Annotated in this window: 63 protein-coding genes and 1 other RNA gene (1 of these 64 running past the window's edge); 29 read left to right on the top strand and 35 right to left on the bottom strand. The window is 30.7% G+C overall.

All coding sequences use genetic code 11. The features are described from left to right. From LX78_RS13645 to LX78_RS13635, 3 genes are all read right to left on the bottom strand, one after another. Positions 1-228, bottom strand: partial view of a PrsW family intramembrane metalloprotease gene (locus LX78_RS13645; RefSeq protein WP_109683332.1) — the 5' portion only. The gene continues 447 nt to the left of window position 1, outside the view; 228 of the gene's 675 nt are visible here — the first part of the coding sequence; the start codon lies at positions 226-228; its stop codon lies beyond the left edge, outside the window. An 18-nt stretch (positions 229-246) separates the two neighbouring features. After that, complete coding sequence (locus LX78_RS13640; RefSeq protein ID WP_245881538.1) at positions 247-837, bottom strand: NUDIX hydrolase; 591 nt, start codon at positions 835-837, stop codon at positions 247-249. Positions 838-987: 150 nt separating this feature from the next. Next, entirely contained in the window at positions 988-2,076 is a 1,089-nt protein-coding gene (locus LX78_RS13635; protein ID WP_109683330.1) for a M42 family metallopeptidase, read from the bottom strand. 113 nt (positions 2,077-2,189) lie between these two features. Here LX78_RS13635 and LX78_RS13630 point away from each other — a divergent pair, with 113 nt between their 5' ends. Together LX78_RS13630 and trhA are read left to right on the top strand one after the other, a co-directional pair. After that, positions 2,190-2,852: a DUF4294 domain-containing protein gene (locus tag LX78_RS13630; protein ID WP_109683352.1), complete on the top strand. Its 663-nt coding sequence runs from the start codon at positions 2,190-2,192 to the stop codon at positions 2,850-2,852. Then, the gene (trhA, locus tag LX78_RS13625; RefSeq protein WP_170109856.1) at positions 2,840-3,484 is read left to right on the top strand and encodes a PAQR family membrane homeostasis protein TrhA; all 645 of its coding nucleotides are present in this window, start codon (positions 2,840-2,842) and stop codon (positions 3,482-3,484) included. Before LX78_RS13630 ends, trhA begins: the two co-directional genes overlap by 13 nt. A gap of 65 nt (positions 3,485-3,549) precedes the next feature. Here the strand turns inward: trhA and LX78_RS13620 are convergent, their stop codons facing one another. From LX78_RS13620 to LX78_RS13605, 4 genes are all read right to left on the bottom strand, one after another. Further along, positions 3,550-4,326: a T9SS type A sorting domain-containing protein gene (locus LX78_RS13620; RefSeq protein WP_109683329.1), complete on the bottom strand. Its 777-nt coding sequence runs from the start codon at positions 4,324-4,326 to the stop codon at positions 3,550-3,552. A 131-nt stretch (positions 4,327-4,457) separates the two neighbouring features. Further along, positions 4,458-4,886 (bottom strand): DUF4268 domain-containing protein, encoded by a 429-nt coding sequence (locus tag LX78_RS13615; RefSeq protein ID WP_109683328.1) that lies wholly within the window; start codon positions 4,884-4,886, stop codon positions 4,458-4,460. Positions 4,887-4,891: 5 nt separating this feature from the next. Continuing rightward, positions 4,892-5,566: a ZIP family metal transporter gene (locus tag LX78_RS13610; protein ID WP_109683327.1), complete on the bottom strand. Its 675-nt coding sequence runs from the start codon at positions 5,564-5,566 to the stop codon at positions 4,892-4,894. Between the two features lie 51 nt (positions 5,567-5,617). Next, positions 5,618-6,349, bottom strand: a complete 732-nt coding sequence (locus LX78_RS13605; protein WP_109683326.1) for a class I SAM-dependent methyltransferase — start codon at positions 6,347-6,349, stop codon at positions 5,618-5,620. 225 nt (positions 6,350-6,574) lie between these two features. Here LX78_RS13605 and LX78_RS13600 point away from each other — a divergent pair, with 225 nt between their 5' ends. Then, positions 6,575-7,732 (top strand): THUMP domain-containing class I SAM-dependent RNA methyltransferase, encoded by a 1,158-nt coding sequence (locus LX78_RS13600; RefSeq protein ID WP_109683350.1) that lies wholly within the window; start codon positions 6,575-6,577, stop codon positions 7,730-7,732. 97 nt (positions 7,733-7,829) lie between these two features. On the opposite strand, the gene LX78_RS13595 is transcribed toward LX78_RS13600, so the two are convergent. The 7 genes from LX78_RS13595 to rlmD form a co-directional block, all read right to left on the bottom strand. Continuing rightward, positions 7,830-8,441 carry a MarR family winged helix-turn-helix transcriptional regulator gene (locus tag LX78_RS13595; protein WP_109683325.1) on the bottom strand — a complete coding sequence of 204 codons (612 nt, stop codon included), beginning with the start codon at positions 8,439-8,441 and terminating at the stop codon, positions 7,830-7,832. Positions 8,442-8,508: 67 nt separating this feature from the next. After that, positions 8,509-8,772 (bottom strand): DUF2024 family protein, encoded by a 264-nt coding sequence (locus tag LX78_RS13590; protein ID WP_109683324.1) that lies wholly within the window; start codon positions 8,770-8,772, stop codon positions 8,509-8,511. After that, complete coding sequence (locus tag LX78_RS13585) at positions 8,769-9,485, bottom strand: hypothetical protein (protein ID WP_109683323.1); 717 nt, start codon at positions 9,483-9,485, stop codon at positions 8,769-8,771. Before LX78_RS13585 ends, LX78_RS13590 begins: the two co-directional genes overlap by 4 nt. Before the next feature lie 16 nt (positions 9,486-9,501). After that, positions 9,502-9,735, bottom strand: a complete 234-nt coding sequence (locus LX78_RS13580; protein ID WP_109683322.1) for a thioredoxin family protein — start codon at positions 9,733-9,735, stop codon at positions 9,502-9,504. Positions 9,736-9,865: 130 nt separating this feature from the next. Then, the gene (locus tag LX78_RS13575; RefSeq protein ID WP_109683321.1) at positions 9,866-10,597 is read right to left on the bottom strand and encodes a DUF6048 family protein; all 732 of its coding nucleotides are present in this window, start codon (positions 10,595-10,597) and stop codon (positions 9,866-9,868) included. Then, positions 10,563-11,093 (bottom strand): DUF6452 family protein, encoded by a 531-nt coding sequence (locus LX78_RS13570; RefSeq protein ID WP_109683320.1) that lies wholly within the window; start codon positions 11,091-11,093, stop codon positions 10,563-10,565. Before LX78_RS13570 ends, LX78_RS13575 begins: the two co-directional genes overlap by 35 nt. Positions 11,094-11,114: 21 nt before the next feature. Next, a complete protein-coding gene (gene rlmD / locus LX78_RS13565) occupies positions 11,115-12,524 on the bottom strand; it encodes a 23S rRNA (uracil(1939)-C(5))-methyltransferase RlmD (RefSeq protein WP_109683319.1) in 1,410 nt (469 codons plus the stop codon). 118 nt (positions 12,525-12,642) lie between these two features. Here rlmD and LX78_RS13560 point away from each other — a divergent pair, with 118 nt between their 5' ends. The 3 genes from LX78_RS13560 (at position 12,643) to rocD (ending at position 15,031) form a co-directional block, all read left to right on the top strand. Next, a complete protein-coding gene (locus LX78_RS13560) occupies positions 12,643-13,179 on the top strand; it encodes an RNA polymerase sigma factor (protein WP_109683318.1) in 537 nt (178 codons plus the stop codon). A gap of 5 nt (positions 13,180-13,184) precedes the next feature. Next, positions 13,185-13,571: a DUF6768 family protein gene (locus LX78_RS13555; RefSeq protein WP_109683317.1), complete on the top strand. Its 387-nt coding sequence runs from the start codon at positions 13,185-13,187 to the stop codon at positions 13,569-13,571. A gap of 215 nt (positions 13,572-13,786) precedes the next feature. Beyond that, positions 13,787-15,031: an ornithine--oxo-acid transaminase gene (gene rocD / locus LX78_RS13550; RefSeq protein ID WP_109683349.1), complete on the top strand. Its 1,245-nt coding sequence runs from the start codon at positions 13,787-13,789 to the stop codon at positions 15,029-15,031. A 68-nt stretch (positions 15,032-15,099) separates the two neighbouring features. On the opposite strand, the gene LX78_RS13545 is transcribed toward rocD, so the two are convergent. The 5 genes from LX78_RS13545 to LX78_RS13525 are packed head-to-tail and all read right to left on the bottom strand — an operon-like array spanning position 15,100 to position 18,828. After that, positions 15,100-15,426 carry a CCC motif membrane protein gene (locus LX78_RS13545; RefSeq protein ID WP_109683316.1) on the bottom strand — a complete coding sequence of 109 codons (327 nt, stop codon included), beginning with the start codon at positions 15,424-15,426 and terminating at the stop codon, positions 15,100-15,102. A 9-nt stretch (positions 15,427-15,435) separates the two neighbouring features. Continuing rightward, on the bottom strand, positions 15,436-15,720 hold the full coding sequence (locus tag LX78_RS13540) for a DUF2752 domain-containing protein (RefSeq protein WP_109683315.1): 285 nt from the start codon (positions 15,718-15,720) through the stop codon (positions 15,436-15,438). Between the two features lie 48 nt (positions 15,721-15,768). Continuing rightward, entirely contained in the window at positions 15,769-17,736 is a 1,968-nt protein-coding gene (locus tag LX78_RS13535; RefSeq protein WP_109683314.1) for a T9SS type A sorting domain-containing protein, read from the bottom strand. Beyond that, positions 17,723-18,082: a hypothetical protein gene (locus tag LX78_RS13530; protein WP_109683313.1), complete on the bottom strand. Its 360-nt coding sequence runs from the start codon at positions 18,080-18,082 to the stop codon at positions 17,723-17,725. The genes LX78_RS13535 and LX78_RS13530 overlap by 14 nt, the downstream gene beginning before the upstream one ends. A 5-nt stretch (positions 18,083-18,087) precedes the next feature. Continuing rightward, positions 18,088-18,828 (bottom strand): hypothetical protein, encoded by a 741-nt coding sequence (locus tag LX78_RS13525; RefSeq protein ID WP_109683312.1) that lies wholly within the window; start codon positions 18,826-18,828, stop codon positions 18,088-18,090. Positions 18,829-18,937: 109 nt separating this feature from the next. Between LX78_RS13525 and LX78_RS13520 the strand changes: the two genes are divergently transcribed. Both LX78_RS13520 and LX78_RS13515 read left to right on the top strand, forming a co-directional pair. Beyond that, on the top strand, positions 18,938-19,135 hold the full coding sequence (locus LX78_RS13520; RefSeq protein WP_109683311.1) for a hypothetical protein: 198 nt from the start codon (positions 18,938-18,940) through the stop codon (positions 19,133-19,135). 2 nt (positions 19,136-19,137) lie between these two features. Next, entirely contained in the window at positions 19,138-19,698 is a 561-nt protein-coding gene (locus LX78_RS13515; protein WP_109683348.1) for a Smr/MutS family protein, read from the top strand. Here the strand turns inward: LX78_RS13515 and LX78_RS13510 are convergent. Next, positions 19,695-20,636, bottom strand: coding sequence for a hypothetical protein (locus tag LX78_RS13510; RefSeq protein ID WP_109683310.1), 942 nt, complete (start codon positions 20,634-20,636; stop codon positions 19,695-19,697). The genes LX78_RS13515 and LX78_RS13510 overlap by 4 nt on opposite strands. A 128-nt stretch (positions 20,637-20,764) precedes the next feature. Between LX78_RS13510 and LX78_RS13505 the strand changes: the two genes are divergently transcribed. Then, the gene (locus LX78_RS13505) at positions 20,765-21,913 is read left to right on the top strand and encodes a cysteine desulfurase family protein (protein ID WP_109683309.1); all 1,149 of its coding nucleotides are present in this window, start codon (positions 20,765-20,767) and stop codon (positions 21,911-21,913) included. A 76-nt stretch (positions 21,914-21,989) separates the two neighbouring features. On the opposite strand, the gene LX78_RS13500 is transcribed toward LX78_RS13505, so the two are convergent. From LX78_RS13500 to LX78_RS13485, 4 genes are all read right to left on the bottom strand, one after another. Beyond that, positions 21,990-22,487, bottom strand: coding sequence for a hypothetical protein (locus LX78_RS13500; RefSeq protein ID WP_109683308.1), 498 nt, complete (start codon positions 22,485-22,487; stop codon positions 21,990-21,992). A 114-nt stretch (positions 22,488-22,601) separates the two neighbouring features. Further along, on the bottom strand, positions 22,602-22,964 hold the full coding sequence (locus tag LX78_RS13495; RefSeq protein ID WP_109683307.1) for a hypothetical protein: 363 nt from the start codon (positions 22,962-22,964) through the stop codon (positions 22,602-22,604). Between the two features lie 54 nt (positions 22,965-23,018). Further along, a complete protein-coding gene (locus LX78_RS13490) occupies positions 23,019-25,538 on the bottom strand; it encodes a TonB-dependent receptor (RefSeq protein ID WP_109683306.1) in 2,520 nt (839 codons plus the stop codon). Beyond that, positions 25,492-27,180 carry a M23 family metallopeptidase gene (locus LX78_RS13485; protein ID WP_109683305.1) on the bottom strand — a complete coding sequence of 563 codons (1,689 nt, stop codon included), beginning with the start codon at positions 27,178-27,180 and terminating at the stop codon, positions 25,492-25,494. The genes LX78_RS13490 and LX78_RS13485 overlap by 47 nt, the downstream gene beginning before the upstream one ends. Positions 27,181-27,354: 174 nt before the next feature. On the opposite strand from LX78_RS13485, the gene LX78_RS13480 reads away from it, so the two are divergent. From LX78_RS13480 to rny, 4 genes are all read left to right on the top strand, one after another. Continuing rightward, positions 27,355-27,645, top strand: a complete 291-nt coding sequence (locus LX78_RS13480) for a hypothetical protein (protein WP_109683304.1) — start codon at positions 27,355-27,357, stop codon at positions 27,643-27,645. Between the two features lie 15 nt (positions 27,646-27,660). Beyond that, positions 27,661-27,954 carry a cell division protein ZapA gene (locus LX78_RS13475; protein WP_109683303.1) on the top strand — a complete coding sequence of 98 codons (294 nt, stop codon included), beginning with the start codon at positions 27,661-27,663 and terminating at the stop codon, positions 27,952-27,954. 52 nt (positions 27,955-28,006) lie between these two features. After that, positions 28,007-28,134: non-coding RNA, 6S RNA (ssrS, locus tag LX78_RS13470), on the top strand. 53 nt (positions 28,135-28,187) lie between these two features. Next, entirely contained in the window at positions 28,188-29,762 is a 1,575-nt protein-coding gene (rny, locus tag LX78_RS13465) for a ribonuclease Y (protein WP_109683302.1), read from the top strand. A 46-nt stretch (positions 29,763-29,808) separates the two neighbouring features. On the opposite strand, the gene xerD is transcribed toward rny, so the two are convergent. Continuing rightward, a complete protein-coding gene (xerD, locus tag LX78_RS13460; protein WP_109683301.1) occupies positions 29,809-30,705 on the bottom strand; it encodes a site-specific tyrosine recombinase XerD in 897 nt (298 codons plus the stop codon). 222 nt (positions 30,706-30,927) lie between these two features. Between xerD and LX78_RS13455 the strand changes: the two genes are divergently transcribed. The 4 genes from LX78_RS13455 to aroQ all read left to right on the top strand — a co-directional run bounded on the left by LX78_RS13455 (position 30,928) and on the right by aroQ (position 33,418). Further along, complete coding sequence (locus tag LX78_RS13455) at positions 30,928-31,608, top strand: porin family protein (protein ID WP_109683300.1); 681 nt, start codon at positions 30,928-30,930, stop codon at positions 31,606-31,608. A 140-nt stretch (positions 31,609-31,748) separates the two neighbouring features. After that, a complete protein-coding gene (locus LX78_RS13450; protein WP_109683299.1) occupies positions 31,749-32,339 on the top strand; it encodes a hypothetical protein in 591 nt (196 codons plus the stop codon). 64 nt (positions 32,340-32,403) lie between these two features. Beyond that, positions 32,404-32,937, top strand: coding sequence for a hypothetical protein (locus tag LX78_RS13445; RefSeq protein WP_109683298.1), 534 nt, complete (start codon positions 32,404-32,406; stop codon positions 32,935-32,937). Positions 32,938-33,001: 64 nt separating this feature from the next. Then, on the top strand, positions 33,002-33,418 hold the full coding sequence (aroQ, locus tag LX78_RS13440) for a type II 3-dehydroquinate dehydratase (protein WP_109683297.1): 417 nt from the start codon (positions 33,002-33,004) through the stop codon (positions 33,416-33,418). 116 nt (positions 33,419-33,534) lie between these two features. On the opposite strand, the gene lpdA is transcribed toward aroQ, so the two are convergent. Then, positions 33,535-34,911 (bottom strand): dihydrolipoyl dehydrogenase, encoded by a 1,377-nt coding sequence (gene lpdA, locus LX78_RS13435; protein WP_109683296.1) that lies wholly within the window; start codon positions 34,909-34,911, stop codon positions 33,535-33,537. 247 nt (positions 34,912-35,158) lie between these two features. Then, on the bottom strand, positions 35,159-35,635 hold the full coding sequence (gene msrB, locus LX78_RS13430; protein WP_109683295.1) for a peptide-methionine (R)-S-oxide reductase MsrB: 477 nt from the start codon (positions 35,633-35,635) through the stop codon (positions 35,159-35,161). Positions 35,636-35,787: 152 nt separating this feature from the next. Here msrB and LX78_RS13425 point away from each other — a divergent pair, with 152 nt between their 5' ends. Continuing rightward, the gene (locus tag LX78_RS13425; RefSeq protein WP_185117716.1) at positions 35,788-36,618 is read left to right on the top strand and encodes a M48 family metallopeptidase; all 831 of its coding nucleotides are present in this window, start codon (positions 35,788-35,790) and stop codon (positions 36,616-36,618) included. Between the two features lie 78 nt (positions 36,619-36,696). Then, positions 36,697-37,992 carry an MFS transporter gene (locus LX78_RS13420; protein ID WP_109683294.1) on the top strand — a complete coding sequence of 432 codons (1,296 nt, stop codon included), beginning with the start codon at positions 36,697-36,699 and terminating at the stop codon, positions 37,990-37,992. Positions 37,993-38,037: 45 nt separating this feature from the next. Here the strand turns inward: LX78_RS13420 and LX78_RS13415 are convergent, their stop codons facing one another. The 4 genes from LX78_RS13415 to LX78_RS13400 are packed head-to-tail and all read right to left on the bottom strand — an operon-like array spanning position 38,038 to position 40,977. After that, complete coding sequence (locus tag LX78_RS13415; protein ID WP_109683293.1) at positions 38,038-38,751, bottom strand: head GIN domain-containing protein; 714 nt, start codon at positions 38,749-38,751, stop codon at positions 38,038-38,040. A 19-nt stretch (positions 38,752-38,770) separates the two neighbouring features. Further along, positions 38,771-39,862 (bottom strand): hypothetical protein, encoded by a 1,092-nt coding sequence (locus LX78_RS13410; RefSeq protein WP_109683292.1) that lies wholly within the window; start codon positions 39,860-39,862, stop codon positions 38,771-38,773. Beyond that, positions 39,840-40,403 carry a hypothetical protein gene (locus LX78_RS13405; RefSeq protein ID WP_109683291.1) on the bottom strand — a complete coding sequence of 188 codons (564 nt, stop codon included), beginning with the start codon at positions 40,401-40,403 and terminating at the stop codon, positions 39,840-39,842. Before LX78_RS13405 ends, LX78_RS13410 begins: the two co-directional genes overlap by 23 nt. Before the next feature lie 10 nt (positions 40,404-40,413). Then, positions 40,414-40,977 (bottom strand): RNA polymerase sigma factor, encoded by a 564-nt coding sequence (locus LX78_RS13400; protein ID WP_109683290.1) that lies wholly within the window; start codon positions 40,975-40,977, stop codon positions 40,414-40,416. A 239-nt stretch (positions 40,978-41,216) separates the two neighbouring features. Between LX78_RS13400 and lon the strand changes: the two genes are divergently transcribed. The 8 genes from lon to LX78_RS13360 all read left to right on the top strand — a co-directional run bounded on the left by lon (position 41,217) and on the right by LX78_RS13360 (position 50,561). Further along, entirely contained in the window at positions 41,217-43,667 is a 2,451-nt protein-coding gene (lon, locus tag LX78_RS13395; RefSeq protein ID WP_109683289.1) for an endopeptidase La, read from the top strand. A gap of 118 nt (positions 43,668-43,785) precedes the next feature. Further along, on the top strand, positions 43,786-44,805 hold the full coding sequence (porQ, locus tag LX78_RS13390) for a type IX secretion system protein PorQ (RefSeq protein ID WP_146192588.1): 1,020 nt from the start codon (positions 43,786-43,788) through the stop codon (positions 44,803-44,805). A gap of 31 nt (positions 44,806-44,836) precedes the next feature. Continuing rightward, complete coding sequence (gene cmk, locus LX78_RS13385; RefSeq protein ID WP_109683288.1) at positions 44,837-45,532, top strand: (d)CMP kinase; 696 nt, start codon at positions 44,837-44,839, stop codon at positions 45,530-45,532. Positions 45,533-45,754: 222 nt separating this feature from the next. Continuing rightward, positions 45,755-47,641, top strand: coding sequence for a 30S ribosomal protein S1 (rpsA, locus tag LX78_RS13380; protein ID WP_109683287.1), 1,887 nt, complete (start codon positions 45,755-45,757; stop codon positions 47,639-47,641). 123 nt (positions 47,642-47,764) lie between these two features. Beyond that, positions 47,765-48,304 carry a bifunctional pyr operon transcriptional regulator/uracil phosphoribosyltransferase PyrR gene (gene pyrR / locus LX78_RS13375; RefSeq protein ID WP_109683286.1) on the top strand — a complete coding sequence of 180 codons (540 nt, stop codon included), beginning with the start codon at positions 47,765-47,767 and terminating at the stop codon, positions 48,302-48,304. A gap of 3 nt (positions 48,305-48,307) precedes the next feature. Then, positions 48,308-49,237, top strand: coding sequence for an aspartate carbamoyltransferase catalytic subunit (locus LX78_RS13370; RefSeq protein ID WP_109683285.1), 930 nt, complete (start codon positions 48,308-48,310; stop codon positions 49,235-49,237). 4 nt (positions 49,238-49,241) lie between these two features. Then, positions 49,242-49,574, top strand: a complete 333-nt coding sequence (locus tag LX78_RS13365) for a ribonuclease Z (protein WP_109683284.1) — start codon at positions 49,242-49,244, stop codon at positions 49,572-49,574. Positions 49,575-49,655: 81 nt separating this feature from the next. Continuing rightward, the gene (locus tag LX78_RS13360) at positions 49,656-50,561 is read left to right on the top strand and encodes a ribonuclease Z (protein WP_109683283.1); all 906 of its coding nucleotides are present in this window, start codon (positions 49,656-49,658) and stop codon (positions 50,559-50,561) included. Here the strand turns inward: LX78_RS13360 and LX78_RS13355 are convergent. After that, positions 50,558-50,971, bottom strand: coding sequence for a hypothetical protein (locus tag LX78_RS13355; protein ID WP_109683282.1), 414 nt, complete (start codon positions 50,969-50,971; stop codon positions 50,558-50,560). The two genes, LX78_RS13360 and LX78_RS13355, sit on opposite strands and share 4 nt — an antisense overlap. 82 nt (positions 50,972-51,053) lie before the next feature. Between LX78_RS13355 and pdxH the strand changes: the two genes are divergently transcribed. Both pdxH and LX78_RS13345 read left to right on the top strand, forming a co-directional pair. Continuing rightward, positions 51,054-51,701, top strand: coding sequence for a pyridoxamine 5'-phosphate oxidase (gene pdxH, locus LX78_RS13350; RefSeq protein ID WP_109683281.1), 648 nt, complete (start codon positions 51,054-51,056; stop codon positions 51,699-51,701). Positions 51,702-51,866: 165 nt separating this feature from the next. Further along, the gene (locus LX78_RS13345) at positions 51,867-52,361 is read left to right on the top strand and encodes a CAP domain-containing protein (RefSeq protein WP_170109855.1); all 495 of its coding nucleotides are present in this window, start codon (positions 51,867-51,869) and stop codon (positions 52,359-52,361) included. Positions 52,362-52,786: 425 nt separating this feature from the next. On the opposite strand, the gene LX78_RS13340 is transcribed toward LX78_RS13345, so the two are convergent. The 3 genes from LX78_RS13340 to LX78_RS13330 form a co-directional block, all read right to left on the bottom strand. Beyond that, entirely contained in the window at positions 52,787-54,697 is a 1,911-nt protein-coding gene (locus tag LX78_RS13340; protein WP_109683280.1) for an OmpA family protein, read from the bottom strand. An 11-nt stretch (positions 54,698-54,708) separates the two neighbouring features. Further along, a complete protein-coding gene (locus tag LX78_RS13335) occupies positions 54,709-55,635 on the bottom strand; it encodes a PorP/SprF family type IX secretion system membrane protein (RefSeq protein ID WP_109683279.1) in 927 nt (308 codons plus the stop codon). Positions 55,636-55,646: 11 nt separating this feature from the next. Then, positions 55,647-56,675 (bottom strand): gliding motility-associated C-terminal domain-containing protein (locus tag LX78_RS13330; RefSeq protein ID WP_146192587.1); only part of this gene is annotated, 1,029 nt, incomplete at its 5' end.

The raw sequence follows: 56,675 nt of genomic DNA, 5'->3' as shown, positions 1-56,675 counted from the left end.
TACTAGAAAAGCTTTAAAAAATTGTTGTGTAATGCTAAATTCGTCTTTTAAAGGAAAAAGAATATCTGCACCTAAATATAAGATTGTAGTTATTAAAACACTAACTATCGCGCCTAATAAGAAATTATATAATAATAATCTTCTAGGTTCTTTTTCGTATTCGTCTTTTAAATATATGTAAAGAATAATTACAAAAACAGGTGCTATTGCAAGGAGTAATAAATTCATAAATTGAAAATAGGAAATTTATAATTGTTGTAAGATATTTTCTAAAACAATTTGATAATATGTTTTATTTGAAGCTACAAAATGATTGTTATTTTCAGTGAACTGTAATAATTTTTCAAAATCTGAAACAGTAATTAATTTTAATGCTTCAACTTCACCTAGTTGTGGCTTTAAGTGTTTTAATGAGACTTTTAATTCAACTATAAATGTATGATGAAATTCATTATCAATAAGCCCATTTTCATAGGTTTGAAAACACGGAAAAACACCAATTTTATGTAAATCTGTTTCAAAAATAGTTAAACCTATTTCCTCTTGAGTTTCTCTAATAGCAGCTTGTTCTATAGTCTCGCCAGCATCTACATGACCAGCAACAGACACATCCCAAAGTAATGGGCGAATTGTTTTTGAAGCTGCACGTTGTGCTAATAAAATGCCACCTTCTGTTGTGTAAAACCAAATATGAGCTGTGTTATGATAATATCCTTTAGAATGAATTACAGACTTTAAGGCAGTATTGCCAGTAGGTTTTTGATTTTTAGTTATAATGTCTATGAATTCATCGGTCATAATAAATGAGGTTATCTGAAAAGCTAAAACTATCGTCATTCTGAATTATTTCAGAATCTCATCCTAATTGTTTCTATGATTATAAGAAACTGAAACACCTGTCTGCCGACAGGCAGGAGTTCAGTTTGACGAAAAATATACTTTTTAGACAACCTTCATGATTTTTATTAACAAATGCAGCTTAGCTGCTTATTTAAAATATGAAAAAGTTTCACCTTCTTCAATCTTAAGAAGGGTTTCATAAATAAGTTTAATCACGTTTTCTACGTCATCTCTATGAACCATTTCTACAGTAGTATGCATATAACGAAGCGGTAAAGAAATTAACGCAGAAGCAACACCACCATTGCTATAAGCAAAAGCATCTGTGTCTGTTCCAGTTGCTCTAGAAAGCGCAGAACGTTGAAAAGGAATTTTCTTTTCTTCAGCAGTTTCCGTAATTAAATCTCTAAGTTTTTGTTGAACAGCAGGAGCATAGGCAACAACAGGCCCCAAACCAAGTTCTAAATGACCTTCTTTTTTCTTGTCGATCATTGGAGTAGTCGTGTCGTGCGTTACATCTGTTACAATAGCCACGTTTGGTTTGATAGTTTGAGTAATCATTTCAGCACCACGCAACCCAATTTCTTCCTGAACAGAATTGGTAATGTATAATCCGAAAGGTAAGGTTTTTTTGTTTTCATGGAGTAAACGTGCTACTTCAGCAATCATAAAACCTCCCATTCTGTTGTCTAAAGCACGACAAACAAATTTATCTTTATTTAAAATGTGGAATTCGTCTGGATAGGTTATTACACAACCTACATGAACACCCATTTTTTCAACTTCAGCTTTATCTTTGGCTCCAATATCAATGGTAATGTTGTCAGGTTTTGGAGTTTCTTCTTTGGCTTTATCTCTAGTATGAATTGCTGGCCAACCAAAAACACCTTTTACAATGCCTTTTTTAGTATGAATATTTACAATTTTACTAGGTGCAATTTGATGATCGCTTCCACCATTTCTAATTACATAAATCAAACCATTGTCTGAAATATAGTTTACATACCATGAAATTTCATCAGCATGACCTTCAATAACTACTTTGTATTTTGCTTTTGGATTAATAACACCAACAGCAGAGCCATAGGTGTCTGTAATAAACTCATCTACATAAGGTTTGAGGTAGTTCATCCAAATTTTCTGACCTTCCCATTCGTAACCCGTTGGTGCTGCATTGTTTAAATATGATTCTAAAAAATCGATTGATTTTTTGTTTAAGATGCTCTTTTTTGCCATGTTTAAATATTTTGCACTAAAATAATAATATTAATACTATTTTAAGGTTAATGCTTAGGTAAATTATTAATTTTACCAATGTATTTGGAATGATTTTAGATATAATTTCAGAAATGAAAAAAATAGTTTACTTACTTTTAATTTTACCTCTTTTTGCTCAAAGTCAAATTGATTCTCTTGATACGGATGATTCTGATGTTGAGTACATTATTATTGAAGGAGATTCCATACCACACACTGCTATTAATTTAGATGAAGTATTACTCTTACATAAACTTAAATTTGATAGTAAAGAAGATAGAAAGCGCTATTTAATTTTAAGAAGAAAAACAATTAAAGTGTATCCTTATGCGAAATTAGCAGCTGATAGATTGGAATCTTTAAACGAAAGAATAGACCATATAAAGAAGAAAAGCGATCAAAAAAAATATGCTAAATTAATTCAACGTTATATTGAAGATGAATTTGCTGAGGAATTAAAGCAATTAACCAGAACTGAAGGTCAGATTTTAGTCAAACTTATTTATAGACAAACAGGAGAAACAACTTTCGATTTAATTAAAAGATTACGAAGTGGTTGGAGAGCTTTTTGGTTTAATAGTACAGCAAATCTGTTTAATATTTCTTTAAAAGAAACCTTTGATCCTGAAAACAATAAGGAAGATTATTTAATTGAAGATATTCTGCAAAGAAACTTCCAAAGTGGTTTGCTTGAGAGACAAGATGCTGCTATAAAATTTGATTTCTTAGAATTGACTGAAAAATGGCTGAAATAAAAAACATATACACGCAAAGTGTTGGTGAGGAAAGATTAAATGCCTTAACTCATGGTATTGGAGCTTTATTGGGAATTGCAGCTTTAATATTACTTATTGTTTTTAATACAGATAAAACAGATTGGAGTTTGTTTAGCGTGGTTGTTTATGGACTATCTATTATCATTCTGTTTAGTTCCTCCACTTTATATCATGCAGTTCAAGCAGAAAAACAAAAACACTATTTTAGAATTATAGACCATATTAGTATTTACTTATTAATAGCTGGAACTTATACTCCTGTAGCTTTAATTGCTTTAGAGCAAAGTAAAGGTTGGCCTATATTTTGGGTAGTTTGGGGAATTGCATTATTAGGATTGATATTGAAATTATTTTTTACTGGAAGATTCGAAGTATTTTCTGTCATGTTATATCTAATTATGGGATGGCTAATAGTCATTGATTTTTCTAATCTTGCAGATTATATAGGGAGTAATGGGACTCTCATGCTATTTGCTGGAGGTTTGTTTTACACTTTAGGTATTGTATTTTATGCTGTCAATAAAATACCTTACAATCATGTTATCTGGCATGTATTTGTGTTAGGTGGAGCCATTTGCCATTTTTTATTGGTGTTTTTTTATGTGATTTAGCGTGTTTTTGTAAGTAGGCTAGAACCAAGCAATTATTTTTACGGTGTTGGGCGCCGATTTCTTAATCAATTTTTTATAATTCGTTTAAAACCATTCCCCTTTGTCGATTCCCAGGTCATTAGGTAGGCACCATTGTCAAGGAAAGACAAATCGATCATACTGGTTCCAACATCAATGTTTTGAGTGAATAAAACTTGACCTAATAAGTTAAATATTTTTAAGACTAATTTGTCTGCGTTTGATGATACAAATAATGAAGAATTGACTGGATTGGGATATACGTTAAAGACAAGTAAATTATTATCCTCAATCGACAAAGGTTGGTTCATGTTTGACAAGAGAACGAGTTCAAATATTGGTACGTGCAAACAGCCATATTCAAAAGCATCTATAATTCCATAAGTTTCGAAACCTATACCTTCGATTAGCTTGTAGACATTATCTAATACGAAGAATCGTAAATTTTCCATACCATAGAAGTCACCGTACTCTATTGATGTAATTTCCCTTAATTGATCTAAAACCCAAATACTGTCACCAACATTTTTGCTAAAGTCATAATGTAAATATTCATTTCCTTCCGAGATTCCATATACCTTTCTTTCTATAGGATCTTCTCTTAAGTATGTTGTACATCCATTGTGAGAAGCAACTATCTGATAATATGTTTGCCCTTCAATCTCAACAAAGTTAATAGGTTCAATATCAAATGAATAGCTATCACCAGTATCATTGTAGAGAAACATATTCCAAGTTTTATTCAATTCTAATAATGGAGTATAATCTTGTCCGTAGCAATAGCTTGTTATCCATAAGAAAAAAATGATTATTCTATACTTCATAATATTAATTTTTAAGCAAAGACTGGCAACAACGTTATATTATAAACTTTTTAATTGTATATATCTGTTGTATCTGCCTATCGGCAGACTATAACGAAGTTAGCCTATTTTTCTCACAATGTCAAGGTTAGTTAGCCCTTAATAATATCTTGGTATTCCTCAAAGAAGGCTTCAAATTTACTCATGGTTTCATTAAAGAATTCCATAACTATTCTCCAGGATTTTTTATTATGAATGGATGCAGATGCATCTAATAGCACATAGATTCTAGAAATTTCTTTGCCATTTTCTAAAAAGTATTCTTCTTCAAAAATAATTTCAGGAAGAAAATCATCAATGATAATCGATTTTAAAGCCAGTAATTTGCCCCAATGATTAATACGATCTTCAAGATCGTCTTCAAGGTCTAATGCGACTAAAGCTAGTTTTGTGTCGAAATGAAATTTCAAGCTTAAGCCTTTAATTTTCGTATCGTATAGAATCCACTTTCTTGGAAACGATTTCCCGAAACTGGTCCAAAATTCTTGTTTTAATAGTCTAGACTCTTCTTTACTAAACATGTTAATTAAATTAAATAAGCAATGGCTACACCAAATAAAATGGCTAATAATTTCGACATATTAAATTTATGTCCTTCGCTACTTTCAAACAAAATAATAGTTGAAATATGGAAAAAGATACCAATAACTATGGCATTTATCACATTAATATAATTTTCTGCTAAAGAGGTGTTATTAGAAATAAAAGTTCCAAGAGGAGTCATAGCTGCAAAGAAAATTAAGAAACCTGCAATCTGTAATTTACTATAATTAGATTGTACTAAAAAGCTAGTAATTAAAGTGGCAATAGGTATTTTATGAATTAGTACACCATAAACCATATCGTTATGTTGATGAATAGGAAACCCTTCTAAAAAGCTATGAATACACAAACTAATAAATAACAACCATGGAAACTGGCTACTATTTTTATGAATGTGGATATGTCCATGTTCGGCACCTTTAGAGAAAAACTCTAATATTATTTGCAACAATATACCAAACATTATAAACAATCCTGTTTGTTTGGCATCTAGATGATGGTACACTTCTGGTAATAAATCGAAAAGAGTTAAAGCCAATAAAAAAGCACCACTAAAAGAGAGTAGGAGTCTAGTGAATAAACTTCGTTTTTGCTTTAAAACTAAAACAATTAAAGCGCCAAGAAGAACAGCAAATACAGGTAATAAGTATTTAATCATATGTTATTTAAAACTCAGAAATCTGAGTGTAATTTAATGCCGATTATCGGTCTATTTAAAAATCATTACAAGTCGTTCAGAGGTGTTTTTATCAAACTTACGCAATTTATAATCGCCAAAAACATCTAACAAATGGACGCCAGCTTGTTCGAAAAGCACTTCGAAATCTTTTAAATTTAGCACTCTTACTTTTTCTTGAAACGTATAGGTTTCTCCTTTATCTTCAAAAGAAATATCTTTAATTAAGTAACCTTCTTTTACATAACGTTTTTGGTGAAATTCAATTCCTTCAACCGTTTTCGAGTCTTCAGGTACTAAATTATTTATCACATAATCACTATTCATAAAATCGATAACTCCAAAACCAAATTCGTTTAAATCTGCTTGTATGGCTTGTATGGTTCTTAAATTATCTGCTTCATCTTCAAAGTAACCAAAACTAGTAAAAAGGTTAAAAACAGCATCAAATTTTTTATTGTAAGGTTTACACATATCATGAACCTCAAAATGCAAAGTCTCATTTTCAAATTGTTTGGCGTATGCAATACTGTTTTCAGACAAATCAACTCCAGTAACATGGTAACCTAAAGAATTTAAATACACAGAATGCCTTCCTTTTCCACAAGCCAAATCGAGTATTTTTCCATCTTCAGGCAGATTTAAATAATTGGTAAGATTATCCATAAACAACTGCGCTTCATCATGATCTCTGTCTTTATATAAAATGTGGTAATATGGCGTGTCAAACCATGAAGCATACCATTTTGTAGTGTTTTTATTCATATCTATTTCCTACCAAAGTAGAAATATTATTTTATTTCTGGAGGTTCCTCTACTGCGTTTTTACTTCGTAGAGTCAGGCTTTCGCAAGTTGCTTTTTTATTGTTGACCTTTTTATCTCGCTCAAGTAAACAATAAAAAGAGCTCCAACAATTGCTCAATCCTTAACCCAATTAATTTAAGTTGCCACAAAAATACTGTATTTTTGCAATCTATTTAATGTCTGCAATGGAGAATAATTTTAAAATGGTTGCCAAAACCTTATTTGGCTTTGAAGAACTACTAGCAAAAGAACTTACCCAACTTGGTGCTCAAGATGTAAAAATTGGCGTACGAAATGTTAGTTTTACAGGAGATAAAGGCTTTATGTACAAGGCAAATTTGGCATTGCGTACTGCTATTAAAATTTTAAAACCTATTGAAACGTTTAAGGTTAGAGACGAAAAAGATTTATACGATAAAATCTATAAGATGTCTTGGGAAAACTATTTAAAACCAACAGGCACTTTGGCTGTAGATGCTACTATTAATTCTCAAGTGTTTTCTCATTCCCTTTATATTGCGCAAAAAACTAAAGATGCTGTTGTAGATAAGTTTAGAGATACCACAGGACAAAGACCAAATGTGGATTTAAAGTTTCCAGACTTAAAAATCAATGTACATATAGATAGAGAGATTTGTCATATTTCATTAGATTCCTCAGGAGATTCTTTACATAAACGTGGATATAAAACAGCCACGAATATTGCTCCAATAAACGAAGTACTTGCAGCTGGATTAGTTATGCTTTCTGGTTGGGATGGACAGAGTGATTTTATGGATCCTATGTGTGGAAGTGGAACTATCTTGGCAGAAGCAGCTATGATTGCGTGTAATATTCCTCCTAACTTAATGCGAAAAGAGTTTGCTTTCGAGCGTTGGGCAGATTGGGATGTGGAATTGTTTGAAAAAATTGAAGAATCGCTTTTAAGTAAAACAAGAGATTTTCATTATAAAATAATGGGTTACGATAAATCACCTTCAGCTGTAGCAAAAGCAATTGATAATATTAAAAATGCCCATTTAGAAGAATTTGTATCCATAAAACATGAAGATTTCTTTAAGACTCAAAAAGCAGGAGAAGACAAACTTCATATGGTTTTTAATCCTCCTTATGGAGAGCGTTTAGATATTGATATGGAGGAATTCTATAAAAATATTGGCGATACACTTAAACAAGGATATCCTGGAACAGATGCATGGTTTATTACTTCTAATTTAGATGCGCTTAAACATGTTGGTTTGCGTCCTTCAAGAAAAATACATTTAGTGAATGCCAAGCTGGAAGCAAGATTAGTTAAGTATGTTATGTATGAAGGTAGCAAGAAAGCAAAGTATAATAACTAGGATTCAGTAATTAGTAATCAGTAGGGAGTTTACAATGATTAGTATTTAGTCTCAGTTTTCAGAGATTAGTTACTGTTTCTTTTTAGATATTTAGTTTTTATGAAATTTTCCTAGCATCAAACTCTGGACAATCTATTCTAATATCTGAATTCTGTAATTCTTTTTCCAATAAGTTACAATAGTGGGTGCCATGACTTTCTTTGTAGAATTTGCAGCCAAAACAAGTTCTTTGTACTGTAAGAATTCCAGTCTGGTTTAATTTATAGATTACTTGGCTTAAAGTATGAAACAAATCGTTAAGTCTATTTTCTTCTATGGAATCTAATTTCGATTTTATAGGATTGGCAAAATCTTCAGTTTTCTTAATAATATCTTTTCCAGCTGGTGTTAGTAAAATGGAATAGCTTCTACTATCTGAAGATGAAAAATCTTTTTCAATATAACCCTTATTTAAAAGTGCACGTACAGCATCACTTATTGTAGGTTTTGTAATGTTAAATTCCTTAGATAAATGACTTACATTACAAAGTTCTAGTTTATGGTATGCCACAAAGATTAATATTTGTATTTGAATAGGACTTAAGCCAAATTCCTTTGCTTTGTCCCAAAGAAGCACTTTAAAAGATTCAGAAATACGCTCTAGAGCAACAATAATTTTGCTTGATGTATTTTGGTTTTGAAAATCTGGATTAAATATAGAATCTGCCATAAGTATTATTTATAAAATTGCCTATCAAGAAGCTACTTGATAGGCAAAGTTAGTCATCCTAATTAAATTAGTTGCAATGTTCCATTTCAATAATATGAAATCCAGCCTTTTCAATGTTAATGATAATTGCTTCAGTGGCTTGTTCTATATGGCAAAACTGACATTCGTTAGAAGTCAAATTGCCTGTTTTAAAAGGTTTTGCTTTTAAATAGGTTCTACCATATTCAAAAATGGTTTTTTCATCAACAATATTATTAGGCACTAAAATATCAAAGTGCATGATTAAACCATCTTCTCTATGGACATAGGTATCCCAAACTGCTACTTTCATCTTTCTACTTTATAAGGTAAAGATAAGTCGCCACTAGCTACGCTATATACATTGTAAACACCAAGCATTGGTAAATCTGGGTTACTTGTATTAACTTTTAAAAAAGCAGTAACTCCATCAAAATTAAAATCTTTTTTGTTGTTTATACGATAGTCTGGTATAACAACTGTTATTGAATTAGCTTTTGTTGTTACTTGAAATCCTGGTGAATCCATGTACATTGGCATTCCTGGATTGGTAGGAGGTAAGGTAACAGATGTGTCGCCTTTTTTAAATTGTTTAACAGCTAAGCCTCCACCAACATTATTATTTGTAACTAAAACGACCCAATGAGGATGCCAAATTATACCATCATTTAGATAGTTTTTATCAGAATTCTCATCCCAAAGAGGTGTGTCATCAAAATCTGGATGAGACGTTAAAGCTAAAGCTACAATCCCTTCTGTTTTGTTAAACCCAACATCTGTTGGATCTAAATTTGTTGGGAATACATAGCCTAAAACTGGAGCTCCATCTAATTGACCAGCTTTAACAGGTGTTGTTTCTCCTGCATTTCCTTTAACTTTTATTGTCCAAACGGTTAATGAAAGTTCTTCTTTATGCGACACTTGTACAGTTTCAATTTCGAAATTTTCTCCATTGTAGACAGGCTCTTGAGCTATGCTGTTAAATGTAATAAAGAAGATTAGTAATAGGATTTTTATTTTTTTCATTTTAATAGTTTTTATATTATCCTTTTACATCTGCCATAGAAGCACCATAATTAATATGAAGTACTTTTCCATTAGGTGTTACCATTGCTGGTACCGATTTTACGCCTGCTTTTTCGGCTTCCTCAATCCTGTTTCTGGTTTCTCCTATATTAACTACTTCTACATTGCTTTTTCCAACTAGTTCTACAATATCGTGTTCAGCACTTATACAAACTGGACATCCTGCGTGATAAAAAATTGATTTACTCATGATCTTAAAAATTAAATTAATGCATTATTGCAAAACAAATATAGTAAGGAATCCTAACTAAATAAAATATATATTGAATTTTAACATTTTTTTTAATAAAATAGGAGTGAATGAAATAAGAAGAAATTATTTATTTATCCTTTTTATAAAAAGGAATCAAGTAAGAAATAGTGTAACCATAACCAAAACCAAAGCCACCACTATCGTACGTTTTATGAAAACCAGGAACATAAATATTTTCAAAATTATCTGGTTGGTCTTGAGACATCATGTATTTAAATTGTGCATTCAATCCAACATAGAGGTTGTTTAATACTTCGGCTTTTATTCCAATAATAAACTCTCCCCAAATAGCAGTTAAGCCACTAAACTCTTGACCTTCGTTAGAGGTGAATTGAGGTGTCCAATATTGGTTTTGCGAATAAACTCCATAACTATTTAAAGTTTGACTAAAGCTACTTGCTGCCACACGAAAACCACCATAAAGCATGTTTTCCATGCCATACCAGTTTTCATATGCATTATAATCTACTCCAGCTTTAAAGTAACTACCTTTAGTTGTAGTATTAAGATAATCGTTTATAGTGGTTTTATCTTCAACTCCAAATTCTCCAGCTAAATACCATTTTCTAGTAAGCCTAAAGTCGGCATTTATTTCAAAGCCTTTATACTCATCATCAATAAAACTTCTAATAATTTTACTTAAATCGCCACCTAAACGAAGGCCATAATTTTCTTTATGTTTTATAGAATCAGTTTTAGTACTTATTATGCTATCGTTTTGTGCTTGGATTGTTCCACAAAAAAAGAGCAAAATAAAAAACGGATTAGTGATATATCTTATAATGTATGTCAGATTCATTTTCTACAGTTTGATTGTCGTTTTCGGCTTGAAGTAATTGGATCCATTTATTTCCATCATCTTCTACAGTAATTACCACATTCTCATAAATGGTTTTATATCCACAAGCACGAGATACATAAATTTCTTTTCTTACATAGCTTACAGTAATTGTATCCGGATTTCCAAGAACATTGCCATTTTCATCCAGTCTATAATTTTTATGTAATATATATTGAGTTGTACTTTCTGTAGTTTTTAATGGTAAATAAGCTTCCTTTTTTGTTATTGCATCATATCCAGGTAAAACGCCTGGATCAGGATCTCCAATTCCAGTAACCTTTAATTTAGTGACATTTTTTGGCGTGTCTGTACTTGGAAAATTGATATCGTAAAAAGCAACATGCATACTAGGAGTCGTCTCTGTAGTTTCAGAACAGATATCGTCTTTTTCACAACTTAAAAGAGATGCAAAAAGTACTAGCAAAGTAATTATTAAAAAGCTATATTTTTTCATTCATAAATAATTAAATGACGTTTATCGTCTTTCCAAAAGTACAACATTTTCTACATGATGTGTTTGTGGGAACATATCTACTGGTCTCACTTTCGTTATCTTATACATATCATTCATTAAAGCTAGATCTCTTGCTTGTGTAGCGCTATTACAGCTTACATAAACTACTTTTTTTGGAGCGATATTTAATATTTGCTGTACCACATCTTTGTGCATACCATCTCTTGGTGGATCTGTAATAATAACATCTGGATGTCCATGAGCTTCAATAAATGCTTTATTGAAAACGTTTTTCATATCACCAACGTAGAATTCAACGTTATCAATGCCATTTAATTGTGCATTTTCTTTTGCTGCTAAAATAGCATCTGGAACAGCTTCAACACCTATCACTTTTTTTGCTTGTTTAGCTACAAATTGCGCTATGGTTCCTGTTCCTGTATATAAGTCGTAAACCAATTCATTTCCAGTTAATCCAGCATAATCTCTAGTTATTTTATAAAGTTGATAAGCTTGATCGGAATTTGTTTGGTAAAAAGATTTGGCATTTATTTTAAACCTCAAGCCTTCCATTTCTTCAAAAATATGGTCTTGACCTTTATAACAAATCACTTCCTGATCGTAGATTGTATCGTTTGCTTTTTCGTTAATTACGTATTGTAAAGAAGTTATTTCTGGGAATGTTTCGGCTAAATAATCTAATAACAATTCTCTTTTTTGTTTGTCTTCTTTAAAAAACTGAATCATAACCATAATGTCTCCAGTAGAAGAAGTACGAAGCATTAAAGTTCTTAAAAACCCTGTTTGATTTCTAGTATTAAAAAACTCTAAGTTGTTTTTAACAGCAAATTCTTTGACTGCATTTCTAATGGCATTTGAAGGATCTGCTTGCAAATGACATTTTTTAATATCTAATATTTTGTCCCACATGCCAGGAATATGAAATCCTAGAGCATTTCTGTCTCCTAAATCTTTATCTGATTGAACTTCTTCAAGTGTTAACCAACGACTATCACTAAAAGAGAATTCCATTTTATTTCTGTAGAAATATTCATTTTCAGAACCTAAAATAGGAGTAACTTCTGGCAATTCTAAATGTCCAAGTCGCGTTAAATTATTTACCACTTCTTTTTGCTTAAAAAACAATTGGTGTTCGTAACCCATATCTTGCCATTTACAGCCACCACAAGTGCCAAAATGTTCGCAAGCAGGAGTAGTACGTTTATCAGATAGTTTATGGAATGCAATCGCTTTTCCTTCGTAATAAGATTTTCGTTTTTTAAATGTTTGCACATCAACCACATCACCTGGAACAGCGTTTGGTAGAAAAATAACTTTACCATCTGCTGCTTTTGCTATAGTTTTTCCTTTAGCTCCAGCATCTATAACTTCTACGTTTGTAAATATTTGTTTTTTGTTTCGTCTTGACATGCTGCAAAAATAATAATAGCATTAAATAAATTACAGGTAAATTGAATTATCTTTAATAAAAATGAACCTTTTTAATTTATTGACGTCTTTAAAGTATGAGAGTTATAAAAACGAATAGTTGAAATCAGACAAACATATAGATTATAATCTGGTGGAAGCTTATCAATCAGGAGATAGCAAAGCGTTGGTGACTTTGGTTAAACGATGGCATTTGGTGTTTTGTGAAAAAGCTTTTTGGATAGTTAAAGATTCAGATTTATCTAAAGATATAGCTCAAGATAGCTGGCAAACAATTATTAATAAAATAAACACCTTAAGAGATCCACATAGTTTTGGAAGTTGGGCCATACGGATTGTTTGCAATAAATCTTTTGATGCTTTAAGTAAGAATAATAATGAATTTAGAAAACATATTGAGCTACAATACGAGCAGTCTACTTTTGAAGACATGCATGATGAAAGAACACATTTAAAAAAGCAACTATTAAAAGCTATTCTAAACCTTTCTGAACAGCATCAAATTGTTATAAGGCTATTTTATATGGAAGCGTATAGTTTAAAAGAAATTAGTAAAACTTTAAATATTTCTGTTGGGACAACAAAATCTAGATTGTTTCATGCAAGAGAAAAATTAAAACAAGAAATAAAAATTTAATTATTATGAAAAATCAAACAGAAGATATCGACAAATTAATAAAAGAAACACTAACAGAAGAAGAGGCAAAATTCTATGACGAGTTAGAAGAACAAAATGTTTTTCAAATGGTCCTAGGTTTGTTTAAAGGAAAAAATAAATGGATTATGTTTTTAATGAATTTTATGACATTGGTATTTTTTGCTTTATTTATTTATTGTATTGTACAATTTTTTGAAACAGATGTCCAAAAAGAATACATTAAATGGGGAATTGGCGCTTTAGTATTTTTATTTGGAGTAAGTATGCTTAAGGTTTTTGCTTGGATGCAAATGGATAAAAATGCTCTTTTAAGGGAATTGAAAAGATTAGAGTTGCAAGTGTCTTCTTTATCTGGAAAATTGTCTGAATAACATTTTATTGAAACACATAAAATTTGTAATTTGCAAGCCCTAAGGGATGATTTCTCTCCCACGCTGAATTTTCGAAACTTCGAAAGGAAAAAGGTACAGTAGGAATGGTTATTTTACTCGCTTAGCGAGATTTAATTATTAATGTTTGCATCTAGAAATGATGTTAAACGATGCCTTATTCAAATAAGGGCATAAACCTTAAATTATTTTTTAAAATGGCTGTTTTAGACCAATTATCATCGCAAAAAGCGATAGATTTAGAAAACAAGTATGGTGCACACAATTACCATCCACTACCAGTAGTATTAAATAGAGGAGAAGGTGTGTATGTTTGGGACGTAGAAGGGAAAAAATATTACGACTTTCTTTCGGCATACTCAGCAGTAAACCAAGGACATTGTCATCCAAAAATTGTTGGAGCAATGGTAAATCAAGCTCAAACATTAACTTTAACATCAAGAGCGTTTTATAATGACGTGCTTGGAAAATACGAGAAATTTGCTTGTGAATTTTTTGGATTTGATAAATTGTTACCAATGAATACAGGAGCTGAAGCTGTTGAGACAGCTTTAAAACTATGTAGAAAATGGGCTTATGAGGTTAAAGGAATTGATGAAAATGAAGCAGAAATTGTTGTTTGTAAAAATAACTTCCACGGAAGAACTACAACTATTATTTCTTTTTCAAATGACCCAGTAGCTCGAAAGAATTTTGGACCTTATACTAAAGGATTTATTAAAATAGATTACGATAATTTAGATGCTTTAGAAACCGAGTTAAAGAGTAATCCAAATATAGCAGGATTTTTGGTAGAGCCTATTCAAGGCGAAGCAGGTGTGTATGTTCCTGGAGAAGGGTATTTAACAAAAGCAAAAGCTTTATGCAAAAAATACAATGTGCTATTTATTGCAGACGAAGTTCAAACAGGAATAGCTAGAACTGGAAAATTATTAGCTGTAGATCATGAGAATGTGAAGCCAGATGTTTTAATTCTAGGTAAAGCATTAAGTGGTGGAGCTTATCCAGTTAGTGCTGTTTTAGCAAATGATAATATTATGAATGTTATCAAACCAGGAAACCATGGAAGTACTTTTGGTGGAAATCCAGTAGCAGCTGCTGTTGCAATAGCAGCATTAGAAGTTGTAAGGGATGAGAATCTAGCAGAAAATGCAGAAACTTTAGGGCAACTTTTTAGAAGTGAACTAAATAAATATATTGAAACTACTGATTTGGTAAAATTGGTAAGAGGAAAAGGATTGCTTAATGCTATCGTTATAAATGATGAAGAAGAAAGCGACAAAGCTTGGAATATTTGTTTAGCATTAAGAGATAATGGCTTATTAGCAAAACCAACACATGGAAACATTATTCGTTTTGCTCCACCTTTAATAATGAATGAAGAACAATTATTAGATTGTGTTTCTATTATTGTTAAAACACTTAAGCAATTTGAAGATTAAAAATTCCATTTGGTATATGTAATAAAAAAAGCGACTATTTGGTCGCTTTTTTTATTATTAAATAAGGGTTATTGATTTCCCCATTCTTCCATCATTTGTTCAGACTGTTGCATAATTTCATCCCAACCTACAGTTGAAATTCTATAAATTGTCATTCCAAAATACAATAAATTTATAATCAAGATAGACATGGCAACTATTTTTGCAGTGTTCATTGCCTTTACACTATCATGATCGTAATTGTCTGGGTTTGCTTCAACTTCTTTTAGTTTACTGTGTGCAATAAAAAAGGCAATACCTGCAAGAATAAATCCGAGGCCTCCAAAACAACAACATAATAATCCTAAAATTGCTAAAACATAAACTAAGGCTGGTTTGAGATTTTGTTTTTCCATAAATAAGTGTTAGTTGATAAGTTTAAATATATAACTTACTATAATAATGACAACAGTAATTATAGCAAGGACATTAATAATTTTGTTTGAATTTTTAAATTTAAAGAAAATATTGATTCCAATTAACAGGAACAAAGGAATTAAAGTATAAATAGCTGGATACATTTTAAATGCAGCAATAAATTCGCCATGCAATATAAATAGAAAAGCTCTTTGTAAACCACAGCCTAAACATTCAAATCCGAGAAGTTGTTTGTTTAGGCATGGTATCATAAAACCTTCAATTGAAGACATATTTATATCTTTAAATTCTAAGTTTTAAAGATATAAAAATCTAAAGGTTTATTTATTTGAAACAATAATCTTTTTACTTACTACTTGATTATCGGCAAAAGTAACATTAGCAATATAAACCCCTTGACTTAAGCTTTTTGTTGAAAAACTGAAATTTGCTTCCGTTTTTAAGTCCCTTTCATCAAAGATTTGTTTTCCAGTAACATCGTATAGTCTTACTTGTTTTATTTCTAAAAGTTTTGGGTTAGAAATAGTTAATTGATCTAATTGATTGTTTTGATAGATATATAAATCATTAGCAGTTATAACTTCTTCAATATTTAGTCTTTCAGATTTAAATGTAATTTCAAATCGGTCTGTATAAATTCCTTGAGGTAAATTTATTTCATAATTGCTTTCTCTTAAGTCAACATAGATATCATTTTCTATGTCATGTATAAAGATAGGTTGACTTTCGTCAAAATTCTGAATATCGAAAATTCTAAAACGGATTAGTTGATCCTGATTAATATTAAGAACCAAAGGAATAAGTAATTCTATGTCAAATGCAAATGCTTGTGCATTAAAAGCTTTATCACCTTGTGGCCAAAATACATCAGAGTTTAAAGCTGCCGGACTTCTGGTCTCTAATCCGTAATCTTCACCATGAGTTGCAGTTGGATGAAAGGTTTGTAATAATTGTCTTGTATAGGTGTCTTTGAAATCAACATTTAATCTAAAACGTTTATAATCCTCAGGCATTATAAAAAGACCATCTTCGGTATAACTAGCAACATTCTCTTCTGTATTTTCAGAAGTGTCTGAAATTCTAAAAAATTCACTTAATGATGCTGCTGTTTTTTGAAAAACACGCATGGAGTTTGTGGTTCTAAGTGTTCCTCCTGTACTATTACCTTTAACTAAAAAACCTTGACCAACTGGAATATAACGATACACATTTTTCCCACTTGTGCTTCCACCACCAGTAGTATTAATAGTTCCATCAATATTGTATGTGTCAAAAGTAGATGGTGTAAAAGTTTCAACAGTTCCTGCAGCATTAATTGTATACGTTGCATAACCTCCAACATAATTAACTAACACATGAGATGTAGATTGTGACGGATCTTGCTCCCAGAAAGAAAGAGTTGCAGAATCAATAATTGCAGCATTATTTGTATCATGAATATAAGCTCTAGCATCTAAAGCAGAAGGATACGGGTTGCCTACTAATGTTTCTCTTTCGGCATTTAAGATTGTTGTAATAGTTCCATTATTTGGTCTTCCTCTAAAATCATATTTTTGAGCTCCACTTGGATTTCCTTTCATAGTAAAACCATAGCCAGAAGCTAACGTGCCATTAATTAACCCACCAGTATTTATAGTTCCTGGTCCAGCTCCTAAACCTTGCCAATCTTGGAAATCATTTGGATAAGGATGTGCAGGTGTTCCAGTAAAAGTAAATAGCCAATAATTTGAGATTACCTGAGGTGTTGTTAATGCAACGGTTGCCGTTCCATCATAGCCAGTTGTATAAGTAGCAAGGCTACTTGTTATTGGGTTTAATGCAGGAATAGCATGTCCAATATGATCATAAAAATTAACGTTAGGTGTAAATACGGTATTCCCAGAGCCACCACTATTTATACCAACTGGTGAACACCAGTAGTTATACATATAGGTATTAGAAGTTCCTGTTTGGAAGATACTTAGTTTACCATCTCCTGTATTTGTACTTGTAATGGTACCATTACTTTGTAATAATTGAGCTTCGTTACGTAAATAGAGGTGTCCAGAATTTCCATTCGTATTAATATCCCCTTGTAAGTTTACATCGTTAGTAACAAAAAGTGGCGCAACTGTTGGACCAGAAGTAAAACCATTGCCATCAACAAAAACATAGCTATCATCACTTACAAATAAATCTGACTGTGCAAATGTTAGGCTACAAGTTACAATTAATATAAATGAGTATAAGTGCTTCATAGCAATAGTTATGTAATTGTTAATGTTACAAAAGTATTTAATTGGTTTCATTTAGTTTCTTTTTATTGACATCATTTGTATCAAGATCTTCAGAAGTATAAACAGCTTGTGATTTTAATTCCACTTTTTTGTTTGTATTTGTCTTAGAATCTTTCATCTTAATATTGTCTGAATCTATTGGTGTAACAGAATATGGACTAAGTGTTGGAGTTGGTTTTGAGTTTTTATTTGAATCTATTGCTACATTATCAGTCGCATTTATTGGTCTTTTTTCAGAACTTTTTAGATTATGAACATTATTATTATCTTTAACTAGGGTTTTTGCATTTTGAGAAAAACCTAAGCTAAAAATTAGTAGAAAAAACAATGTTAAATTATATTTTTTTTGAATTTCCATATTAATTATTGAGTTACAGATAATGTTAAATGATTGGTATCAGGAGCCGAAATTGGATAAATTGCAGCGCCACGTGTTCCATAAATAGCATTTGCAGAGCTTTGCACTCTTAATGAATAAGTATTACCAACTGTTAAGCCAGTCATAAGTTTAGAAAAACTACAGCTCCATGTAGTTACACTATATGAAGATAAAAAAGTGTCATACAAACTCTGGATTTTAGTATTTGTTCCACCTAAAATATAATTGTCTGTTGTGTTTCTAACTCTTAGTTCGATAGTCCCTAAAGAATTAGTATAACCAATGCCAGAAGCTGTTAAAGTAACTAATACCGAAGTCTTTTTTGCTGTAAAGGTTAATAGCATTCCAGAAATATTTGAGAAATTCACAGAATTAAGAATAAGATCACTATTAAGACTAATACTATCAATGAGTGTAGACTCTTCTACTCTTACCCACTTGGTACCATCATTATAATATTGACCAGGAGTAACATCATTAGCAGTTGCAGTATTATAAACAGACATTCCTTGAACATGAGCAGTCAAAGGAGCAAAATTTGTTGTTTGTGTTAATGATACTCTTGGTAATAGCAATCCACCAACATTTGTTGAAGCATCAATATCTAATAAAGCATCAGCATTTGGACTTGTAGTACCTATACCAACTTGTGCACTTAAAGCTGTTGAGGTAAGTATTAGTAGGGCAAAAATTTGGAGCTTAAAAATTGAGTATATCTTTTTCATATTTTTAAACCTTTTTAAAGTTATTTTTATAAAATTTATGAAAAAAAATACAAAAAAAGAACTGCTAAACTTTATATTCGTTTAACCGTTTAAAATTACCGACATATTCATGAAGATATCTAAGTATATAAATTATTTATTAATAGTAATTGGTTGTATTGTAGCTATTTACGCACAAGCTGGAGAGGAACAAGATGTCGTTATTTTAATATTCGGCATAATTATTTTAATGTTTGGATTGTTTAGAATTTCTAGTACGATTCCAAGTAAAAAAGACTCAGTTGAAGAAGATATAAATAATGAATGAAAATGAATTTTGAAATTGGAAATAAGGTGTCTGTTTTAGATGAAGATTTATCTGGAAGAATTATAAAAATCGATGGAAATAATATTACTTTAGAAACAGCTGATGGATTTGAAATGACATTTAGTTCAAATGAATTAGTAGTTATTAAAAATGAATCGGAATTAAAAAAACATTCTTTTTTAGACACATCTTTAGATGATGTGATAAAAGAAAAAGAAACTCCAAATAAGAAGACTTCTGTTAGAAAAAAAGCGAAAGAACGTTACGAACCAACTATGGAAGTTGATTTGCACATTCATCAGTTAACAGATAAAACAAGAATGACTAATCATGAGATGCTAACTCTTCAGCTTGATACTGCTAGAAAACAATTGGAATTTGCCATTAGAAAACGAATTCAAAAAGTAGTTTTTATTCATGGCGTAGGACAAGGTGTGCTTAAAATAGAATTAGAGTATCTTTTTGGTAGATATAATAAAGTGAAATTCTATGATGCTAATTATCAAAAATATGGTTCTGGTGCAACCGAAGTTTATATATTTCAGAATACAGAAGCCGATTAAAATTCTGGAGTAACAATTCTTGTCCCAGTAGTTCTTGTGTCTTCAAGTATTCCAAAATCTAATTCATTTTGATTAAGCGTTGGGAATGTTATATTCTCAATTAGAATAGACACCTCATAAGTTTGATTTATACTATGTGGTCTGTAATCTGTTGCCAGAACAGTTGTAGCAACATCTGGATTTAAATAATCTGCAAGATTTGGGTTGGTATAATCGTTTGAAGGATTTTCGTCTTGAGTAATATTTTCTTCATTTATTGTTAAAACCAAATCCCCATCATCATCAGTATCCAAATAATTTGGAATACCATCTTCATCAGTATCTTGTGGATCGGTCAATGGATTATCGTCATCATCATCATTATCATAATCAATAAGTTCTGTACTGGTTAGAACGTTATCTCCATCGTCATCTTGATCTAAAAAATTTGGTAAACCATCTCCATCTGTATCATCATCATATAAATCGCCATTATTATTTAAATCTTCCATTTCTGCAGGAATGCCATCATTATCATCTTCAAAATAAGTAGTTGAAATAGTATAAATTCCAGAACTACTAGATTGATCTTCTGTTATCTGTAAATTTGATGGAGGTACATCGTTACAAAACAAGTTACCAGAATTTGTACTATAACTTCTATAATTTAAAAAATTGTTAACACCATCTATTGTGCCAGTAATTTCCGGATTTACAAGTGTTACTAATAAATTATCAGTATCTATATATTCTAATTCTAACACGTCTTCTAGCGTTGTTGTTGGTGAACTTATTTGTAATGAGAGTGATTCTACAGGATTCTCTTTCACATTATAAAATACCAATTCACCACAGGTTTCAAAAGTGTCATCAAAATCTAATTGCACAAAAATAATATCTCCATCATCGCATGAAGTCATTAATAATATAATTGATAAAAAAGCTATTAAATTTCGCATAGTTCTATTAAAATTTGAAACAAAAATAAAAGATTTGTTAAATATACAACGTGGCTTCTTGCAAATAATTTTAATTGCCCTATTTTTGCTCATTAAATCGTGATTTAGAATCATGCTAAAATACTTTTATGAAAACTGTTTATTTAGATAGTGCTGCTACAACCCAAGTTAGAAAAGAAGTTATACAAGATATGCAAGATGTTTTAGAACATTCTTACGGAAATCCATCTTCTACTCATGCTTTTGGAAGAGCATCAAAATCTATTATAGAAACTACAAGAAAAGCCATTGCTAAAGAGCTTAATGCTTCACCACAAGAAATTATTTTTACTTCTGGAGGAACTGAAGCCGATAATATGATATTGCGTTGTGCAGCTAGAGATGCCAATGTAACTACTATTATAACATCACCAATAGAGCATCATGCTGTTTTGCATACAGTTGAAGAATTAAGAAATGAATATGATGTTACTGTAGAATATGTAAAACTTCAAGAATGTGGAACACCTGATTATCAAGATTTAGAACGCTTATTATCAGCAAATACAGAACGAAAGTTAGTTAGTTTAATGCATGTTAATAACGAAGTGGGTAATTTGTTAGATTTAGATAAAGTATCTTCACTTTGTAAAGCAAATAATGCGCTTTTTCATAGTGATACAGTTCAATCTATTGGTCATTATAAATGGGATGTTCAAGAAACACCTATTGATTTTATGACTGCTGCAGCACATAAATTCCATGGACCTAAAGGGATTGGTTTTGCTTATATTAGAAAAAGCAATAATTTAAAACCACTTATTTTTGGAGGTACTCAAGAACGTGGCTTTAGAGCAGGAACTGAGCCAGTACATAATATAAAAGGATTAGAAACAGCATTTGTAATGGCATATGCTAATTTAGAAGAGGAAAAAACTTATGTAGAAGGCTTAAAAGATTATTTTAAAACTGAAATAGCAAAAGCCATCCCAAAAGTAAAGTTTAATGGTAATTGTTCAGATAATTCTAAAAGCACATATACTTTGTTAAATGTATGTTTACCAATGTCTGTAGAAAAGGCTTTAACACTTCAATTTCAATTAGATTTAAAAGGAATTGCTTGCTCTAAAGGAAGTGCATGCCAAAGTGGAAGTGGTAAAGGATCTCATGTGTTAGAGCAAATTTTAAATGAAGAAGATAGACAAAAACCTTCGATTCGTTTCTCGTTCTGTAAATACAATACAAAAGAAGAAATTGATTATGTAATTGGTGTCTTGAAAGAGTTTGTAGAAAAATAAAGCTTAATAAATAGAAATAAAAAACCTTCAAGAACTAAGTCCTGAAGGTTTTTTTGTTGCAATTAAAATTTAACACTTATGCTGCTTGTGCTTTTCTAACGAGTCTATTTTTAATTTTAGCGTCCCATTTTTCCAATAAAGCTATTTCATTACTCATTTCAAAATTGACATCTACATTATAAAATTCTAAAACATTTTTTATCTTGGTTTTAAAAGTAACAACCAAGTCTATTTTATCTGTTTCAATTTTAGATGTTGTTTTGTTTTTAAAGGTTCTTGTGGTTTTAACAATATCGCAAGTATCTACTTGACTTAAATCGATAATGGTAATGTTGTGCTCTTCATCTATTATTTTAGTATAAATAAGTTTGTTTGTAGTTTCATCTAAGGCAATGGCATAATAAGTTCCCCAAAAATCTGGTTCATTAATTTTTAAATTGTTTTTTTGAGCTTCATCTATAAAACTTTTTATCGATTTTTTCTTTTTACTTTTTTGAGATGTTTGTATTAAGATTAGTGGTATTAAAACGATAAGTGAAATAATGATACCAATAATTGTGCTATGAGATTCCATAAGGTTATTTTTTTATTTGTTATAAAATGATTGAGTTGACAGTCTGTCAACAATAAATTAAATAGTACTATTAAGCTTCCTGCTTATTAGTAGTGTGAATAAAAAAATAAATTCTTATGAAAAAGTATGAAAAGGGTAGAGTAGTGTTTCAATATCTAATCCAGGTTGGATGTTTTTACTTCTGTTAAGATATTGATTGTCTTTGGTTAGAGTATAAAGTTCAACATTTTTAAAATATTGAAAATGAGTTTTTGACTCAGTTGTTTGATTGTTTTCTAAAAAATCATTTACAACATCTCCAAGAGGTTCTAAATCTGTTACTAAATAAAAAACTGGAGTTTTAGAATCTGAAACTTTAATAGAAATATCAGATTTATGTTCTTGATTTATTAAAAAATCTTGTAAAGGAATATTAAGGCTTAAACTGTAAATAAGTATAAGACTAATAGAAACTAGATTTTTAAACCAATTCTTCATGAGAACAAATGTAGATTTCAGTTTGAAATAAATAAAAAAATATATGTTAAATTATTAAAACTTCATAGAAGTTGTAACATTAAAAACACGAGGTGTCAAGTAATTAGGAATGGCGTACTGTCTTTTACTATATACATCTCTTACCCAAGTATTTGTAATTGAATTTTGAGCATCGAAAACGTTAAATATTTCAATGCCAAGAGATAAATATTTAAAAGGTTTTCTCCAACCAGTGTGTGTTTCATTTTGATCTACAATTACGTATTGTATTCCAACATCTGCACGTTTGTAATCTGGTAATCTATTTTGATAATCGTAAGGGTCTGCATAACTAGGTGAGCCACCAGGAAGTCCTGTATTATAGACTAGATTTAAATACATTTTTAATTTTGGCAAGTTAGGTACATAATCTTGGAATAAAGCTGCAAACTGTAACCTTTGGTCTGTTGGTCTTGCAATATAACCTCTATCGTCAATATTTTCTTGAGTTTTTAAATACCCAAAACTAAACCAAGATTCTGTTCCAGGTACAAATTCGCCATTTAATCTCATGTCTAAACCATAGGCATAAGCAGTAGCATTATTTGTTGCTCGATAACGAATTCGAACATTTTCTACTGTATAAGGGTTTACATCTGTTAGATATTTATAAAAAGCTTCTGTTGTAAGTTTAAATGGCCTGTCCCACATTTTGAAACTATATTCGTGACCAACAACAACCTGAAAAGATTTTTGTGCTTTTACATCTGGTCTTACTGTTCCTGAAGAATCTCTTAATTCTCTGTAAAATGGCGCTTGAGAATAGATACCACCACCAATTCTAAAAAGCATGTCTTTTTTCCAATTTGGTTTTATTGCAAATTGGGCTCTCGGACTTACAATAGTTTGAGTTGTTTTTTCAATTCCAACACCACTTACAGTCCAGTTTTGTACACGAGCTCCTGCATTAAACCATACGTCGTTATCGCCAATTTTTGTGCGTTTACTCCATTGTAAATAAGCTTGTAATCTTTGAATTGTTGTTTCGTTTTTAGCTCTTACATTTTGAAAAGCTACAAGAGGACCTTCGTAAGGCGAATATGGTTGATCGTTAAAATAATCTAAACCTGGTGGATTTATTGAAAATCCAGCTGAATCTATCACTTCCCATTCTACTAATCTATCTCTTATGTCTTCATTTGTATATTTTAGAGACCATTCAAAATCATGGTTATCAAGAGTGTATTTTCCATTATGCTCAATACTTGTAATAAGAGCATCTAAATCGTTTCTACCATGGTCTAATTGTCCACCAATACCTTCGCTGAATTCTACTTCACCTAATTCTTCATATCCAATATTTGTATTTACTTCGCCTAGTCTGTATTGTGCAAGAATATCAAAATATTCAGATTCTGTAGTATGGTAGCTTGAAGCCGTTAAATTAAGTGTTACATCGTCGTTTAGTAAATATGTTCCTTTTAATGCACCAAAAAGCGTTTGGTATTGATCTTTTTCTTGCCCTTCATAAAATACTAATAAAGCTAACGGATTTTCTAATGTACCAAAATTTGTTTGTCTAGTTTTTGGCTCGTAATTGTATTTATTTAATGAGGCATTTCCTAAAAAGCTAACACTAAATTTATGCGAAAAGTTATAATTGATTTGAGTTTGAACGTCAAGAAACTTAGGATCATAATTCGTTTCTGTTTCTTGCGCATTTACAAATAAGCTATTATTTCTATAACGAAGACCTACAATTCCAGAAAGCTTTGTGTTTTTGCTTATAGCTTCGGCAGTTAGGCTTCCACCAAGTAAGCTTAAGTCTAAACTAATACCAAAATCATATGGTTTTCTATACGTAATATCTAAAACAGAGGCTAATTTGTCTCCATATTTAGCTTGAAAACCACCAGCAGAAAAATCAACATTTTGAACCATAGCAGGATTTATAAAGCTTAATCCTTCTTGTTGACCTGAGCGCACTAAAAACGGTCTATAAATTTCTACTCCATTAACATATACTAAGTTTTCGTCGTAATTACCTCCTCTAACAGAGTATTGTGTGCTTAATTCATTATTACTACTAACACCAGGAAGAGTTTTTAATAAATTTTCAACACCTGGATTTGCGCCTGGAATAAGTCTAATGGTTTCTGGTTGAAGCGTTACAATACCTTCAACATCTTTTCTTTTTTTACTAGAAATAACAACAGTTGAAATTTGTTCTACAGATTCTTTCATGACTGGATGAAATTCTATGTCTTCTCCATTTTTTAAATTAAATGTAGCTACAATGCTTTTATACGAAAGATGAGAAAATTCAACAGTAACATCTTGATCTGCAGGAATTTTTAATATAAAAAAACCGTTATCATTGGTTACAGTTCCTCTGTCTCCAGCTTTAATGTTAACATTTGGAATAGGGTTTTTACCATCATCTAGAATAACACCTTTAAGTGTACCAGATTGAGAAAATCCTGAAAAGGATATCAAAAAAAGGAAAAAACTAATTAGATAATATTTATTATTCAAAAGAGTTGTTTTTTTATTTTCTGTAAAATGTAGTTTCAAATGTAGAATTATTTCCAACATTATCAGTAACAATTAGCTTTAAATTATTTTTTGTTTCCGTAATAGTTGCATCGTTAAAATCGTGAGTTAAGGTTTTTGTTTTATAATCGTACTCCATTAAAATCCATTTGCCATTTACTGTTGCTCTATAATTTGAAATTCCAGATTCTTCATCTTCAATTTTTATCTTTAGATAGCGATATTTGCTTAACCATTGACCATCTGAAAAATTTATAGGTTTTATTATTGGCTTTATGGTATCTGATACTAATGCATAAGTGCCTAAATCGTCAGTAATAGTATAAATAAGATTTTTTTCTTTGGTCGTGCTAGAATACCAAGGATACTTTTTATAACCAACAAGTCTTGCAATATAAAGTTTATCTGCATCTGGTGCATTAAAATTGCTAATATCATAGGTTATTTTAAAATGCTTTTTAACTGGTATAATATCTTTATGAAGTGTTAGCGTATCGTTACTTACAGAGAAATCTATATAAAAATCTTCATAAAAAGTATCTGGATAAAATTCTACCGAGATGTTATTATGAAGTAATTCGTTTGTTTTATCTGCATAAATATAATAAGGCGAAACAAATGTGTTTTTCTTTTTAATGTCTTGTTCTTTTTTACCTTCAATATTTATAGTTAGCCAAGATGTGTTATTTTTAAAATCTTTTACAGCAATTTTATAAACTGATGATGTGCTGTCCTCAACAGTAATATAGCCGTCGCTATCAGGTAGTTGATATAAGCTTAGTGGATTGTTTTTATCTATAAATAATTTTTGAAGTCTTTTCTTTTTAGATTTATAGTGCTCATAATCAATATATTGATTAAGGTGTCTGGTCTCATCGAAAGAAAAACGTTTAAAATCTATTTCAATTTTTTTATTTCCATTAAAAAAGGTCTCTATTTTATAAACACCATTGTTATTATAAGCTAGATCCTGTCTATCTGTGGATTCAATAGCAAACCCTATTTTTCCATAGGCTTCAATATTTTCAACAGTGTAATCTCCATTAGGCAAGGGAATTAAACGTAGTTTTTGTTTTTCGTTAGATTTATTTATATGCGAATTTTCACCTATTGGATATGCATAAATATCCTTAATAACAGGAATGGTAGTATCTTTAACATCCATTCCAAAGAGTAATGGATTTATTGGTCTTTCGTCATTATCTCTTATCTCAAAATGTAGATGTGGACCACCTGATCCACCTGTATTTCCACTATAAGCTATTTGTTCGCCTTTCTCAAGAATTAAATCTTCTGTATTAGGAAACAACTCGATTTCAAAAGACTCTTTTTCATACTGAGCTTTTTTAATATAAGCTTCTATTTCTGGCGAAAATTTCTGTAAATGTGCATAAACAGTTGTGTAACCGTTAGGATGCGTTATATATAACGCTTTACCATAACCATAATGAGAAATTTTAATCCTACTAACATAGCCACTTGCCGATGCATAAACTTTTAAACCTTCACGTTGTTGTGTTTTAATATCTAAACCAGAATGAAAATGATTTGACCGTAATTCTGCAAAAGAACCAGATAAAACTAAAGTAACATCTAAGGGATTTCCAAAATAATCTTTTGGATAATAATCTTGTGCATTAATAAAAACACTAAAAAGCAAAAAAAGAGGTAAGCTAATTTTCATACAATAGTAATTATTGCTAAAATATTAATTTGAACGAAATCTACAAAAGATATATTGCATACATATTTGTTAATAATATCAAGGTATTACAGCCATTTGTAAATTTTATGTAAAAACAATTGTAATTTAAAGTTAGGTATCTTAACTTTGTCTAATAAGTATTGAATATTGTAGATGAGTAAGATTGAAGAAATTGTTAATGCTCTAGAAGATAAAATTAATCGTGTTTTACTTAAGATGGAAGAAGTCAACCAGACTAATTCAAAATTAAAACAAGAGCTAAACAAATCTCGACAAGAATTTCTAGCCCAACAAGAAACTATTGTTACTTGGGAAGAAAAATACGAAGCACTCAAGATTGCAAATACAATGCTTGGTAGTGACGAAAACAAAAGAGAAACAAAGCTTAAAATAAACACATTAGTTAGAGAAATTGATCATTGTATTGCTCAATTATCCGAATAATGTAACATAGAATCAATGTCAGATAAGCTTAAAATAAAGCTTTCAATAGCCAATAGAGTTTACCCTTTAACTATTCAGCCTAGTCAGGAAGAAGGGTTACGAAAAGCAGCTAAGAACATTGAAACCATGATTAATCAATTTGAGCAAAGTTATTCTGTGAGAGATAAACAAGATGTATTAGCCATGTGTGCTTTACAATTTGCATCTCAAGTAGAACAAAAAACTATAGATAAAGAAAATGTAAGTGAACATGTTGAAGAAAAGCTAACGGCTTTAAACAACTTGTTACAAGTACATTTAAACTCTTAACGTTCTTTAAAATAAATAAGGTTACTGCCTACATTAGTTAATTTTTTGGAAAACTCAACATTACTTCTTTAAAAAGGGTGAGTTTAGACTGTAAAAGCGAGCTGCTAGTGCTGATTAATTTCAGTATCTCGAGCAGATACTTGATCAGTTTGTTAGCCCTAAACTTGTTTTAAGGAGTTTAGATCAAAACAACAACTAGTGTAGGCTTTTTTTATATATATAAATCAACTAAAATGGACAACTCAATTATATTAACTATTGGAGGCGTATTGCTAGGAATCATTATAGGATTCATCATAGCAAAAGCATTAGAAAGAAACAATGCTTCCAAACTTATAAAAAGTGCTAAAAAATCTGCTGCAGCTATCCTTAAAGAAGCAAACAGTGAAGGAGAAAGCATTAAAAAAGATAAAATACTTCAAGCAAAAGAAAAGTTTATTGAATTAAAATCTGAACATGAAAAAGTTATCATGTCTAGAGATAAGAAAATGGCTGAAGCCGAAAAACGTACTAGAGATAAAGAGTCTCAGGTTTCAAGTGAATTATCTAAAAACGCAAAACTTAATCAAAGTTTAGAAGATAAAATAAAAGACTATAACCATCGAGCCGATATTCTCTCTAAAAAACAAGTAGAAATAGACAGGCTTCATAAAAGCCAAATAGAACAGCTAGAAGTAATTTCTAGTTTGTCTGCCGAAGAAGCTAAATCGCAATTAGTAGAATCTTTAAAAGGTGAAGCTAAAAATGATGCTATGGCTTATGTTCAAAACACTTTAGAAGAAGCAAAACTTACTGCACAACAAGAAGCTAGAAAAGTAATTATAAATACCATTCAACGTATAGGAACAGAAGAAGCTGTAGATAATTGCGTATCTGTTTTTAATATTGAATCTGACGATGTTAAAGGACGTATTATTGGTAGAGAAGGAAGAAATATTCGAGCAATTGAAGCTGCAACTGGAGTAGAAATTATAGTTGATGATACGCCAGAAGCTATTATATTATCTTGTTTCGATTCTGTTAGACGTGAAATAGCTAGACTTTCTTTACATAAATTAGTAACAGATGGTAGAATACATCCTGCTAGAATTGAAGAAGTTGTTAAAAAGACTACCAAACAAATTGAGCAGGAAATAATTGAAGTTGGTAAACGTACCATTATCGATTTAGGTATTCATAATCTTCATCCAGAACTTATTAAGGTGGTTGGTAGAATGAAATATCGTTCGTCTTACGGTCAAAATTTATTACAGCACTCAAGAGAAGTTGCTAAACTTTGTGGTGTCATGGCTGCCGAATTAGGCTTAAACCCAAAATTAGCAAAACGTGCTGGATTATTACATGATATTGGTAAAGTGCCAGATGCAGAAGCAGATATGGAAACTCCACACGCTATTTTAGGGATGCAATGGGCTGAAAAATATGGTGAAAAAGATGAAGTATGTAATGCAATTGGAGCGCATCATGATGAAATAGAAATGACGTCTCTTTTATCTCCTATTGTTCAAGTATGTGATGCCATTTCTGGTGCACGTCCTGGAGCTAGACGCCAAGTATTAGATAGTTATATACAACGTTTAAAAGATTTAGAAGATATAGCTTTTGGTTTTGGAGGAGTTAAAAAAGCATATGCCATTCAAGCAGGAAGAGAATTAAGAGTCATTGTTGAAAGCGAAAAAGTATCAGATCAAAATGCTGCAGATTTATCGTTTAATATTTCTCAAAAGATTCAAACAGACATGACGTATCCTGGACAAGTTAAAGTAACTGTAATTAGAGAAACTAGAGCAGTTAACATAGCAAAATAGGCATTAAAACATAGATAAGAATAAGCCCACTAATTAGTGGGCTTTTTTATTTTCTAGGATGAAATGTTTTAAGCACATTCTTTAAATGGCTTTTATCTACATGCATATATATTTCTGTAGTTGTTATACTCTCGTGTCCTAACATGAGCTGTATGGTTCTTAAATCGGCTCCATTTTCCAATAAATGTGTTGCAAACGAATGCCTAAAGGTATGAGGTGAAATGGTCTTGTTTAAATCAATCTTTACAGCCAGTTGTTTAATGATTGTAAAAATCATGGCTCTGGTAAGTTGTTTTCCTCTTCTATTTAAAAATAAAGTGTCTTCATGCCCTTTTTGTATAGATAGATGATTACGGACTTCGTTTTTATAACAGTTAATATATTTTTGGGCAGAGCTGACAATTGGAACAAAACGTTGTTTGTCTCCTTTGCCAGTTACTTTTATAAAACCTTCATCAAAAAATAAATCTGAAATTTTCAAGTTGGTTAACTCACTTACACGTAACCCACAACTATAAAGGGTTTCCAATATGGCTCGATTGCGTTCGCCTTCAGGTTTACTTAAATCAATGGCATCAATTAATCGGTTAATGTCGTCCAGAGAAAGTGTGTCTGGAAGTTTTCTTCCAATTTTAGGAGATTCAATTAATTCTAAAGGATTATCTGTTCTGTAATCTTCAAAAATGAGGTAATTAAAAAAGCTACGTAAACCAGAAATCATTCTAGATTGTGTTCTTGCATTAACAACTTTTGCTATGTCGTAAATAAATTCTTGAATTGTTTCTTTAGATATTGATAATGGAGACTCTTGTATGTTGTTTATTTCTAAGAAAGTAATAAGTCTCTCAACATCTAATCCATAACTAGTTATAGAGTTTTTAGATAACCCTCTTTCTATTTTTAAAAATAGTTTATAATCTTTTAAGGCGTGAGACCATTTCATTGCAACAAAAATATAGTAAAAAACGAGTGAAAACTAGGGTTTTATAAGTGTATAAAAGTTTAGATTCATTATAAATTGTTAATAACTAATCAAATGAAAATGCTTAAAATCAAGCAATTACAGTTTGTTGTTAATTAAATTGTTGATAAGTATTGAATTATAGTTCATAATTAGAAAAAAAAGTATTTAGTTTGTTCTATCAATTTAAAAACTTAAAGAATTATGAAAAAAGTATTATTAACAGCTGCAATTGCAGTTTTCGGATTTACTAGCATGAATGCTCAAAATGTTAGTTTTGGTGCTAAAGCTGGTATGAACGTAGCCACAATAGGTGGTGATTTTGGTAATTATTACGATTATTATGAAGGTGATGCTACCGATAATGTTAAATCAAGAGTTGGTTTCCATGTTGGTGGTCTTGCAGAAATAATGATTTCAGAAAAATTTGCAATCCAACCAGAAATATTGTATTCATCACAAGGTTTTAAAACTGAATATAGTTATGGGTCAGAAAGAGAAGAATCTAATGTTAATTTAAGTTATTTAAATCTTCCAGTTATGGCAAAATTTTTCCCAATTGAAAATTTAAGCGTTGAAGCTGGTCCTCAAGTTGGATTCTTATTATCTGCTAACGAAGATTATGAATATACTGATTCAGATTTTCCAGAAGATAATGTTTCTGGTGATAGAGATGTTAAAGATTCAGTTAAAGGAGTAGATTTTTCTATGAACATTGGTGTTGGTTATAAATTAGATATGGGTGTTTTCTTCCAAGCACGTTATTGCTTTGGATTAAGCGAAGTGGATGATACAGGTTATTATGATGATGAAAGTTATTATGATAATTATTCATTTTCAAGAAAAAATCGTGTATTCCAACTTTCAGTAGGATACATGTTTTAATTAGTAATTGATTTTAATAGCTAGAAAAGCCGAAGTTAATAACTTCGGTTTTTTTTATAATAAAAAATGAATAAGCTTTTGTTAAGTTAGAATTTAGGATTGTTTATCTTTGCACGAAATTTCAAACAAAATTAATTACAATGAAAAAAATAATATTATTGACTGCAATTGCAGTTTTCGGATTTAATTCAATAAATGCTCAAGATGAGGTTATTGAAAAAGCTAAGTCAGGTAGTTTTTATGCTGGTGCTAATATTGGTTTACCATTAAGTACTTCTAGTGATGTGTCTTCTTTCAATTTTGGTTTTGATGTAGCTTATTTGTTTGAGTTAATTGATAATTTAGAACTTGGCGGATTGATTGGTTATACTCATTATATTGGAGATGGAAGTTATTCTTATACTAATAATGGGAATGTTTTAATTACTAATTATAAAGATGCTTCTTTTATTCCAGTAGCAGCAACAGCAAGATACTATTTTGCAGATGATAAGTTTTTTGGAGGATTAGATTTAGGTGTTGGTATTAATGTTTCTGGAGATGCTAAAACTGGTTTTTATGCAAGACCAAAATTTGGTTTTGATTTAGGGCCAATTGCTTTAATAGCTTCTTATCAAAGTATTTCTGGTGGTACAGACTACAAGCACGTAAATAATGGTAATGGGAATAACACAATTGTAACTTCAAGTGGTTTCAATTCATTCAACTTTGGTGTTGAATACGGATTCTAAATTTATAATAAAATAAAAAAGGGCAATACTCATACATTGCCTTTTTAATTTAAAATTTTTTAAAATGAAAAAACTAATTATTACAACAGTAACAGCACTTATGTTTAGTGTATTATCATTTGCGCAATCTGGTTTAAATATTGGAGGAAGTATAGGTTTCCCTTATGAAAACTATGAAGGTTATGATTTTTCTTTTGCTTTTAATGGTGATATTAATTATTTATTTGAAGTTAATTCAGCTTTCGATTTAGGTATAGCAACAGGTTATGGTCAGGCTATAGGTGATAGCTATTATGTAGGTCCAATAATAGGGAACTTTGAGACACCAGACTATCAATATGTTCCAGTTGCTGGAGCAGCAAGATTTAGTGCTAATGAAAAATTAGTGTTTGGTGCAGATATTGGTTATGCTATTTCAGTGTCGAGTGCAAAAGATTTATATAATAATGATTATTATACAGGAGGATTTTATTGGAGACCTATGGTTGGATTTAATATAAACGAAACTCTTCAATTAAATGCTAATTATATTGGTATTAGTGATGATTATTTCTATTATGGATCTTTTAATCTTGGATTTACTGTAAATATCAATTAAGATTTATATTATCAGATATAAAAACCGAAGTGCTACACTTCGGTTTTTTTTATACCTTTACTTTATGAAAAAACTCATTATCATTAATGGACCAAACTTAAATTTATTAGGGAAACGTGAGCCACAAATTTATGGTAATCTAACTTTCAATGAATTTTTTGAAACCATTAAAGAAAAATATCCTCAAGTGCTCTTAGAGCATTTCCAATCTAACATAGAAGGTGAAATTATAACTAAAATACAAGATGTTGGGTTTAGCTATCATGGCGTTATATTAAATGCTGCTGCATATACACATACATCAGTTGGAATTGGAGATGCAGTTGCAGCTATAGAAACTCCCGTAATAGAAGTACATATTTCAAATACGTTTAAGCGTGAAGAGTTTAGACATCAATCTTATGTTGCTCCAAACGCAAAAGGAGTTATTGTTGGATTTGGCTTGCAAAGTTATGAATTAGCTATACAGAGTTTTTTATAATAATGCACTTTGGTTTTTTAGAAAAATATCTTTGCTTTAATTACTTTAGAACAAGACACAATAAAAAAGGCTTCGAAATAATCGAAGCCTTTTTTTATATATTCTTATCTTTCTACTTATAGATGTATCACCTCTCCATACGCATCTGCAACTGCTTCCATAACAGCTTCACTCATGGTTGGGTGTGGATGTACTGCTTTTAGTACTTCATGTCCAGTAGTTTCTAGCTTTCTTCCTAAAACAGCTTCAGCAATCATATCTGTTACTCCAGCTCCAATCATATGGCAACCTAACCATTCTCCATATTTAGCATCAAAAATCACTTTTACAAAACCATCTTTTGCACCAGAAGCACTTGCTTTACCTGAAGCTGAGAAAGGGAATTTACCAACTTTAATATCATAACCTTTTTCTTTAGCTTGTTTTTCGGTTAATCCAACGCTAGCAATTTCTGGTGATGCATAAGTACAACCAGGAATATTTCCATAGTCTAAAGGTTCTACAAGTTGTCCAGCAATTTTTTCAACACAAAGTATCCCTTCTGCAGAAGCTACGTGAGCTAATGCTTGACCAGGTGTAACATCTCCAATGGCATAATAACCAGGAATGTTTGTTTGGTAATAATTGTTTACTAAAATTTTATCTCTATCTACAGCAATACCAACATCTTCTAATCCTATGTTTTCGATATTAGTTTTAATTCCAACAGCAGATAAAATAATATCAGCTTCAAGAATTTCTTCACCTTTAGCTGTCTTCACAGTAGCTTTAACTCCTTTTCCTGAAGTATCTACTTTAGTAACTTCAGCTGAAGTCATAATTTTAATGCCACTTTTCTTAAAGCTTTTTTCTAGTTGTTTAGAAACATCAATATCTTCTACAGGAACTACGTTTGGTAAAAATTCAACAATAGTTACTTCAGTTCCCATAGAGTTATAAAAATATGCAAACTCAACTCCAATAGCACCAGAACCAACAACAATCATCTTTTTTGGTTGTTCAGTTAAAGTCATTGCTTCTCTGTAACCAATTACCTTTTTGCCATCTTGAGGTAAACTTGGAAGCTCTCTCGAACGAGCTCCTGTGGCAATGATTATATGATCTGCACTATATTCTTTTCCGTCCACATCGACTTTCTTTCCAGTTTTTAGTTTCCCAAATCCTTCAATAACATCAATTTTGTTTTTTTTCATTAAAAACTGAACGCCTTTACTCATACCTTCTGCAACATTACGACTTCTCTTTACGACTGCATTAAAATCTTTATCAAATTCTTTTACAGATAAGCCATAATCATTTGCATGTTTTAAATATTCAAACACTTGAGCAGATTTTAAAAGTGCTTTGGTTGGAATACAACCCCAATTTAGACAAACACCACCAAGGTTTTCCTTTTCAACTATAGCTGTTTTAAAACCTAATTGAGACGCTCTAATAGCTGTTACGTAGCCTCCAGGACCACTTCCAAGAACAATAATATCGTATTTACTCATCGTTTATTTTTTAGTCGTTTTAAGAAGCTACGAAGTTACAAAAAGTATATTTCATATAACAAATGATGCTTGATAAAATAGATGAAAGAGAATAGTAAATGGACTTTTAGTATGTGTGGTATGGTTGAAATTTCGAAATTCCTTGCCTATTAGTTAGGTTGGCAAAAAATCTAAACTCCAAATAATTTAAATTAAAGATATTATTAGATTGTAGCTTTTTTTGTCCAATAAACTATGCTAGATAAATCTATTCCTTAGGAATAAAATTTAAGGCAACACCATTGATGCAGTGTCTTTTTCCAGTAGTATTTTTTGGACCATCGTCAAAAACATGACCTAAATGTCCACCACAAGTTGCGCAATGCTCTTCATATCCATAAAAGCCGTTTCCGTCTTTAGAAATGGTAACATTTCCTGAGATTTCCTGGTCGAAACTTGGCCAACCTGTTCCAGAATCAAATTTATGTTCGCTTTTAAATAAAGGTGTTTTGCAAGCAGCACATACATATATTCCTGATTCTTCATTATTATTTAGTGGACTAGAAAAAGCACGTTCTGTTCCAGATTCTCTTAAAACATAATATGCTTCAGCACTTAATTCCTGTTTCCATTCGGCATTTGTTTTAGTTGTTTTAAGTGAGTTGTCAGAGGCGTTTTCTTTTTCTTCTTGACCTAAACAACTTTGTATACTAACTAATAATATGAAGCTTATTAATATTCTCATAAGATAAAATGTATGTAAAAATAACTGTAGAATATTGTCGTAGGACTATTAGTAACATTACAAATAATGAACAAAAATTTATAAAACTATATTTTGCTATCTATTAAAATAAGGAATGGTTTTTGTAATTTTATCTATTAAAATATTTAAAAATGAAATTAAAGAATATAATTTTGGTATCTGGAATGTTTTTTTTGGCAATGTCATGTGCTACAAATCCTTTTACTGGCAAACAAACTATGGCAATAGTGCCAAATTCGCAATTATTTCCAACAGCTTTTCAGCAATATAATCAGGTGCTTTCTCAAAGTAAAGTAATAAAAGGTACACCTCAATCTGAAATGATAACACGTGTTGGTCAAAGAATTTCTATAGCAGCAGAACGATGGTTAAATGCCAATGGTTATGAAGGTTATTTAAAAGATTATAAATGGGAATATAACTTAATAGACGATAAAACTGTTAATGCTTGGTGTATGCCTGGAGGAAAAATTGTGTTTTATACAGGAATTCTTCCAATAGCACAAAGTGAAACAGGAGTTGCTGCCATTATGGGTCACGAGGTAGCGCATGCACTTGCAAATCATGGACAACAACGTATGAGTGCAGATTACATTCAACAAGGAGTTGCTATTGCTGGAAATGTTGCTATTCAAAACGATAATGATAGAGAAGCCTTTAATCAATATTATGGTATTGGCTCTCAAGTAGGAGTGATGTTGCCTTTTAGTAGAAGTCATGAAACAGAAGCAGATAAAATTGGCTTAATTTTAATGGCCATGGCTGGATATAACCCAAGTGAGGCTGCAGAATTATGGAAACGAATGAAAGCTAATAGTGGAGGAGGTGCGCCACCAGAAATACTAAGTACACATCCATCTAATGATACAAGAATTCAAGAAATTTCATCTTTAGTGCCTATGGCAGTTGCAGAAGCTAAAAAGTTTGGTGTAACTACTTTTAGGCCAATTACTAATTTTTAAAAGTATAATTTAAAATATTTACTTACTTTCGAAGCTGTTCAATTTAATGAACAGCTTTTTTATTTTATTAAATTTTATATGGCAAAACTTGAAAAAGGAAGTAAAAAATTACTGAATGCATGGGCTTTTTACGATTGGGCAAACTCAGTTTATACCTTAACTATTGCCTCTTCAATATTCCCAATATTTTATTCAGCTTTATTTATAAGTGAAATTAAGCAAATTGATGCCTTTGGCTTTGAATTTAAAAGTACTGCTTTAATAACTTTTGTAACAGCTTTTACATTTTTGGTAGTTTCTTTTATGTCGCCTTTATTGTCTGGAATAGCTGATTATGTAGGCAATAAGAAAAGTTTTATGAAGTTTTTCTGTTATGTTGGAGGTATTGGGTGTATTGGTTTGTATTGGTTTAGTTTGGACCATATATACATAAGCTTGTTGTTTTATTTTATGGGATTAATTGGATATTGGGGAAGTTTGGTTTTTTATAATTCTTATTTACCAGACATTGCTTTTCCTGAACAACAAGATAGAATAAGTGCTAGAGGATTCTCTTTTGGTTATGTAGGGAGTGTTATATTACTTATTATTAATTTAATCATGGTAATGAGCCAAGATACTGGAGATGCTAAAATGCAAATGATGCGTTGGTCTTTTGTTATGGTTGGTGTATGGTGGATATTATTTAGTCAATACACTTTTTATGTTTTACCAAAAGGTGTTTTAAATGGTGAAAAGGTTACTAAAAATGTGATTCTTAATGGATTTAGAGAGTTACGTCAAGTATGGCATCAACTTAAAGAGAATCTAAGGTTAAAAAGGTATTTAGCAGCTTTTTTTGTTTTTAGTATGGCTGTACAAACCATAATGTTAGTTGCTGTATATTTTGGGGAAGAAGAAATAGCTTGGGCAGACGATAGCGAAAAAACTATGGGATTAATTGTAAGCATTCTGTTAATTCAAATAGTTGCCATTCTTGGAGCTATTTTAACTTCTAGAGCTTCAGAAAAATTTGGTAATATTAAAACACTTATTGCAGTAAATATAATTTGGATGTCATTATGTTTTGCAGCATATTTTGTGGTAACTCCATTTCATTTTTATTTAACTGCAGGTTTTGTTGGATTGGTAATGGGAGGGATTCAAGCCTTAGCCAGATCTACTTATTCAAAGTTCTTACCAGAAACAGAGGATACAACGTCCTTCTTTAGTTTTTATGATGTTGCCGAGAAAATAGGCATTGTAATTGGGATGGTTATTTTTGCAACTATAGATCAAGTTACAGGAAGTATGCGTAATGCCATTGTGTTTTTATTTGTTTTCTTTTTAATAGGAATTGTATTGTTATTTAGAGTTCCCAAAAAGAATAGTTAACAAAAAAAGCCTCTCAATTTGAGAGGCCAATAATTTAAATATTGTTTAATTGTTTTTGCTTATTGAACCAGAACCAGCCACTTTCGTGTCTTCTTTTTCTGGATTTCCAGAGTATTCAATATCACCAGAACCAGCAACTCTGGCTTTTAAAGATTTATTACTTACAACCTCTGCATCACCAGAACCAGCTAATGACACATCAGTATAATTTGATTCTAGTTTTGAGCCATCAAAATCTCCTGAGCCTGAAACACTAACCTCTAATTTTTCAGTGTTGCCTTTTAAATTTAAGTCTCCTGAACCAGTTAAACTACTAGAGATAGAATTAGCATCTACATGAATGTTAACATCTCCAGAACCAGCTAAAGAAACATCAAAATTAGTTGCATTTATTTTATCTTCATTCCATAGGTCTCCAGATCCAGCTAAAGACACACTATTAATGTCTTTAAAAGGAATAGTAATTTTTATGGTTTTATTCATACTAGGACTAAGATTTACTTTGTCTTTAACTTTAATAATTAAGTTGTTTCCTTTTACTTCTGTAATTACATACTCTAATAAGTTTTCTTCTCCTTCAAGAGTAATTTTCCCTTCTGTTCCTGCCACTAGAATGTAATCGAAAGATCCAGCACATTTAATGCCATCGTAGTCTCCTGTAGTTCTAGTTATTGTAGTTACTTTTCCATTGCCATTTACTTTTTGAGCAAAGCTAAAAGAGGAAAGAAGTACTGCTGCTATAAGAATGATTTTTTTCATAAAAATTTCTATTTATTGGTTAGTTTTTAAAAAATGAGACACTTCCGTATTCCGATTCTATTTTTATTAAATTTCCAGAATTTGAAGCTCCATAATAGCCAGAATAATAATTTTCTCCAGATTCTTCTCGTCTTTTGTTAAATTGAAAATCTCCACTATCTTTTAAAGATGCATATTCTAAATTAATATCGAAGTTAAAATGGTATCCAGGCGCATGACCAATTTTAATTCCCGTATAATCTGATTCTATATTGACATTTCCTGAATTTTCAGTCATGTTTGCTATTTTTATAGAACCATAATCTGCTTCAAGTGTCACGTTTTTATAAACATCACCAATAGTAACGGTTAAGTAGTCTCCATTACCAATAATATTATTGGCTTTGTTAATTTTTATAGAACCATAATCGCAGACATAATTTACATCTTCAACAGCTTCAATAATAGAAGAGGTATAATCAGCATTCACATGAATGTTCTTTGCTTTTGCAATGGTAAACCCACTATAATCTGCATTTATTTCACCACTTTTAATATATTCAAAATAACAGTTAGACGTATAATCGAAGCTTATTCTGTTATTGTCTGCCATAAGTTCTTTAGTAGTAATCTTTCCATAATCACAGCTAATTGTTGCTCGACCTTCTAGTTTATCTAAGTTTATATTTCCATAATCATTACTTAAATCAACAGCATTTGTAACTGGCATTTTAACAACATAATTAATAGTCATATTTACATTGTTGTTGCCTCCCCAATTCCACCAAGAACTTTTACTTTTATTAAAAATGGTTTTAGCAGATACAAGACTGTTTGTTGCATCAAAATCTACAGTAATATCGTCTAATTTTTGTTGCACTTTATCTTCGTCGTTTCCTTTAATGGTAATGATTACTTGAATGTCAATTCTGTTTTCATTCCAAGTAACAATGTCTAGATTACCATAACTATTATCTATTTTTAATGTGGCATTTGCCGACACATTAAAAGATTTTTTAATGGTTTTCTCTTTAGTGTGTTTTTCCTTTTCAATATTATTTGTTGATGCCAAACTAATTACTGGCATAAGTAATAATAGAGTGATTAGTCTATAAAGTTTTATTGTTTTCATTGCTTAATTTATTAAGTTGTTTAATGTTTTCTATGTGTTCTAAGGTGTTTTGTAAAATATCTATTCGGTTTTGAAAATTTTTAATCATGGCGTAAATCACACGATTGTCATCTCCACTTTTGGTTAAATCTACTTTTAGGGTATCATAATTAATTTCCAGTTTTTTAATTTGAATTAACGCATCGTTAATAATCATTTTAGTTTCTGGATTCGATTCACTTTCTAATTTTTTTAATTCTTCAGAAATAGCGCTAGTAAAAAAAGTTTGAGTTTGAGCCATTTCAGGAGACACATTTGCCAAATCTCTTACAGTTTCTTTTTGATTAACTGTAATAAATAAGCTTACTATTAATATAATGGAAGCTGCAATACTAAGTAACGGTTTCCATAAATTTCTAACATTGGTCTTATTGTTAGAAGCAATGTTTGTTTTGTTATTTAATTTGCTTAAAAAACGTTTTGTATGGTCAGAATTTGGTTCTTCAACATCAAAATTGTCTTTTAAATCTTCAAATAGTTTATTTAAGTTATCTGTGCTCATAACAATTATATTAATGTGAGACTTGTGGTTGTAATTTTTGTCTTAAACTTTCTTTTGCTCTCGATATAGTGGTTCTGCAGTTGGCATAACTAATGTTAAGAATATTGCAAATTTCCTCGTAATCGTAACCGTCTATTAAATGTAACGTAAGTGAAATTCTATAGTTCTCTTTTAATGTATTTAAAGTCTCTAAAACCTGTCTCGCTTTTAGATTTGTAAACTCATAATCTGTAGGAATTCCTGAATCTTCACTTTCAATTTTATATTTCACATCATCAAAAGAAACACTTTGATGTTTGTTGTTCTTTTTATAATGATAAATACTTTTATTAATTACAATTCGTTTTAACCAAGCACCAAATGTTAAGCTATCTTGTATGCTATCAAGTTTTGTAAAAGCTAACAGAAAGGCTTCCTGCATAATGTCTTCAGCTTCAAAACTATCTTTTACAATTCTATAAGCTACGTTGTACATGGCTTTGTAATATCTATTATAAATCTCCAATTGCGCAAGTTGGTTGCCAGATTTACAAAGCGATACAAGTTGTTCGATATTTTGATGGGTTAGTGTCAATTAAAACAATTTGTTATTATAAAGATGCTATGTTTTTGTGTTTGTTACAGTTTTAAATAAATAAAATTAATGTTTCAATTTAAACATGGCATATTAATTGAACTTTTAGTTGAAAATATATCTTAATTTTATTGTTAATGCTTTAAAAATAAGATAACTAGAAGTAATAAGATTCTAATTTTAAAAGAAATACATTCTGTTTTTATCTAATTTAATGACAGAATGACTTAATAATATATATGAAGAAGAGAGATTTATTTAGCCTTGACAGTTTGTCATTTCAGGAATTCGATGAAAATTCAGAGTTAATTCCTTTAATGACTCCTGAAGATGAAGAAGAAATTAGTAATGAGAAATTACCTGAAACTTTACCTATTTTATCTTTAAGAAATACAGTATTGTTTCCTGGAGTTGTAATTCCTATTACAGCAGGAAGAGACAAATCTATTAGATTGATAGACGATGCCAATAAAGGCAGTAAAGTTATTGGAGTAGTGGCTCAAAAAGATGAAGAAGTAGAAGACCCTTCTGCAACAGATATTCATGAAACGGGAACTGTAGCAAGGATTCTAAGAGTTCTTAAAATGCCAGATGGAAATACTACAGTTATTATTCAAGGTAAGAAAAGGTTTAAAGTTGCCGAAGTTATAACTGAAGAACCTTATATAAATGCTACAATTCGTGAAGTTCCTGAGGCTAGACCTGCAGAAAAAAACAAAGAGTTTGAAGCTATTATTGATTCTATAAAAGAATTAGCGCTTCAAATAATAAAGGATAGTCCAAATATTCCAAGTGAAGCTTCATTTGCTATTAAAAATATTCAAAGTAATTCGTTTTTAATCAATTTTGTCTCATCTAATATGAACCTAACTGTTAAAGAAAAACAGGCTTTATTAGAAACAAACGATTTAAAAGAGCGTGCTTTAGCTACATTGAAGTATATGAATGTTGAGTTTCAAAAATTGGAACTTAAAAACGATATCCAATCTAAGGTTCAAAGTGATATGAACCAGCAACAAAGAGAATATTTTCTTCATCAACAAATGAAGACTATCCAAGAAGAATTAGGTGGAGTAAGTCATGATGAAGAATTGGAAGAAATGAAAGTTCGTGCTAAATCTAAAAAATGGAACGAAGATGTAGCAATTCATTTCAATAAAGAGATTGCAAAAATGCAACGTATGAATCCTCAAGTTGCAGAATATTCTATCCAACGTAATTATTTAGATTTATTTCTGGATTTGCCTTGGAATGAATTTAGTAAAGATAAATTCGATTTAAAGCGTGCAAAACGCATTTTAGATCGAGACCATTATGGGCTAGATGATGTTAAACGAAGAATTATTGAGTATTTAGCAGTTATTAAATTGCGTAACGATATGAAATCGCCAATTTTATGTCTTTATGGACCTCCAGGAGTAGGTAAAACCTCTTTAGGAAAATCTATTGCTGAAGCCTTAGGAAGAGAATACGTTCGTATGTCTTTAGGTGGTTTACGTGATGAAGCTGAAATTAGAGGCCATAGAAAAACCTATATTGGAGCCATGCCAGGAAGAATACTTCAAAGCCTTAAAAAAGCTGGGACATCTAATCCTGTATTTGTTTTAGATGAAATAGATAAATTATCTAATTCGCATCAAGGAGATCCATCTTCTGCTATGTTAGAAGTTCTAGACCCAGAGCAAAACAGTGAATTTCATGATAACTTCCTAGAAATGGGTTACGATTTATCTAAAGTGATGTTTGTTGCTACTTGTAATAGTTTATCGACCATACAGCCTGCTTTATTAGATAGAATGGAAATTATTAATGTTACAGGTTACACCATTGAAGAAAAAGTGGAAATAGCAAAAAGACATTTGTTACCAAAGCAATTAAAGGAGCATGGATTGACAGAAAAAGAATTAAAAATTGGAAAACCACAACTTGAAAAAATAGTTGAGGGTTATACAAGAGAATCTGGTGTTCGTGGTCTTGAAAAGCAATTAGCAAAAATGGTTCGTTATGCAGCCAAAAGCATTGCTATGGAAGAAGACTATAATATTAAAGTAACTAACGAAAATATTATTGAAGTTCTTGGAGGACCTAAACTAGAAAGAGATAAATACGAAAATAACAATGTAGCTGGAGTTGTAACAGGACTTGCATGGACAAGAGTAGGAGGAGACATTCTTTTTATTGAATCTATTTTGTCTAAAGGAAAAGGAAACTTAACTATAACAGGTAATTTAGGAACTGTTATGAAGGAATCTGCAACCATTGCTATGGAATTTATAAAATCTAATGCAAAAGAGCTAGATCTAGATCCAGACATTTTTGAAAAATACAATGTGCATATTCATGTGCCTGAAGGTGCAACTCCTAAAGATGGTCCAAGTGCTGGTGTAACTATGCTTACATCTTTAGTGTCTTTATTCACACAAAGAAAAGTAAAGAAAAGTCTAGCAATGACTGGCGAAATTACTTTAAGAGGAAAAGTACTTCCAGTAGGTGGAATTAAAGAAAAGATATTAGCAGCTAAACGTGCTAGAATCAAAGAGATTTTACTTTGTGAAGACAACAGAAGAGATATTGAAGAAATTAAACCTGAATATTTAAAAGGATTAAAATTTCATTATGTTTCAGATATGAATGATGTTATTAAAATAGCTCTTACCAATCAAAAAGTTGTTAATGCCAAGGAGCTTTAGATGAGTTGAATTAAAAATGTATCAAAACCTCGAATTTATATTCGAGGTTTTTTATATCACTTAAAAATAAATTATACTTGCATCCGTTTAAAGATAGATTTAGTTACTTTGCAATTATATGATTAAGAATTTTACGGTAGTTTTTATAATGCTTCTCAGCACTTTTGTCTCGGCGCAAATTGGTGGTGAAACTACCTACCAATTTCTTAATTTAGTTTCTTCTCCAAGACAAGCTGCATTAGGTGGAAAAGTTTTTACTAATGTAGATTACGATGTCACTCAGGCATTAACTAATCCAGCAACAATAAACATTGAAATGGACAATCAATTAGCTTTAAATTATATGAGTTACTTGGGTGGAATAAGTTATGGTACTGCTGCCTATGCATATACTTGGGATAGGCGAACACAAACCTTTCATATGGGAGTTAGCTATATTAACTATGGAAGCTTTGATGGTTATGATGAAGATGGTAATGCAACTGGCTCTTTTACTGGTAACGAGGCTGCGCTTTCTTTTGGTTATGCAAAACAACTAGGTTATTCCGATTTTTATTTAGGTGGGAATATTAAATTAATAACGTCATTACTAGAACAGTATAATTCTTTTGGAGCAGCTATAGATGCAGGTCTTTTATATATAAATGAAGATATAGAATTTCAAGCAACTCTTGTAGTAAGAAATTTAGGTGTACAGATAACTACGTATGCTGGATTAAACGAACCATTACCTCTTGAAATAGCATTTGGTATGTCGCAAACCTTAGAACATGTTCCATTACGCTGGCATTTAACTTTCGAGAATTTGCAAACATGGCCAATTTCGGTTTCTAATCCAGCTAGAGCCGAAACAGATTTAGAAGGTAATCAAACACAAGAAGAAGTAGGTTTTTTTCAAAATGTACTAAATCATACCATTTTAGGAGCAGAAATATTTCCTGCAGGAGCTTTCAGTATTAGACTAGGTTATAACTTTAGAAGAGGTCAAGAATTAAAAATAGTAGATCAAAGAAATTTTTCAGGTATCTCAGCTGGTTTTGGCTTAAAATTAAATAAACTTAGATTTAGCTTTACACATGCTAGATATACAAGTGCTGCTAATGCTAACTTTTTTGGCTTACAACTTGATTTAAGATAGTTTATGAATTCCAATTTCATAGAAAGTTAATATGAATAAAATTACCATTGCAATAGACGGATTTTCCTCAACAGGAAAAAGTACAGTTGCCAAACAATTGGCTAAACACTTAGGCTATATTTATGTAGATTCTGGAGCTATGTATCGTGCTGTTACTTGGTTTGCAATGCAAAACAATATAATTAGTAAAGAGCATTTTTATATTGATAAATTAATTTCTAACCTACATAACATTACTATAAGTTTTATTTTTAACGACAGTCTAGGTTTTGCTGAAGTTTATTTAAATGGCAAAAACATTGAAAAACAAATTAGAACATTAGAAGTTTCTAGTTTTGTAAGCCAGATTGCCGAAATTTCTGAAGTTAGAGAACTTTTAGTAAAGCAACAACAAAAATTAGGCGAGAAGAAAGGTATTGTTATGGATGGGCGAGATATTGGAACTGTTGTATTTCCTAAGGCAGAGCTAAAATTATTTATGACAGCTTCGCCTGAAACTAGAGCTACAAGACGATTCAATGAATTAATTTCACGAGGAGATAAAGTAAATTTTGAAGAAGTACTACATAACGTACAAGAGAGAGATTATATAGATTCCCATAGAGAAGATTCTCCACTTATAAAAGCCGAAGACGCTATAGAAATTGATAATTCTACATTAACATTAGACCAGCAATTCCAGAAAATACTTCAACTGGTTGAATCTAAGCTAGAAAATTGTAAGTAAACCTTTAATTTTAAGAAAAATACATTAGGTTATTTTAACTAAAAACATTAATTTTGCACTCCTTTTAGCGAAGAGTTAGGAATTAGAAGGGAACTAAAACAAATTTATAATTAACGCTTCTGTGTGTTAATCGCTTAATTTTCCTAAGATAACACAGAATACAAAACATAATGTAATAGCTTTTCGTGTATTGAAAACATATACATTATTAAATTATTTTAAATGGCTGAAAAAGCAAAAAAAGCAGAAGTTGAAGCAACTGAAGCAAAAGCAGTAGAAACTGCTGAAACACAAACAGTAGAAGCTACTGAAACTCAAGTAGCAGAAGCTCCAGTAGTATCTGAAGCTCAAGCAAATCCAGAAAAATTCTTAAAAGATTTCAATTGGCACAATTACCAAGAAGGTATTGATGAGGTTGATGATTCTCAATTACAAGAATTTGAAAAATTGGTAGCTGAAAATTTCGTTGACACTTTAGATGATGAAGTTGTTGAAGGAGAAGTTATTCACTTAACAGATCGTGATGCTATTATAGACATCAATGCTAAATCTGAAGGTGTTATTTCTTTAAATGAATTCCGTTACAATCCAGGTTTAAAAGTAGGAGACAAAGTAGAAGTATTAATTGATGTTCGTGAAGATGCAACTGGACAATTAGTATTATCTCACAGAAAAGCTCGTGTAATTAAAGCTTGGGATCGTGTTAATGCTGCACATGACAATGGTGAAATCGTTAATGGTTTCGTTAAATGTAGAACTAAAGGTGGTATGATTGTAGATGTTTTTGGTATCGAAGCATTCTTACCAGGTTCTCAAATTGACGTTAAGCCTATTAGAGATTACGATCAGTATGTTAATAAAACAATGGAATTTAAAGTGGTTAAAATTAACCATGAATTTAAAAACGTTGTAGTTTCTCATAAAGCTCTTATTGAAGCAGATATTGAAGAACAAAAGAAAGAAATTATTGGTCAATTAGAAAAAGGTCAAGTATTAGAAGGTGTAGTTAAAAACATTACTTCTTACGGAGTCTTTATCGATCTTGGTGGTGTAGATGGTTTAGTGCATATTACAGACCTTTCTTGGTCTAGAATTAATCATCCAAACGAGATTGTTGAATTAGATCAAAAATTAAACGTAGTTATCCTTGATTTTGATGAAGACAAATCAAGAATCCAATTAGGTTTAAAACAACTAAGCAAACATCCTTGGGATGCTTTAGGTGAAGAAGTTAAAGTTGGAGATAAAGTTAAAGGTAAGGTAGTTGTAATAGCAGATTATGGTGCATTTATTGAAGTAGCAGATGGTGTTGAAGGATTAATCCACGTATCAGAAATGTCTTGGTCAACTCATTTACGTTCAGCTCAAGATTTTGTATCTGTAGGAGACGAAATTGAAGCTCAAATCTTAACTTTAGATAGAGAAGACAGAAAAATGTCTCTTGGTATTAAGCAATTAACGCCAGATCCATGGACTGATATTACTTCTAAATATCCTGTAGGATCTAAGCATTCAGGTATTGTACGTAACTTTACAAACTTTGGTGTTTTTGTTGAATTAGAAGAAGGTATTGATGGATTAATTTACATCTCAGATTTATCTTGGACTAAGAAAATTAAGCATCCAAGTGAATTCTGTAACGTAGGAGATACGTTAGACGTTGTAGTTCTAGAATTAGATGTAGAAGGACGTAAATTAAGTTTAGGTCATAAACAAACTACTGAAAATCCTTGGGATAAGTACGAAACTGAATTCGCTTTAGATACAGTACATACAGCAGAAATTGCTGAGGTTGTAGATAAAGGTGCAACTATTGAATTTAACGAAGATATCGTTGCTTTTGTTCCTTCTCGTCACCTTGAAAAAGAAGATGGTAAGAAACTTAAAAAAGGAGAATCTGCTGAATTCAAAATTATTGAATTTAATAAAGAGTTTAAACGCGTAGTTGCTTCTCATACTGCTATTTTTAGAGCAGAAGAAGCTGCAAACGTTAAAGCTGCTGTTAAGAAACAAGAAGCTCAAGCAGCAGAAGCAAAACCAACTTTAGGTGATGCTAATGATGCTTTACAAGCTCTTAAAGATAAAATGGACGGAAAGAAATCTAAATAATTTCCAGAACATTTATAAGACTAAAGCCTTCAATTAATTTTGAAGGCTTTTTTATTACTATTAAATTAACTTTCAATTTTAAAATTTTGCATTACCTTTGCTTACCAATTAAGTTTGGATAATATGAGTCAAAAAGTGTTACTTAATGCAATAGAGGTAAACATCATTCTTCATAGACTGGCTTGTCAATTAATTGAAAAACATAAAAACTTCGAGAACACTGTATTAATAGGTATTCAGCCAAGAGGAAAATACCTAGCAGAACGTTTAGCTAAAATGCTAAAAGAAGATTATAAAATAAAAAATGTCCAATTTGGACTATTAGATATCACTTTTTTTAGAGATGATTTTCGAAGAGGAGAAAAACCACTTGAAGCTAATACCACAGAAATTAATTTTTTAGTTGAAGATAAAAACATTGTTTTTATTGACGATGTTTTATATACAGGAAGAAGTATTCGTTCTGCTTTAACAGCTATACAGTCTTTTGGAAGACCTAAAGAAATAGAACTTCTAACTTTAATAGACAGACGTTTTAGCAGACATTTGCCAATTCAGCCAGATTATAGAGGTAGACAAGTAGATGCTATTAACAACGAAAAGGTAAAAGTAAACTGGATAGAGAATGAAGGAGAAGATTCGGTTTACCTAATAAATAATTAAACTATGAGTGAATTAAGTGTCAACCACTTATTAGGAATTAAATATCTTAACAAAAAAGATATTGAACTTATTTTTGAAACTGCAGATCATTTTAAAGAAGTGATTAACAGACCTATTAAAAAAGTGCCTTCACTTAGAGACATTACTATTGCTAATTTATTTTTTGAAAACTCTACTAGAACAAAACTGTCTTTCGAATTAGCAGAAAAAAGACTATCAGCAGATGTTATTAATTTTTCAGCATCACAATCTTCTGTAAAAAAAGGAGAAACATTAATTGATACCGTTAACAATATCCTTTCTATGAAAGTAGATATGGTTATTATGCGTCATCCAAATCCAGGTGCAAGTGTGTTTTTATCTCAACATGTTGGTGCAAGTATTATAAATGCTGGAGATGGAGCTCATGAACACCCAACACAAGCTTTATTAGATTCTTATTCCATAAGAGAGCGTCTAGGAGAAGTTAAAGGAAAAAATGTGGTTATTGTTGGAGATATATTGCATAGTCGTGTTGCACTTTCAAATATTTATGCACTTAAACTTCAAGGGGCTAATGTTATGGTTTGTGGACCAAAAACCTTATTGCCAAAGCACATAGACAAACTTGGAGTAAAAGTTGAAACAAACTTACGTAAAGCGCTTAATTGGTGCGATGTAGCAAATATGCTTCGAGTGCAAAACGAGCGTATGGATATTAGTTATTTTCCATCCACAAGAGAATATACACAGCAGTTTGGTGTAAACAAAGCATTACTAGATTCTTTAAATAAAGAAATAACTATCATGCATCCTGGACCTATAAATCGAGGTGTTGAAATTACAAGTGATGTGGCAGATTCTAAACAGGCAATTATTTTAGATCAAGTACAAAATGGCGTTGCCATTAGAATGGCAGTTATATATTTATTAGCTTCAAAAATTAAACAATAATATTATGATTATAGATAAAGATGGTAATATTACCATTATTACACAAGAGAAAACTTCTGTTATAGAATTAGTAAAAAAAATGGATGTTGTATATAATCGTTTTAAAAATGATAACATCATTGTTTCACTTACTAGTTTAAAACCCGTTACTATAGAACAGGTTGTAGAGTTTTTACAACTTTCAAATAAACATAGAAAATCTAATTATTCATTTGTTATAGTTTCAGATAAGGTGAATTTAGATGACATGCCAGACGAAATTATTGTAGTGCCAACAATACAAGAAGCTTACGATATTATTGAAATGGAAGAAATTGAGCGTGATCTAGGTTTTTAAAATGTTAAGCTGTTTGTCGTTAAGTTGTTAAGTCGAAAATAACCAACGATTAAACGACAAACGCCTAAACAACAAACAACAATGAAGTTAACAATCCTCGGCTGCCACAGTGCAACTCCACGTATAAATACAAATCCTACTGCTCAGGTTTTAGAAATAAAAAATCATTTGTTTTTAATTGATTGTGGAGAAGGTACTCAAGTAGAGCTTAGAAGGAATAAATTAAAGTTTAATAGAATTAAACACATTTTTATTTCACACTTACATGGTGATCATTATTTTGGATTGATTGGGCTTATTTCAACCTTTAGACTATTAACTAGGGAAACAGAATTACATATCTATGCGCCAAAAGGTTTGAAGGAACTTGTAACGCTTCAAATGAAATTAGCTAATTCTTGGACAAATTATCAACTTATTTTTCATGAATTAACTTCCAATGAATCTGAATTAATTTTTGAAGATGACAAAGTAGAAGTGTATACCATTCCTTTAGACCATAGGGTTTATACGAATGGATTTCTTTTTAAAGAAAAGCCTGGAGAACGTAAATTAGATATGAATGCTGTTTTAAATGAAGATATTGATGTTGCTTATTACAACAAGCTAAAACAAGGTTTCGATGTTGAAAATAATCAAGGAATATTAATTAAAAACGAAACAGTCACGAAAGATCCTACGAAGCCAAAAAGCTATGCCTTTTGTAGTGATACAGCTTACAACGAAGATTTAGTCCATATTATTAAAGGTGCTTCTGCATTATATCATGAATCGACATTTTTAGATAAACACGAAAAATTAGCAAAACCTACAAAACACAGTACAGCTAAACAGGCAGCAAGTATAGCCAAACAAGCAGAAGTAGGTAAGTTAATCCTTGGTCATTATTCTACACGATACGATAATTTAAATGATTTTGAATTAGAAGCTAAAACGGTATTTGAAAATGTGGAATTAGCTAAAGATGGAAAGACATTTAAATTTTAATTAAATTCTTTTAATTTAGACATCCACTCAATAGCTTCTTCTAAAGAGTTACATCGTTTAATGCTATTTTTAGAAAAATGTTTTTCTAGAGTGGCATTCATATAATTAAAATCATTGTAAGCAACAATGGCACCAGCAACTATAAAATTATATTCTTTGTAAAAATCTATCCAGAGTTGTGGTACTAATGAATAAGAATTTATTCTATTAGAAATATAGCCAATTTTAAAATTATCGTCATAATACTCACTAATTGCAGAAATTACTTCTTGAATTTTTAACCAATCAAAATGAATGCCTTCATTTAATTCAGAAATAACAAAATTGTCAAAAAAGAAGTATGTACCAAAAGAAAATTCTACTTTTGAGTATTGAAGTAGATTGGGATATTTACTATTTTCAAAGTTCATTTAGGGATATTAATTTTTAAATTTATAAGAAATTTTATTCTCAGAAAAGAAAAATTCACTTAAAAAGTCATATTTTAATGTAATGGATACAGATTTAAGCAATTACAGAAAGTCTTACGAAAAACAAGAACTCTTATTAAAAGATACTCCAGAAAACCCAATGGAATTGTTTCAAAAGTGGTTTTTTGAAGTAGATAAATTTTTTCCAGAAGATGAAACAAATGCTATGACAATAGCTACAATTGGATTAGATGGATATCCAAAAAATAGAGTTGTGCTTTTAAAAAAATACACCTACGAAGGCTTTATTTTTTATACTAATTATAATAGTGAAAAAGGCAAAGCAATTTTAAATAACCCAAATGTTTGTTTATCTTTTTTTTGGCATGGAGCAGAGAGGCAAGTAATTATTAAGGGTAAGGCTAAAAAGATATCTGAAAATTTGAGTGATGGTTACTTTGAGTCTAGACCACGTGGTAGTCAACTAGGAGCTATAGTATCTAATCAAAGTGAAATTGTTTCTAGTAGAAAAGAACTTGAAGAAAAACTAACTTCTTTAGAAAAAGAATTTGAAGGTAAAGAAATTCCAAGACCTAAATTTTGGGGTGGCTTTATTGTAGAGCCTTTAGAATTTGAATTTTGGCAAGGAAGACCAAATAGACTGCACGATAGAATAAGGTATTCAATAACTTCAGACTTCAATTGGGTAAAAAATCGATTATCTCCATAAAATCATCGGCCAAATACATAAAAATTCATTTCATCTGTGCATTTCATCGATAAAATGAATATAAAATCGATAAAATACATGTAGTTTATCGATTTTAACATTTCCTTAACAGTTTTTTCATAGTAGGATTATAAATTAGCAACACCAAATCTAAATTACCTAACAATGAAAAAGCCTACTTTACTACCAGTTATGGTATTATTTGCTTTGTTATCATTCTCATGTTCAACAGATAGCATGGATGAAACTTCTGAAAGCATCAATACTAATTTAACTATTCCAGAAACTAAAATTATTGAAATTGAAATTGTTGAATTAATTAACGATTACAGAATTAGTTTAGGATTAAATCCATTAGATAATATGGATGTTATAAAATCTCAAGCATATACACATACAGATTATATGATCGCTCATGATAACGTGTCTCATGATAATTTTTATCAACGCAAAACTTATTTAGTAAGCAATGTAGGAGCTAATAAAGTGTCTGAAAATGTCGCATATGGATTCACATCTGCAGAATCTGTTGTTAATGCCTGGTTGAATAGTGACGGACACCGAGCAAATATTGAAGGAGATTATACAGATTTTGATATTTCAGCAGAACAGAATAACGAAGGTAAATGGTATTTCACTAATATTTTTGTAAAAAAATAAAGGTAGGAGGTAAAATAAAAAATTAATATGTAAGCTATATTTATTTAAAATTATTACTAGTACTCTAATTAATAGCAAATAAAAAAGATCACTCTTGTTAGTGGTCTTTTTTTTGTTCTATAGATACGTTTTAAATCTTTTTTTATCTAAAGATTGTATAAGGGATTACTTATATAATAAAAGAGTTCTTAAATACGCTTTATATAGCTTTTATAAGCTTATTGATTTTATTGATTTAAATATAATCATGTAATACGTTAAAATATATAATTCAAAAGCCACTCTAGATGAGTGGCTTTTAGGTAACAAGATTATTGTTAGGAAGGTTTAATATGTAAGCTATAGATATTAAAAATAACTAAACCTTATTACCCTGTTTTTATAAATAATTAAGCTAATTATTAGTAATTAATTGTTAAGTTAAATTATTTATCAGATAAGATAATAAACTTAGATCGTCTGTTTTCTTGGTGTTGTTCTTCTGAACATTTTACTCCATTCGAACAGTCATTAACTAATTGGCTTTCACCATAACCTATTGCACTTTCTATTCTTTCTTGTGCAATATCTCTAGAGTATAAATAATCTCTAGTAGATTTAGCTCTTCTATCTGAAAGTTTCATATTATAGCTATCTGTTCCACGACTATCTGTATGAGATTCAATTTTAATAACCATATTTGGATGTTCGCGCATAACTGAAACAATATTTTCTAATTCGTAAGCTGCATCTGGTCTTATATCCCATTTGTCGAAATTGAAGAAAATAGGGTTAATTACTATTTCGTTATTACTAATTAATGGTATTAATAATAAATCTACCTCATGTTCTTTTTCATGTTCGTCTGTAGTTTCAACTTTTCGTAAAGCATCTTTATAATCTGGTTTACTACCTAAAATGGTATATTTATTATTACAATCTGCTTCAAAAGAATACTCGCCTAATTCATTTGAAGTAATTTCTTCAATGATTTTACCAGATTCATCTATAAGCTGTACTTTAGTCATTGCTAAAGGAAGTAGTGTCTTACTATCTCTAGTAATTCCTTTTATTATTTGTTTACATTCAAAAATGTTGAATCCATAAATATCGTCACTTCCTTTACCATCTTGTCTGTTTGAAGAGAAATACCCAACGTTTGTTTCAGAATCTATAGAAAATGCAAAGTCATCGTAACCACTATTATAAGGTGCGCCTAAGTTCTCAGCTTTTGCATTTTCATCCTTAATAATATCAGATTTAAAAATATCTAATAAACCTAAGTTTAAAAATCCATCAGAAGAAAAGTACAGTGTACTGTCTTTAGCAACAAAAGCATAACCTTCACGACCTTCTGTATTAATTTCAGGACCTAAATTTACAACTTCACCTAGTGATCCACTATTACTAAGGTCTACTTTATATAAATCTGTTTGTCCAAAACCTCCTTCACGATCTGAAGTGAAATATAAAGTTTTATTATCTGGACTAAGTGCAGGATGGTAAGTAGAGTAATCATCACTATTAATGGATAATTCTTGAACGTTCGACCAAATACTATCTATTAAAGTTGCTTTATATATTTTTAATTGTACTGTTCCTTTTTTGTCTGTTTTAGCTCTATTTCTTTTTCCAACATTCATTCTAGAAAAGTACATGGTATTCCCATCTTTAGTTAAAGCTGCATCTGCATAATGTAAGTTGTCTCTATGAATACCTTCAAATTCTAACTTTTTTACATCTGAAATTTCCTTTTTTCCATCTTTTGTAGTGATTTCTCCTTGGTATAAATCTAGGAATGGTTCATTATTCCATTTATAGATGTCATTTCCAGTATCTCTTGAAGATGCAAAATAAATTGTGTTTTCATGTATAAAAGAACCAAAATCTGAATAATTAGAATTAATAGAAAGATTATTTACTTCAACATAAATACCTCGAGTTGAAGCTAATTTTTCGTATAGATGTAAGTTATTTTCTTTAACATTCTTTACTCGACTATCATTATTTTGCATCTCTTTAAATTTAGCAAGCCATTTGTCGGCTTCTTCAAATTTACCAAGACTTCGTTGTGTTTGAATATATTTATATATATGTTCAGGGCTAACGTCTTTATCTTTCTCAAGAGCTTTAGCATACCAAATGGCAGCTTGTTCAGAGTCTGAATTGTTATAATAACAATCTCCTAATCTAGTAAGTACATGTACATTATCTTCACCTTTAGTTACTGCTTCTTGATATAATTCTGCAGCTTTAAGATAAGCAAAGTTGTCAAAAAATTTGTCAGCAACTTTCTCTTGTGAAAATAGAAAAGTACTACTTAATGCAATTATTGTGAATATTACTTTTGTTTTCATGCTGTTATATTTTAGAAGTATCTAGGTGATTTAATTCGTTTAGTTTTGAATATTTCGAACATGATTAAAATTTCATGAGTTCCTCCAGTATAATCATTTAATTCAGATAAAGGATATTCATAAGCATAACCAATTCGTATTTGTTTAGAAACTTGAAAGTCTGCAAGACCACCAAGTGCTGAAGTGTTTTCATTTATTCTATAACCAGCTCCTAACCAGAATTTTTCAAAGAATAAGAAGTTTGCAGTAAGATCATATGATAATGGGGCTCCATTTGTAGCTTTTACTAAAAAAGCAGGCTTTAATTTAGTATTCTCACTTAAATTAAAAACATAACCACCAGTAAAATAGTAACTCACACGCTCTAAAGCAGCAACATCAGCATTATTACTGTCTTTTGCATAATCTGTATTTAATATTCTAGGTGCAGAAAGCCCTAGATACCACATTTGTGAATGCCAATATAAACCAGCACCAATATTTGGACTCCATCTATCTTCTACACCATAAATATTTGGATCTTGAGCTCCGGGATCTAATGCTTGTCTATCTAAGCTATAACTTGTGAATCCAGCTTTAAAACCAAATGCTAATTTAGTTTTTTCACCTGTATTAATAGTATATGAAAAGTCTCCATATAAGTAAGAAAAACGTTCTTCCCCAAGTTTGTCATTTATAAATGACATCCCTAAACCAATTTTTTCATTTCTTAATGGCGTATTCGCAGAAAGTGTTTGTGTGATTGGACCTCCATCAAAGCCAACCCATTGACTTCTATGTAATGCAACAACACTTAGTGTCTCTCGACTTCCTGCATAAGCAGGATTTATTGCGATGGTGTTATACATATATTGAGTAAATTGTGGTAATTGTTGCGCAATTCCAACCGTACAACTCAATAATGCTAACGCAACTATATAATGTTTAATAAGTTTCATAGGTTATAGTTTTATTTGGTTCCTACGTAGATATGACCATTAAATGGTTTTAATCCACTATTTTTTAAAGTTAGAATGTAATAATATGTTCCATTTGGTACTTTGTCAGCATTACCTACTGAAGCTCTAGATGCTGTACCATTCCAGTTGTTTTGATAATTACTAGATTCATATATCATGGCTCCCCATCTGTTAAAGATTTTGACATCAATTACAAATCCACAAGCTTCAATACCAGTAACTTCAAAATATTCATTCCATTGATCACCATTTGGTGTTACAGCTTTTGATATTACAACATCTTGTCTACCACAATCTAATACAATACAGTCATCATTAATTGTAATTGTTACTTCAGTAGTATCTAAGCAGCCATTATCAGCAACAGTATAACTAAAGATATAATCTCCTAGTTCTACATTAGAAGGGTCGAAGAATTCGTTGTCTAGAGTAGTGTTTCCAGAAACTACAATCCATGTTCCAGAATAATCAGTTCCATTAAAATAGTCAAATAAATCAATCGTACCATCTTCATAACATCTATCGTCACTTATTAAATTTATAGTATTAATAGTTGTTACATATACAGTTTGAGTAGCTTGACCAGGATTACCACAGGCATCTTCAAAATCCCAAGTCCAAGTAATTTCATAATCATTATCAGTACCATCAAACGTGTTAGTTATTTGAGGATTATCTCCAATAATTTGAACAGTTGAACAATCATCGAACTGTAATGTTGGTGGATCAGGTATATTGTCGCAATTCACATTAATATCTGATAAATCAGTAAGTACTATTGGAGCAATGGTATCTTCTACAATAATCATTTGAACGACATCTATAAAGTTTCCACAATCGTCAGTTATTCTATACGTTCTTGTGATTGTTTCAGGACAAGAAAGCCCATCAGAACTATCTCCAACAAAAGCCACTACAGGAGTAGAACAGTTATCAGCAGCATCAGTCACAACCGAAATATCAGGTTGAGGCACATCTCCAATACATTCAACAGTAATACCTGCTGGGTTAGAAGCTGT

The organism is Xanthomarina spongicola (assembly GCF_003148645.1).
GTDB lineage: Bacteria > Bacteroidota > Bacteroidia > Flavobacteriales > Flavobacteriaceae > Xanthomarina > Xanthomarina spongicola.
The sequence above is the reverse complement of the archived record's forward strand: the minus strand, read 5'-3'. Positions and strand labels throughout refer to the sequence as shown.

Excerpts from the sequence above, each read along its gene's own strand:
- LX78_RS13640 (WP_245881538.1), bottom strand. The coding sequence starts at position 837 with ATGACGATAGTTTTAGCTTTTCAGATAACCTCATTTATTATGACCGAT.
- LX78_RS13635 (WP_109683330.1), bottom strand. The coding sequence starts at position 2,076 with ATGGCAAAAAAGAGCATCTTAAACAAAAAATCAATCGATTTTTTAGAA.
- LX78_RS13630 (WP_109683352.1), top strand. The coding sequence starts at position 2,190 with ATGAAAAAAATAGTTTACTTACTTTTAATTTTACCTCTTTTTGCTCAA.
- trhA (WP_170109856.1), top strand. The coding sequence starts at position 2,840 with ATGGCTGAAATAAAAAACATATACACGCAAAGTGTTGGTGAGGAAAGA.
- LX78_RS13620 (WP_109683329.1), bottom strand. The coding sequence starts at position 4,326 with ATGAAGTATAGAATAATCATTTTTTTCTTATGGATAACAAGCTATTGC.
- LX78_RS13615 (WP_109683328.1), bottom strand. The coding sequence starts at position 4,886 with ATGTTTAGTAAAGAAGAGTCTAGACTATTAAAACAAGAATTTTGGACC.
- LX78_RS13610 (WP_109683327.1), bottom strand. The coding sequence starts at position 5,566 with ATGATTAAATACTTATTACCTGTATTTGCTGTTCTTCTTGGCGCTTTA.
- LX78_RS13605 (WP_109683326.1), bottom strand. The coding sequence starts at position 6,349 with ATGAATAAAAACACTACAAAATGGTATGCTTCATGGTTTGACACGCCA.
- LX78_RS13600 (WP_109683350.1), top strand. The coding sequence starts at position 6,575 with ATGGAGAATAATTTTAAAATGGTTGCCAAAACCTTATTTGGCTTTGAA.
- LX78_RS13595 (WP_109683325.1), bottom strand. The coding sequence starts at position 8,441 with ATGGCAGATTCTATATTTAATCCAGATTTTCAAAACCAAAATACATCA.
- LX78_RS13590 (WP_109683324.1), bottom strand. The coding sequence starts at position 8,772 with ATGAAAGTAGCAGTTTGGGATACCTATGTCCATAGAGAAGATGGTTTA.
- LX78_RS13585 (WP_109683323.1), bottom strand. The coding sequence starts at position 9,485 with ATGAAAAAAATAAAAATCCTATTACTAATCTTCTTTATTACATTTAAC.
- LX78_RS13580 (WP_109683322.1), bottom strand. The coding sequence starts at position 9,735 with ATGAGTAAATCAATTTTTTATCACGCAGGATGTCCAGTTTGTATAAGT.
- LX78_RS13575 (WP_109683321.1), bottom strand. The coding sequence starts at position 10,597 with ATGAATCTGACATACATTATAAGATATATCACTAATCCGTTTTTTATT.
- LX78_RS13570 (WP_109683320.1), bottom strand. The coding sequence starts at position 11,093 with ATGAAAAAATATAGCTTTTTAATAATTACTTTGCTAGTACTTTTTGCA.
- rlmD (WP_109683319.1), bottom strand. The coding sequence starts at position 12,524 with ATGTCAAGACGAAACAAAAAACAAATATTTACAAACGTAGAAGTTATA.
- LX78_RS13555 (WP_109683317.1), top strand. The coding sequence starts at position 13,185 with ATGAAAAATCAAACAGAAGATATCGACAAATTAATAAAAGAAACACTA.
- rocD (WP_109683349.1), top strand. The coding sequence starts at position 13,787 with ATGGCTGTTTTAGACCAATTATCATCGCAAAAAGCGATAGATTTAGAA.
- LX78_RS13545 (WP_109683316.1), bottom strand. The coding sequence starts at position 15,426 with ATGGAAAAACAAAATCTCAAACCAGCCTTAGTTTATGTTTTAGCAATT.
- LX78_RS13540 (WP_109683315.1), bottom strand. The coding sequence starts at position 15,720 with ATGTCTTCAATTGAAGGTTTTATGATACCATGCCTAAACAAACAACTT.
- LX78_RS13535 (WP_109683314.1), bottom strand. The coding sequence starts at position 17,736 with ATGAAACCAATTAAATACTTTTGTAACATTAACAATTACATAACTATT.
- LX78_RS13530 (WP_109683313.1), bottom strand. The coding sequence starts at position 18,082 with ATGGAAATTCAAAAAAAATATAATTTAACATTGTTTTTTCTACTAATT.
- LX78_RS13525 (WP_109683312.1), bottom strand. The coding sequence starts at position 18,828 with ATGAAAAAGATATACTCAATTTTTAAGCTCCAAATTTTTGCCCTACTA.
- LX78_RS13520 (WP_109683311.1), top strand. The coding sequence starts at position 18,938 with ATGAAGATATCTAAGTATATAAATTATTTATTAATAGTAATTGGTTGT.
- LX78_RS13515 (WP_109683348.1), top strand. The coding sequence starts at position 19,138 with ATGAATTTTGAAATTGGAAATAAGGTGTCTGTTTTAGATGAAGATTTA.
- LX78_RS13510 (WP_109683310.1), bottom strand. The coding sequence starts at position 20,636 with ATGCGAAATTTAATAGCTTTTTTATCAATTATATTATTAATGACTTCA.
- LX78_RS13505 (WP_109683309.1), top strand. The coding sequence starts at position 20,765 with ATGAAAACTGTTTATTTAGATAGTGCTGCTACAACCCAAGTTAGAAAA.
- LX78_RS13500 (WP_109683308.1), bottom strand. The coding sequence starts at position 22,487 with ATGGAATCTCATAGCACAATTATTGGTATCATTATTTCACTTATCGTT.
- LX78_RS13495 (WP_109683307.1), bottom strand. The coding sequence starts at position 22,964 with ATGAAGAATTGGTTTAAAAATCTAGTTTCTATTAGTCTTATACTTATT.
- LX78_RS13490 (WP_109683306.1), bottom strand. The coding sequence starts at position 25,538 with ATGTTGGAAATAATTCTACATTTGAAACTACATTTTACAGAAAATAAA.
- LX78_RS13485 (WP_109683305.1), bottom strand. The coding sequence starts at position 27,180 with ATGAAAATTAGCTTACCTCTTTTTTTGCTTTTTAGTGTTTTTATTAAT.
- LX78_RS13480 (WP_109683304.1), top strand. The coding sequence starts at position 27,355 with ATGAGTAAGATTGAAGAAATTGTTAATGCTCTAGAAGATAAAATTAAT.
- LX78_RS13475 (WP_109683303.1), top strand. The coding sequence starts at position 27,661 with ATGTCAGATAAGCTTAAAATAAAGCTTTCAATAGCCAATAGAGTTTAC.
- rny (WP_109683302.1), top strand. The coding sequence starts at position 28,188 with ATGGACAACTCAATTATATTAACTATTGGAGGCGTATTGCTAGGAATC.
- xerD (WP_109683301.1), bottom strand. The coding sequence starts at position 30,705 with ATGAAATGGTCTCACGCCTTAAAAGATTATAAACTATTTTTAAAAATA.
- LX78_RS13455 (WP_109683300.1), top strand. The coding sequence starts at position 30,928 with ATGAAAAAAGTATTATTAACAGCTGCAATTGCAGTTTTCGGATTTACT.
- LX78_RS13450 (WP_109683299.1), top strand. The coding sequence starts at position 31,749 with ATGAAAAAAATAATATTATTGACTGCAATTGCAGTTTTCGGATTTAAT.
- LX78_RS13445 (WP_109683298.1), top strand. The coding sequence starts at position 32,404 with ATGAAAAAACTAATTATTACAACAGTAACAGCACTTATGTTTAGTGTA.
- aroQ (WP_109683297.1), top strand. The coding sequence starts at position 33,002 with ATGAAAAAACTCATTATCATTAATGGACCAAACTTAAATTTATTAGGG.
- lpdA (WP_109683296.1), bottom strand. The coding sequence starts at position 34,911 with ATGAGTAAATACGATATTATTGTTCTTGGAAGTGGTCCTGGAGGCTAC.
- msrB (WP_109683295.1), bottom strand. The coding sequence starts at position 35,635 with ATGAGAATATTAATAAGCTTCATATTATTAGTTAGTATACAAAGTTGT.
- LX78_RS13425 (WP_185117716.1), top strand. The coding sequence starts at position 35,788 with ATGAAATTAAAGAATATAATTTTGGTATCTGGAATGTTTTTTTTGGCA.
- LX78_RS13420 (WP_109683294.1), top strand. The coding sequence starts at position 36,697 with ATGGCAAAACTTGAAAAAGGAAGTAAAAAATTACTGAATGCATGGGCT.
- LX78_RS13415 (WP_109683293.1), bottom strand. The coding sequence starts at position 38,751 with ATGAAAAAAATCATTCTTATAGCAGCAGTACTTCTTTCCTCTTTTAGC.
- LX78_RS13410 (WP_109683292.1), bottom strand. The coding sequence starts at position 39,862 with ATGAAAACAATAAAACTTTATAGACTAATCACTCTATTATTACTTATG.
- LX78_RS13405 (WP_109683291.1), bottom strand. The coding sequence starts at position 40,403 with ATGAGCACAGATAACTTAAATAAACTATTTGAAGATTTAAAAGACAAT.
- lon (WP_109683289.1), top strand. The coding sequence starts at position 41,217 with ATGAAGAAGAGAGATTTATTTAGCCTTGACAGTTTGTCATTTCAGGAA.
- porQ (WP_146192588.1), top strand. The coding sequence starts at position 43,786 with ATGATTAAGAATTTTACGGTAGTTTTTATAATGCTTCTCAGCACTTTT.
- cmk (WP_109683288.1), top strand. The coding sequence starts at position 44,837 with ATGAATAAAATTACCATTGCAATAGACGGATTTTCCTCAACAGGAAAA.
- rpsA (WP_109683287.1), top strand. The coding sequence starts at position 45,755 with ATGGCTGAAAAAGCAAAAAAAGCAGAAGTTGAAGCAACTGAAGCAAAA.
- pyrR (WP_109683286.1), top strand. The coding sequence starts at position 47,765 with ATGAGTCAAAAAGTGTTACTTAATGCAATAGAGGTAAACATCATTCTT.
- LX78_RS13370 (WP_109683285.1), top strand. The coding sequence starts at position 48,308 with ATGAGTGAATTAAGTGTCAACCACTTATTAGGAATTAAATATCTTAAC.
- LX78_RS13365 (WP_109683284.1), top strand. The coding sequence starts at position 49,242 with ATGATTATAGATAAAGATGGTAATATTACCATTATTACACAAGAGAAA.
- LX78_RS13360 (WP_109683283.1), top strand. The coding sequence starts at position 49,656 with ATGAAGTTAACAATCCTCGGCTGCCACAGTGCAACTCCACGTATAAAT.
- LX78_RS13355 (WP_109683282.1), bottom strand. The coding sequence starts at position 50,971 with ATGAACTTTGAAAATAGTAAATATCCCAATCTACTTCAATACTCAAAA.
- pdxH (WP_109683281.1), top strand. The coding sequence starts at position 51,054 with ATGGATACAGATTTAAGCAATTACAGAAAGTCTTACGAAAAACAAGAA.
- LX78_RS13345 (WP_170109855.1), top strand. The coding sequence starts at position 51,867 with ATGAAAAAGCCTACTTTACTACCAGTTATGGTATTATTTGCTTTGTTA.
- LX78_RS13340 (WP_109683280.1), bottom strand. The coding sequence starts at position 54,697 with ATGAAAACAAAAGTAATATTCACAATAATTGCATTAAGTAGTACTTTT.
- LX78_RS13335 (WP_109683279.1), bottom strand. The coding sequence starts at position 55,635 with ATGAAACTTATTAAACATTATATAGTTGCGTTAGCATTATTGAGTTGT.